This window comes from Acutalibacter sp. JLR.KK004, from assembly GCF_036941085.1.
In the GTDB taxonomy this organism is placed as follows: Bacteria; Bacillota; Clostridia; order Oscillospirales; family Acutalibacteraceae; genus Acutalibacter.
This window is the reverse complement of sequence record NZ_JAYMNQ010000001.1, coordinates 54955-110527: the sequence shown is the minus strand read 5'-3', so window position 1 is coordinate 110527 and position 55573 is coordinate 54955. Positions and strand designations below refer to the sequence as shown.

The following is a 55573-nucleotide window of genomic DNA, read 5'->3' as shown; positions in this document are numbered from 1 at the left end:
ATGGCAAGGACATCAAATGTATTCGCGCGTGTGGAGCCTGAGATCAAAGAGCAGGCGGAACGGGTGCTTGACCAGCTTGGCATACCAATGTCAAATGCGGTCGGTATGTTTTTAAGGCAGGTCGTGCTTCAGCAGGGCATCCCGTTCGAGATGAAGCTGCCGAAGAAGGCGCCGCTTGCATACGGCTCCCTTACAAAAGAGCAGTTTGACGCAGAGATAGGAAAGGGCATGGAGGATATACGGGAAGGCAGGGTATATTCAGCAGATGCAGTGGAAGAAGAAATGCGGCGGGATTACGGGATATGAGCTGGGATATCGTATACACGGCCGGGGCGAGGCGTGATCTGAGGGATATATACGAGTATATTGCATATGAACTGCTTGTGCCGGAAACGGCAGCAGGGCAGACGCAGCGGATCATGAAGGAAATCCGCGCTCTTGATGAGATGCCGATGCGGTTCCGGCTGTACGAAGAAGAACCGTGGCACAGCGAAGGGCTCCGTTTTTTCCCTGTTGATAATTACCTTGTGTTTTATCTGCCGGATGAAACCAGAAACACAGTGAGCATTGTCCGCATCATGTACGGCGGCAGGGATATCCGCAGACAGCTAAGTGAAACAGAAATAGAATACTGAACAGGAGGGCATCTGCCAGAAATGGCGGGTGCTTTTCTTATGCCGTTTGGACTATACAATTTAACTAAACAGGGCGTGGGCAGACAGAAGGCATCGCTTCGGCGGTGTCTTTTGTCTGTCTGTTTTTCGGAAAGGAGCGTGGTTCCTATGGGATTATTCAGCGGATTGTTCAGGGCGAGGGACGCCCCTCAGAACAGGACTTCCGGCAGCACCTATAGCTTTTTCATGGGCGGCAGCACCAGCGGCAAGCGTGTCAATGAACGTTCCTCCATGCAGATGACGGCGGTGTACTCCTGCGTCCGGATACTTTCGGAGGCGGTGGCGGGGCTGCCGCTGCATTTCTATAAATATACGGATAACGGCGGGAAGGAAAAGGCGGCGGACCACCCGCTGTATTTTCTGCTCCATGACGAGCCGAACCCGGAGATGACTTCCTTCGTGTTCCGGGAAACGCTGATGACGCACCTGCTCCTTTGGGGGAATGCCTACTCGCAGATCATCCGCAACGGGAAGGGGGAGGTCATTGCACTGTACCCGCTGATGCCGGACAGGATGACGGTCGACCGGGATGAAAAGGGGCAGCTTTATTATTCCTACCTGACGGGGAACGATGATGCGCCGACCATGAAAGGCAGCACCGTAAATCTGTCCCCTTCGGATGTGCTGCATATCCCCGGACTCGGCTTTGAACGGATAGAAGTCGGCACGGATAATCGGGTGTCTATTAAACTGCGATACCAGGACAAACGCGCCACCTTGATGGAACTGCTGGCATCTGCCGGGAAGGCGGTGGCAATATGACCATCGCTAAGTATCTGCGGCTGTCCGCAGATGATGATATGACAAATAGACGTAAAGCCAAGTTATTTTTTTCGGCATCCATAGTTATGGTCATGACCTCAGCATAGTCTGTTCCTTCGGTTTCAGATAAGAGATTTGCTCGGCAGGTGTGATGCCCATCCCCGTTCGAAATATAAAACACCGTCTGCCACAGATGTCAAGTGACAAACGATGCTTTATATAAAGACGAATAGAATATATATAATTTAATGGGCTCCGTACAGAATTGTTTGAACTAGTTCAACATCGCTTTGATCCAGGCATAGGGAGCGAACACGTTCCAGAGGCCACTCGGATATTTCTTTCACTAACCTTTCCGTTTGTTCTTGGTAATTTTCAATTACATCTTCTTTCACACTCAAATTGTACATGGGGAATTCTCCTATAACTACAAATTTTGATTACATTGCCTCTTCGACCTTTTTCCATAACTGATTCAACTGGATTACTTTCAGTTTTTCACGATCAGTATAAGATGCCACAAGAGGACAACGCAGCCGGGCAGAGGCGCGCTCCCAATGGACAATGCCTCTACTATCTTGTCTTATTATACTACGCCCGCTGCTTAATTTCAACGAAAAGAGGTCAAAAAATTTTCTGGGGCCAATCCCCACAAACTCTTCAAAACTGACTTTCTTTTCCTCATGGGTGATAGAGGCTGAATCGCTATACAATTCAATCGTTTTGCTTTTCGGGTAAGGTTCTATAAAAACCACCCGCGTTATTCCGGCATTGATAATGTGTTTAGCACAATTATGGCAAGGGAACGTGCTGCAATATAAAGTTGCCCCGTTAAGGGATATACCGGAACGCGCACAGGCGATGATAGCCGACATCTCCGCATGGACCGGGCGGCTATACTCTGTTAGGAACTTGATCCTGGATTGCGTGAGAGACTGGCGTACCTGTTCTTTTTCATCTTCATGTCCTTCAAAATTAAAAATATTTACAATCTCGTCAATAATCTGTGAGCGTTCAGCACGATTTGCATCAACCCCCCTGGTGTAGTCCCGTCCGCCATCTTCATCCTTAAAATTTTCGGGGTCAGGCCAGTATTGCCCTCCGCCGAACCTGGCAACCTCATTTGCGCCAGTGGCAATGATTTCCTGGAGGGAATTTGTTATCACAGCGCCGATTTGCCGGCTAAGATCTGCGGAACGCAAGCTGGAAGCATATGCCATAAACATAGCATATTCATCAAACGTCGGCGTAATGAACGGATTGGCAAATATTAAATCGAGAACCCGCGACACCTGAAGGTCAACCTGTTCTTTCAAAAGCCCTTCATTTTTGGTTTTAACCTTTTCCGATGAAGAAGTCAAATTCAAGCTTAAATGGATATCTGCCATTTCAAAGACAGCCCTGGTGTGCTGTCCAAAAGGCTCATCTTCTCCTTCATCCCTTTTCACCAATTTCCTTGCATCGTCCAACCCCATGTTTCTGCGCTCCGTAAGGTTTATACACCTTTGCTCCTCGTTTTCATTAATGGCAACCAGAAAAAAGGAGCTGGAATAAATCTCCCGCAGTATATCTGCTTCCCTGGGGTGTTTCAAAGAGGACACTATGAAAGCGTTGCCAAATGAGTCTTCCCCGTCAGGAGGCGATTCTCCATCCCCAGTCTGGTCCCGGGTGCGCAGAATTAACTCAATAGCAGCCAAGGCAAGAATCCCATATTCCCCTGACGCCCTCCGCATGGTATTGCCGGTGTCCATCAGCTGTGAAATTTTCTGATAAGAAGAATCTGAAGTTTTTCCTCCCTTGCTTACGATCATTTCGGATATTTTAATAACATGTACATGATATTTGAACTCTTTCAGCTTTTCCCCCAACATGCCAATTACAATATCCTCACGAGTTCCAACCGCGTAAGTCAAACCTATTACCAAATCGGTTCGTTTCACATCCGGGATTACCTCAAGGTTCATGTTTCCCATACGATATTCTACCCTCTCCGCATATTTGTTGCTGTAATTATATCACTTCCAAAAAAACTTGTAAAGAGGATTGAAATATAGGATATCCTGTAGTAAAATAAAACTGTATACACAAGAAACGAGGGATACTATGGGTGATGAAATAATTGCCTTCTCTAATGATACAATTTTTATGGAATACGGGCTGGAGGGGGTAGCGGGCCATCAGTTCTCTAATAAAAATCTTATAATAGGGAAAAACGGGGCTGGGAAAACCCGATTCTTAAAAGCGGTAGAGAATTATTATAAACAACACAAAGACAAGCTAGAAGTAATTACCCTTTACTTTCCTGAGACCCGTTCCGGGTTTAGCCCTAATGATGCAGCTGAAAGCGAAGACGAGGTATCCCTCTACGATGCAGTCTATTATGATTCTTCACTTAGCTTTAAAGATTTTTTGAAATTAGCGGAAAAGGACAGCACTGTTTTTTTGGAAGATCTTTTTAATGGCTTAAATATTCATGCAAAAGGGGCAAGGCAAAGAAGACTGGAAGATTTAAAGAAGTTGAATGAATTCTTTTCTGCACTGCTTGGCGGGTTCTTTTTAAATGAGAAGGTAGATGGGCACATCGCCATATCACGGCCAGAAAGATCGTTAAAAACGCAATACCTGGAGGAGTGCCTTCCGCAGCTATCTCCAGGTGAATTGATGCTATTTTACTTAGGCACCTTTTTATTTTACCTACACTATAGCAAAGGGAAAAGAAGGAAAATTGTTTTGCTGATGGACGAGCCGGAGCTTCATCTTCATCCCAAAGCTTTATTGACTATGATTGATATGCTCTATAACTCTGAAGCCATATCCCAGTTGTGGATAGCTACACATTCTATTTTTATCCTTCCGCAGTTTCCTTTTGAGAGTTTGGTTTATCTCGGTCAAAGCAAGGTTTTAAAACGCAATAGCACAACATATCAGCATATCTATAATGATTTGATAGGGTTGGACAATCTTGATATGTACGAACTGCTGCACTCTATGGAAAACTGGGAAAATTACCAGTTTGTTATAGAGAACTTCCTTCTTCCCCAAACAAAGGGAGCTGCCAGTCGTAAAGACGAGCAGACAATAAAAGTTTTAGAAGTCCTCCGCGGGATCCAGGCGGAACGCCCCTTGAAGGTTCTCGATTATGGTGCCGGGAAGTGCCGGGTGTGGGAGTGCCTGAAGTTAGCGGTTCCCGATGCAAAAAAGTTAAATAGCCTTCTTAGCTACGAAGCGTATGACGTTTACCCTGACCCGGAACGGCCCAAAAACGTGGTTTACCACACTTCGCTGAAAGAAGTCACAAATTCGGGTAAATATGATGTAGTCATCTTGATGAATGTACTGCATGAGATTGAGCCGCGAAAATGGTGCAATATTTTTCAACGTATCTGTTCTTTTTTAACCAACGATGGGATTTTGATTTTTCTAGAAGTGCACTCCTTAACAAACGGAGAACAGCCCTATGGGCAAGCAGGATATCTCCTCCTTCGGGATAAGCAGGTTAAACGCTTGTTTCCTCATGCATATCAGAAGGGATTACCGAACACGTTCTCAATAGAGAAAACTAACTGTTGGGTAATACCATCGGAGGATGTTGGCAAAATACGCCCTGTTGCTGTCGTAGAGGCGCTCTATTCTCTAGAAAAAGAGTGCGAAGGATTACTTAAAAAGATTGATGAAGAAAGGATAGAGATTGCACATGACAAACAAATCGATATGAAGGTTCGGAAATCAAATGCCCGCTATTACGCTTTTTTGTCGCAGCAATACATTAACGCACATTTCGCTTACCAACGGTATAAGCAGGAATTAGCTATTGGTAAAGACAGAAGAGATGATAAAAGCCCTGTCAATTCTGATAAGGTTATTTTCCCTGGGCTGACCAAACCATAACTTCAAAATCAATACAGAAATGTTTCTGTAGATGCAACCATGTTTTGCCTATATATAATTTTGATTCAGTATACGGGCCTTTGGTTTTCTACCTATTGTATAGATGGCAAAAATTTCAGAGGTATAGCTATTAGGGGCGGGAAGATGTTATAAGTTTTCTTTGTAGTATGCTAGGGCTTGTTTGAAAAATCAAGGAAGCTGTGCTAAATCAACAAAATGGCGATGGATGCCAAGTAAACAAAGGCGAGAAAAGAAGCGTCCAACTTGTCATATCTGGTGGCAATTCTGCGAAACCATTTGAGCTTCTGGAAGAAGCACTCAACTAAATGGCGCTCTTTATATAACCACCAATCAACCGGCCACGGCTCAGAAACATTGCTCTGAGGCGGGATCACATAGCTGGCTCCCTGTTCTGAGATATAAGCCCGAATCGTTTTTGCCCCATAAGCACGGTCTGCCAATACATTACTGCCGCTGATCTGTACCTTTTCCAGTAGTTCAACAGCATGGACCGAATCATGGTCATGCCCTGCGGACAGCATGAATGCAACCGGGTTTCCCAGTCCATCCACAATAGCATGCAGCTTTGTATTCAGCCCGCCTCTGGTTCGCCCGATTGCTTTATCTGCCGTTTTTTCCCCCTCCGTTGGCACTTTCGTGAACCTTGATACAGGTAGAGTCCAGACTCAGGTTTTCCATATCCGCATCTGCGGACAATGCGCGAAATATGGCTTCCAATGTGCCGTCGTCCCGCCATTTGGCAAATCGGGCGTACACAGACTGCCACGGGCCATACACCTCCGGCAGTTCCCGCCACTGCGCTCCGCTGCGGGCGATCCACAGCATACCATTGAGCATTCTCCGGTCATCTTTCCGGGGCCGGCCGCGTTTCCCTGTTCTTTCCGGCGGAAGCACTGCTTTTACGCGTTCCCATTGTTCCTTTGTCAATTCATATCGTTTCATGCCTCTATTTTATACTTATTCTCAATTTGTGCAATATGCATTTTTCAAACAAGCCCTAATGGTGGTGCGTAGCTTACAATACTTCAAATTTGTTGGTCATAATTTAACACAAGCCAAGATCGTAAGAACAGAACCTGCATAAAAATGTTCTCCATTGCAGGGCCGGTTTTGGTATTTGGAATATGTGCGAGTGCTGTATATGAACTGAGAATCTTCATATTTCAAATTTGGGTACAAAAAAGCCTATTCTTTTTGAGATAGGCTTTTCCCTATTATTTGAACTTTCATTTTGAAAGGAATGGTGGTATAATGATATCAAAGTTGTGTGAAGCCAAACCGTTTAGCTCTACCATAATAGAATATCGTACATGAGGGAGCAACTGTCTAAAAAAGATTTAACCATCCGCAACAGTACTGCTGAATTTCTCATATTTGAAAAATAGTCCCATGCGGATAGCATAGAAGTCCGCTATGAAGGCAAAACCCTTTGGCTGACACAAAAGATGATGGCGCAGCTTTTTGATGTAAGTGTCAAAACAATCAATGAGCATTTGAGAAATATTTTTGAGTCGGGTGAGTTAGAGAGGCAGGCAACTATCCGGAAATTCCAGATAGTTCAAATCGAAGGTTCCCGCCAGGTGACCCGGAACATAGAACATTACAATCTGGACGCCGTTATCTCCGTGGGCTACCGGGTAAACTCCATCCGTGCCACGCAGAGAGCGAGTTCGAGAAGTACTGCGTTGTGCAGGACAGGCTATATGAGAGTGATTTCGGCCGACTGGAAGCAGAGCGTGCCAAGTAGCACAGATAAATGCATATAACATGCATTGTTATTGTGCAATCCCCCAGTTTTGTTGATTCTAACTTGACACAAGCAGAAGGCTTCATCACCGGCCTGGGGGCCAAGCTGTTCACAGTGGCAGGCCCGGTGCTGGTGTTCGGCATTACAGCCAGCGTGGTGTTTGGGCTGGTTTTGTGGATAATTCAACTAATTTAATGTTTTCAATGGGAAGACGCTGTCCAATACGGATGACGTCTTCTTATTTTGACACAGCAAAATGATTCTGCTATTTTATATTGGCCTCCTACAGCACGGGGGAGGCGGTTATAAAAAAACGGAAGGAGGTGCATACCTGATGCGGAAAAATTTTATGAGAGGAGGCTACAGCGCCGTGCAAGGTCTTTTTATATCCATAAAGGCCAGCTATGACGCTCGCAGTTATGGCAGACAACTCGTTTAAGAGTTTGGAAAACCGCAGAGGACGGAAAGAGCGCAGGCGCCAGCAGCTATGGGAAGAGATCCGGCAAAACCAGGGGAGCGGCGGCGTGATTGTGATACCGCCTCCGCCAAAGGCAGGGCCGCAAATGGAGCGGCAAAAACTCCGTGTTGCCGCCTACTGCCGGGTCAGCACACAGGAAGAAGAGCAGATGGGGAGCTTTGATATGCAAGTCCATCATTTTACAAAACGCATCGAGGGCAACCCCCAGTGGGAGATGGCAGGGATTTATCAGGACGAGGGCTTAAGCGCCACCACTGTGCATAAACGCTTAGGCTTTCAAAAGATGATCGAGGACGCTAAAGCAGGGAAAATCGACCTGATACTTACCAAGAGCATCAGCCGTTTTGGCAGGAATATTGTAGATATCCTGGGCAACCTGCGGACGCTGTCCTCCCTGGAGCCGCCTGTTTCAGTAGAATTTGAAACAGAGGGCATCACCCACACCGGCGATGGAAAAAACAGCCTGCTGATTATCCTGCTGTCTGCCCTGGCGGAGATGGAATCCCAGCAAAAAAGCGAGGCTATCAAGGCAGGCATACGCTGGCGCATGGCAGAAGGTGTGTATAAATTTTCTGTCCAAAACACGCTGGGCTATTACCGGGACCATTTTGGCAGGTTAGTCATTGAGCCAACGGAAGCACGGATCGTAAGGTACATATATGAAAGCTGCCTGGAAGGGGCCACCCCTGCTGAAATTGCGGAGGCCCTGACAGAGCAGGGCATAGCGTCGCCTATGCACCGGAACCGCTGGCTGCCCGGGACGGTGCGCAGTATTTTGAAAAACGAACGGTATATGGGCGATGCGCTTCTGCAAAAGGAATACACTACAGATACGGTGCCCTTCCGCAAAAAGCGCAATCACGGGGAAAAGGCCCAGTATTATGTGGAAAACAGCAACCCACCCATTATCAGCAGAGAGGTGTTTCACGCAGCTCAAAAACTGCAAGAATCCAGAATTACAACCACAAAGCGCGAACACAATTCAATTTTGTCTGGTATCCTGCGCTGCCCCGACTGCGGGAGTACCTTCCGCCGACAACTGCTGCGCGGAACGGTGTACTGGATGTGCAGTGATAAAGCAGCAGGCGCTACAAACTGTCAAAGCAGACGTGTGCGAGAAAATGCCGTCTTCGACACCTTCTGCTTGATGGCAGATAAGCTGGCCTCCCACCGGCAAGACCTGCTGGGCACACTCATCCACCAACTGGAGATGATGCAGAATCATGGCAGCGAGAGCCAGGAAAAGATACGGCAGATCGACAAGCAGATAGCCGATTTGAGCGCGCAAAATCTGGTGGTTGCCCGGCTCCACACTAACGGTGTTCTGAACGCCACTGACTTTGCGGCTCAGTTATCGGTCATCAGTAACAAAATCAATGCCTTGCGGCTCGACCGTAAAAAGGCACTATCGGAGGATGAGGACGATGAGTTGATATTCACGCTGAAATCACTGGACGATACCCTGGCAGGATATGTGCCGGGGGCGTCATTTAACCGAGAGCTATTCAAGGAAACAATCCAGAGTATCACGGTCATGGACAACTCGAAGCTGACCTTTCATCTCATCGGCGGGCTGGCCTTCACGGAGCAAATCCCTGAGAATGTGAGGTGTCGCACGGCATGAAAAAGAGGAATGTCCCATTCGGGTATCAGTATCAGAATGGTGTGATAACCACTCATTCACAGGAGGTTTCTGTGCTGAATCGCATTTTCAGCGAGTACCAAAATGGTATGCCTCTGCTGGATATTGCCGACCGGCTGAATGCTGAAAATGTGGAATATCAGCCCGGCGTTACCGGATGGAACAAATCCCGCATTATGCGGCTGATAGAAGATGAGCGATACACCGGCAAAGGTGGCTTTCCAGTGATTAGTGATGAAAGAACGCACCAGGCCATGGTCGAGATAAAAGCCCAAAAGAACACCCAGCACGGTACCGACCGCCGCTCTGAAATTTTCCATATAGATGTGCCAGTAATCTGCCCCACTTGTGGCGGCGAAATGGTTCGACGGCATGACAGCCGATTCAAGAAGTGCCAGCAACGATGGATATGTTCCAATGCGGAGTGCCACACGGTGATTCACAAGGCCGACAGCGACCTGCTCCACGATATAACTGTACTGCTAAACCGGGCGATTGTCAATCCTGAGTTCGTGCAAATCCCTGCCAATAATGAATCCGCTCCAAGTGTGCAGGTTATCAAAATAAAAAATGAAATTGCCCGGACGTTGGACACCCTCGACTATGATAAAAATACCCTGAGAAAGAAAATGCTGGAATGTGTCTCCCTGAAATATACGGATATTGATTCCGCTCCATATAAAGCACATAGGTTGAAAGCGACTCTCGCAGATGCAGAGCCGCTTTCAGCTTTTTCTCTGTCACTTTTCAAGAAAGCTGTGCAAGAAATTCACCTCGAAAAAGAAGGCACAGTAAGTATCAGATTAATAAATGACCAGATGGTCGGGAAGGATGATGAAAATGCAACAGGCGATGGAAATGCCGAAGAAAGTGGTTCGAAAGATACCAGCGAAAATCAACATAGCTGAAGAAATCAAGCAGGCCCATCGGCAGCTCCGGGTGGCGGCTTATTGCCGCGTTTCCACGGCCCAGGAGGAACAGCTGAACAGCTATGACGTGCAAGTCCGGTACTACACCGAGAAAATCAGAAGCGAGCCAAAATGGGCCTTTGTGGGCATCTTTTCGGACAGGGGACTTTCGGGGACAAGCACCAAAAAGCGTGACGAGTTTAACAAGATGATAAAGCAATGTCGGCGCGGCAAAATCGACATGATTATTACCAAGTCCATCAGCCGATTTGCACGGAATACCGCTGACGTTCTCAAGTATGTTCGTATGCTCAAGGAAATTGGCGTGGACATCTTCTTCGAGGAGCAGAACATCCACAGCACCCAGCAGGCATGGATACCGTTTCAGCGAACAGAAAGCCCTGCAGATATATGAGACAGCCTCCAGCCACCCAAGTACCCTTCCCAAGACAGAAGACACAAAACGTCTCATTATATACGCTGTGGATCAACTGAACGCAATCACGGAAACATTATCTTCCATCCAGAACGAGATGCTTTCTCTTGCGTCCGCCCTATATGACTGCTGGGGCTAACAAGTTCTTGCGCATTTATTACGGGACTGTCAAGGCGTATTTGCTGCAAGTGGATCGCTAGCCCCTGATGCTACCCATATCCTTTTTTTGTGAGCTGTTTTTGCATTCTTCTGTTGACAGCTTGCCTTGCTGTTCCCTTTTTTATCTTTTCATTTTTTCGTTTTTCCCTTGATTAGGTATTGACATCACTTGGCAGGTTTTGCAGGTCTCCATATTAACCGACCCCTGATTTTTCGTAAAAAATCTCTCAATTTGCCCCAACGGTCGGCTCTGCCGCCCGATGTCACCTGCGTGGTAGACCCCACGCTTTAACCTGCTTGTCTTTTTGACGGCTTTCTGCACCCTTTGAGGCTGGATAATCTTTCATAGTCCTGCATACCTGCTCTTTATCTGGTCTGGCAACAGTTTACGGTAATTTGGTTATATTACGCTAGTTTTATTTGGCTCTAAATAGCTTTTCGTTGTAAACTCATGCCTGCCAGCTAAAAGAATAACCCCCAGAATTCCCCACCGACCGTTGCTTTTATTCCCCCAAACGGTTATAATTAAGTATACGCTTTTGCAGGATTACACACAAGCTGCGCTGGAGCTGGGAGGATACGCGCATGAAGAGAATTTTGATTATTGAGGACGACGAGGCGATTCGCGCTGGATTATGCCGGTCTTTGGCCTCTGATACGATGGAGGCGGTGGGCGCGGAGGACCTCGCCTCTGCCGCCCAGCGTATAAACGCCCAGCAGTTTGACCTGCTGCTCCTTGACTGCAACCTCCCCGACGGCAACGGCATCGACTTCTGCCGCGAACTCATGCGCAGAATGACAATCCCCGTGATTTTCCTCACCGTGCGGGATTCAGAGATCGACGAGGTAGCCGCCTTTCGTGCCGGGGCTTGCGACTACGTGAAAAAGCCCTTCTCCCTGATGGTGCTGCGGGAGCGGATCGCCGCCCTGCTGGAACGCAGGGAGAAGTGGAGCGACCTGTATGTGGACCGGCGGTATCGGTTCGACTTCGGAGCGATGGACTTTTCCGTGGACGGCGAGAGGGTGTATCTGGGCGCCACAGAGTGCAAGCTGCTGGCGGTGCTGGTGAAGAACGCCGGCCATGTGCTGTCCCGGACGGCCCTGACCGACGCTCTCTGGGAGGGCGGCGAGGAACTGAACGAAAACGCCCTGTCCGTTACAGTCAGCCGCTTGCGGGGCCGGTTAGGTGAGAAAAGCATCAGTACCATTTACGGACTGGGCTATATGTGGGTAGGTGACAAAACATGACGTTGCTTTTCCTCGTTGTTTGGCTCATTCTGACAGTGGTGTTCTGCCTCGTGAACAGTCTTTATGTGGGCAGCATCTGGCCCACGGTTTGCTATGCGGCACTTTCCGGCCTTGTCACCGTGGGCTTTGCGATGTATGAGAAAACGCGGAGGCAAAGGCTGCTGGACGATGTACAGAAGGCGCTGGATGGGAAAGATGATTTTGCCGCCCGGGAAAGCGGCCTTGCCCCGCTGGCCCGGCAGCTCCGGCTGAAACGCGGCCAGGAGGAGGCCCGGGACCGGCGTGTTACCCAGAGCTACCGCAACCTGGCCGCGCTGGTCTCCGACATTGCACACCAGTGCAAAACGCCGTTGACGGCTACACGGATGTACGCCGAATTATTACCACCTTCCGCTGAATCGGCGGCAATCGCCCAGCAGGCCAGCAAGCTACAGTTTCTCCTGGACGCTTTAGTGAAACTCTCTCGTTGTGAGGGTGGGCTTATTGAAGAGAATGTGCATCCCACGAAAGAATCGGTGGAAACATTGGCAGCCCAGGCATTATCAGCCGTTGTGCCGGAAGCTGAGAGGAAAAGCATCGTCCTGTCCGTAGAAATTCCCGAAGGATTGACCGCTTTGCTTGATATGCGCTGGACGGCAGAGGCATTGGGGGCGCTCCTGGATAACAGTGTCAAATACGCGCCGGAAAACTCGAAAATTACCGTTGCGGCTCAACGGTATGAGACATACATCCGGCTAGATGTCCTCGACGAAGGCCCTGGCATCCCCGAGGAGGAACTGCCGGAAATCTGGAAGCGCTTCTATCGCGGCAAAACCAACCGGAACGCCTCTGGCGTTGGCATCGGCCTTACCCTGTGCCGTATGATCGTGCAGGCCCAGAACGGCCGGGCGCTCTGTGAAAACCGGGAAGGCGGTGGGTGCCGGTTCAGCATTTTCCTGCCTGCCGGGTAGGAATCTTTCAAAACTGAAAGATTTCGTTACGGTCTGGAAAGATTCGTTTGCTATAATGATGAAAAATCAAAAGAAAGGGTACAATCATGCTTATACAAACGAATCAGCTGACAAGGGTTTACGGAAACGGAGAAAATGCACTGCGGGCCCTGGATAGGGTAACGCTATCTGTAGAGCGCGGTGCGTTTGTTTCTGTGGTGGGTTCCAGTGGCAGCGGCAAGAGCACGCTTTTGCACCTGCTGGGGGGCATTGACTGTCCCACAGAAGGCACAGTCACCATCGATGGCACGGACCTCTACTCCCTCAAGCCCGACGAGCTCACCGTGTTCCGGCGGCGCTACATCGGCTTCGTGTTCCAAAGCTACAACCTGATCCCCGGGCTGAATGTCTGGGAAAACATTGTCCTGCCCCTGGGGTTGGACAAGCTGAAAGCCGACCCGGAGGAAACCGAACAGCTTCTCTCCACCCTTGGCATTTACGAAAAAAGGTATGCCCTGCCCTCCCAACTCTCCGGCGGGCAACAGCAACGAGTGGCCATCGCCCGAGCCCTTGCCACAAAGCCCCACATCGTCCTGGCCGACGAGCCCACAGGGAACCTTGACAGCAAGACCAGCCTTGAAGTCATGCTCCTTTTGGAAAAGCTCAACCGGGAGCTGTCCCAGACCATTGTCATGATAACCCACAGCGAGGAGCTGGCTCAGATGACCGCCCGGCGCATACGCATCGAGGACGGGCGCATTATTTCCGATAGCGGGGAGGGCTCAAAATGATTTTCCGGCTTGCCCGCTTGCAGATACGCTCCCACCGGCTGCGCACCGGGTTTGTGGCAGTGGCGGTGGTGCTTACGGCAGTGCTGTACATGACGGTAATCAGCTTTGCCTACTGCGCTGTAGATTCCATCCAGCTCTCCAAAATGCTGGCGTTTACCTCCGATGTGCACGCGTTGATCGTTGATACCGGATATTCTATCTCCGGGGAAGCCTTGCGGGAGGAAATTCAGAGCGCCCCCGAGGTCTCGGAAACATTTCTTGCAGCGTATGCCCCTGTGCACTGGGAGGAGCCGGCAGAGGCGAACAGCATAAGGCAAGGGTTTGGGATGGCTTTTGTGGACAGGGAGGGCATCCTTCCCCACCACTTTATGACAATGACCGAGGGCCGGTTCCCCCAAAGGTTAGACGATATTATGCTCTGCCGGGAAGCGTTCCCCACGCTTTCCATTGGCGATCAGGTCCGTTTCTTTATTATAAGCGCGTATACCCCAGAGCCGATGGTGAGGGAGAGGACCTACACGGTTTCTGGTTTCTATCACAGCGACGCGGATTCCCCGCCCCCGGCGGTAGCGCTGTATGGAGAGAACGTGGCAGAGGAATTGGAACTGAGCGTCATGATGAACTTTCACAGCAGCTTCGGGATAGAGCAGCGGCTGGAGGCGGTGACAGAGCGGCTTTCCCAATGGGAGGTCCCGGGAGAGGAGCAGCGCACCCAAATCAACGGAGCCTATGTGGGTGCGGATTTGGGCAACTTACTCCAGCCGGGCAACGTTCTGCTGATACTCTTGGTGATAGGAGTGCTGTTCTTCGCGGCGTTTTTGCTCATCTACAACGTCTATTCCATCGCGCTGACCCAGGATATGCGCGCCTTCGGGCTCTTGAAGGTCATCGGCACGACCCATCGGCAGATGAAAAAGCTGACGCTGATGCAGACCGGGCTTATTGCCTGCGGGGCGCTGCCCGTGGGGCTTCTGCTGGGATATTTCATTGGGTTCCGGCTGCTCGCCCCTGTGTTTATGAGCATGAGCGGAGAGGTGCTGCCCTATCGGTTCAGCCCGATTATTGTCCTGCTCAGCGGGGGGCTTACGCTGTTTACGCTGTTCTTCTCGGCGCTCCGGCCCCTGGCGCGTATCAAGAAAATGACGCCCATACAGTCGGTTTCGGCTGAACTGGAAAGCAAAGCTCCCAAAAAGGAAAAGCGCAGGGAAGCCCCCGCCTCCCCCAGAAGCCTGGCTATGGCGGGGCTGCGTCGAAGCCGTGGCCGGATGCTGGTCACTTCCCTCTCGGCGGTGGTGTCCGTGCTGCTGTTTGTGATGGTGGGTGGGCTTACGGATATGATTGTGGACGTGGAAAGGGTCGGGATGTTCGACGTGGAGCTGGGGCTGGGGCTGGGGAACCGCAGTGGCCATATCCCTGATGCACTTACGCAAATCTCAAGCTTCATTGCGGTGGAGCCGGATATGATTGAGAAGTTTGCCGCGTCTGATACCGTGGAGGAAATGCAGTTTCTGCGCTTTGGGCAGGTAGAGGCAGATATTTCTCCCAGTCTGGAAGAGAGCCTTCGCTCGTTTCTGGCGCAAAAAACAGAATATGAGTGGGAGCGTGAGAAGTACCAGGATATTCTTGACAGCGGCAGGATAAAAACCGCCGTTCTCTCCATCCCCGACCAGCTCTGCCGGGATATTGTGGTGTACCGGGATGATAGAAGCAAGTCTTTTCACTATGACGGGGAGGAACTGTACGACGGCAAACATGTCCTGTGCGTTTTCACAAAAAACGAGCTGGAGATTCTCCCGGATATACAGTTTTCCCCTGGGGAGGCGCTTTCCTCAGACGGCTTAAAAAGAGAATATGAAGTCATCCCTGCGGAGCTGTCCTCTGGCCTCTGGACAGCTCTGGCGGAAATTTGCGGGGATCCCATGGCGAATCACTTCGGCGTGGAGGAAGTGTATTTCCTGCTGCCCGAGAGCGTCTTTGAGAGAGAGTTCCCGGACGCCCCTGTGTTCAAGGTGCTTGTGAACGCGAAAGAGGGCCGAGAGGACGCGCTTCTTAAAGAGGCGCAAGCCCTGACAGAGGGTCGTAGAGTCGGTTCCGGCGACACAAGTTTCAGCTATCTTTTGGGCGGAAAGCTCCTGGACCTAGAGAAATTGCAGGAACGGCTCGGGGCCATACAACTGACAGGGTACAGTCTTTGCGGAATCATCTTCCTAATTGGGCTTTTGAACATGGTGAACAGCGCCCTTACATCTACGGTACTGCGGCGGCGGGAGTTCGCCATGCTGGAGACTGTAGGCATGACCCACGCACAACTTCGCCGGATGCTGCTGTATGAAAACAGCGTGGGCGGGTTGTTCGGCCTGGTGGCGTTTACGGTTGGGTCGGCTCTCTCTTATGCGCTGCTGGCGCAGATATTCGACGTGAAAGTTTCCGCGATATCCTTGCCTGCGGCGGGGATACTGGTCCTGCTGTTTGTTGTCGGGTGGGTCACAGCGGAACTATCCTTCCGAGCGGCGACTAAAGCTTCATTGACCGAGCGGGTGAAGTGGGAGGAATGATGGGGAAGGATCGTGCTTGAAGCTATCGTTTTTTTATGCTATACTGAAATCACAAAGGGAGGATTCTCCATGACGCGAAAGGTTTACACAATCAATGAAATCAAAGGTATCGTTGCGCCAATTGCAAAAAAGCATGGCGTAAAAAAGGTGTATCTATTTGGCTCTTATGCCCGGGGCGAAGCCACTCCCTCCAGTGATGTTGACCTCTGCGTGGACGCTCCTGCCCTGCGTGGGCTATTTGCTCTGGGCGCGCTATATGCCGACTTTGAAGAGGCCCTTGGGAAAGGACTAGACATGGTCACCGCCAATACTTTAGGCAAGGAAACGAATATTGTATTCACGGAAAATCTACGAAAGGATCAGGTGCTGATTTATGAGCTTGCCCAGTAAAGACCGGCAGATTTTGGAGCATATCTTGCAGTATTGCCACAAAATCGACCGTACTGTGGAGCGCTTTGGAGATTCATTTTAGGTGTTTGCGGATGATTCGGATTATGCGGATTCTGTCGGTATGAACCTACTGCAAATTGGCGAATTGACCGGCCGATTTTCAGAGGATTTTGTGGCACGGTCAAAGGAGTTGGGTATCAACTGGCGGGCAATCAAAAATATGCGGAATATGTTTGCCCATGATTACGGAGCTATGGATATGGAACGGGTCTGGGTGACTGTTACGGAGGATGTGCCAGAGTTGGAGGCCTTTTGTGAAGCGCAGTTGAAGGATGAACTTTTCTGAGTTATCTTTGTTTAGCGGCACAAATTTTGAGCTGAGCGTCGATTTTTCGGGGCTGAGATTTTGGGATAGCATCAATAAAGCATCAAAAGTTTGCGGGGCGTGTGATTTGAGGTTGCGTTTGCCTTAACCGCGCGGAAAGCTGGTTGTTGTATGTTCATCCATGCCTTTCCCAAACGTTCGCTTCCGAACGTTTATCCACCTCCAAAACCGCGTGCCGAGGGTTCGAATCCTTCTGCCCCTGCCATACCAGAGTCATACGAACCCAGCTACAATCTACTTTGTAGGCCCGGCGTTCGTGTTGGCCATGATGTTGCCCAAAGAATGAGGCAATTAGAAAAGCACTCGGTGAAAACCGGGTGCTTTTTCTTTTGCATATAATCCAGAGGCGGGAAGGAGTGAAAAAACCAGGATAGCGGTACACACGCCAATGTTACCCCGCTATCCTCTCGATGCCTCAAACAAGGCGGGCCGGGGAAACCTGCCCCCGGCTACCTTGATTTTAACAGAGCAGGAACCAAAAATCAAGGAGGTAAATTAAAAATGTGTATTGAAAACACCACCGAGGCCGCAATGGCGACCAAAGACCAGGAGCGGGGAGTCCTGCAGCAGATCAAAGCTCTGGTGGCCGCCCTGGGGCCGGACAGCTACATCGCCACCGCTTTCCGCGGCGTGTTCGACATCGCGGAGGAGAATATCGAGAACGACTTCTCCGGGAACCCGGTAGAGCAGGCGCAGGATCTGGGAGAGCAGCTGGCCCAGCGCACCGTGCAGGTGGGCCAACTGGCCGGGGAGCGGGACGAGTACAAGGCCAGGGCCGAGGCGGCTGAAGCCCAGCTGATCGTCCTTAAGGCCAAACTGTACGACTATATGACGGCCTAAAGAAATACACACAAGGGGGGAGTCAAATTTGACTTCCCTTTGCTATTCCCTGCCGCTTTCCTGTTGTTCCGCCAGCTCCGGCTCGATGATATCCTCTATGTGGCAGCCCAGCACCTGGGCTACCTTATAAAGCTGATACACATCCCTGGGGAGCCGTGTCCTACGGCCCCAGGCGTCCAGTGTGGGCAGCGGCACCCCGCTCCGCCGGGAGAGCTCTGAGCGGGATATCCCCAACTCCAGGCACTTCTTATCTATGGGTGTGGTATTTGCGGCTGCGGACAATCTTGGCATTTAGGCCCCTCCTCCCATTTTACTTTATTATATGCGTATGTATGGCAAAAGTCAAGCCGGCATATACACCAGGAGAATAGCAGAATGTTTGTGCGCCTTAGCGGCTTGTATTCAGTGCGTGTGTATGGTAATATACAGACACAATCAAACCACGGAGGTAAACAAAATGAACGCGAAACTTGCTAAAATGGTCGAGGACATGAAGAAGCAAACCATCGGTGTGGAGATCGAAATGGCCGGGATCACCCGGCAGGAGGCCGCTAAGGTGGTAGCAAAATATTTCGGCACCGAGCGCACTGTGCGGCATGAGGCTGGCAGTTACGATTCCTGGAGCTGCCAGGATCGGCAGGGCCGGGTGTGGAAAATCACACGGGATTCCAGCATCCGGGCCGCCCGCGACGCCGAGAAGACCGAGCTGGGCACTCCGATCCTCACTTATGACGACCTGGAGGACTTGCAGGAAGTCGCCCGCCAGCTCCGTCACGCTGGAGCGGTCAGCAATCCGGCCCACGGCTGTGGGGTGCATATCCACATCGGAGCCAACGGCCACACTCCCGCTTCCCTGCGGAACCTGGCGAACCTGATGGCCAGCCACGAGAGCCTGCTGGCCAGCGCCCTGAATCTCGACCAGGGCCGGATGGAGGACTACTGCAGAACCGTTGACCCCCGCTTTCTGGAGCGGCTGAACCGGGAAAAGCCCAGCACGATGTCGGCCTTGTCCGATGTGTGGTATGAAAGCCAGAACGCTGACTGGGGCCGGAGCCACCACTACAATTCCAGCCGCTACCATATGCTGAACCTCCACGCCACCTTTACCCACGGCACTGTTGAATTCCGGCTTTTCCAGTTTGACAACCCCGGTGAGGGCCGCAAGGGCGGGATCCACGCCGGTCAGCTCAAGACCTACATCCAGCTGTGCCTGGCCCTGAGCCAGATGGCAAAGGCCGCCAAGAGCGCCAGCCCCCGGCCCCAGCAGAACGAAAACCCCCGGTACGCAATGCGGACTTGGCTGCTCCGCCTAGGCTTCATCGGTGAGGAATTCAAAACGGCCCGCGAAATCCTCACCCGGCGCCTGAGCGGCGACACCGCTTTCCGGCACACCAGCCGCCCTACCGCTTGAAGGACTTAGGTTAAACGCCCCATCGAGAACCCGCCAAAAGGCGGGCTTTCGGTGGTAGGAGAACTATGTTATAATAAACTCGAAAGGAATGTTGAACCGTGAAAAAATACTACCTTGCTTATGGAAGCAATCTGAACCGGGAGCAGATGGCGTACCGCTGCCCCAATGCCCGGCCTGTGGGCACCGCCCAGTTGGAGGGCTGGCGGCTGGTGTTCCGCGGGAGCGGATCCGGGAACTACCTCACCATCGAACCCGCCCCCGACTGCACCGTGCCGGTGGCCGTATGGGCCGTTACAAAGGCCGACGAGGCGGCGCTGGATCGCTACGAGGGCTATCCTGTGTTCTACCGCAAAGAAACCCTTGCCATCACCTGCACCGGCCTTAAAACGGCTCAGGAGCGGCAAGTGGAGGCTTTTGTTTATCTCATGAACGACGGGCACCCGGCGGGCCTGCCCACCACCCGGTATATGGACACCTGCGAGGTGGGCTACCGGGACTTTGGCTTTGACCCCGAGGCGCTGCTGGAGGCCAGGGCATACACCAGGGAGGTGATGGCACTTGAAAGAAACGAGTGGTAATTTGTTCAAGTTGACGGTTTGCCCCAAATGCGGCAAGCCCTACCGAGGCGCCCCTGCGATCTCTCGGGACAGCACACAGCTTATCTGCCCGGACTGCGGCACCCGCGAGGCCCTGGAGGGGCTGGGCTTGAGCCAAGAGGAGCAGGATCACATTCTGGGGAATATACACCGATATCAGGAGGAGCAGGAGTAAAGGCATGGAGCGGTCGAGTTGGCGAGCCAACTCGTGGGCCGCTCCTTTTTTGCTGCCATTACCACCAGGAAACCCGGCGAATGTTTGTGCGCCTTAGCCTCTTGTATTCTATGCATGTGTATGGTAATATAGGGACAAGCTAAAGGAAAGGGGAACACAAAGAATGAAAGTTACAATCCGCGAATTGAGGCAGGCCCTTATCCAAAGCCCCTTCTTCCTCCAGCAGGCCCAAATACCAGTCTAGGCCGCGGGGGGCGGGGGAGGCCTCCAGCCGCAGGGTCAGGCGGGGGCTGCCGCCGTATACCGCGCCATAGGCCTCCTCTGCTGCGGTGGCTTCAAAGGTTTTCCCTGTTCCCAATTTCACTGTAAACATTTACTTTTCCTCCAATCTTTTCAGCAGTTCCCATTCTTCTTCCGGAAGTATCTCCAGCGCCCAGTCTTTGGGGACATGGATTTGAAAGCGCTTTCCTTCCCCCCTGGCCCGGTACAGCCTGTTCCAGTAATAAGCGTTTGCCAAAGCCCGGGCCTTGTGCATAGGGCAGATAAAGGTGGCGCGCCTGTCCGCTGTGCCGAACACCTGGTAGTTATAGGCGGAGCACCAGGCGCATCCCTCCCCAATGGGGCAGGAGAAGCACTGGTCTGTGGACTGGGTGCGCCTGTCAATGCGCTGGAGGCACTGGGCGCAGTCTTGCTCCCCCTTTGTGCCAAGAAGCCCATGGTCTACATGCCCAATGGTCAGCGGAGGGATGTCCGGCCCCAGGGAATTGGGCATGTAGCGGATGCAGGGATAGATGTTCCCTGTATAGTCTACAGACAGCATGTCCCCTGTGCCGCCGCACCAGTTCTGCACATCCTTTGGATCCTTGGGCCGGAAAAAGTGTTCCTCAAACATGGAGATATACGCATCCTCCAGCCCGTTTTCCAGAAGGTAGTCCCCGCAGCGCTTGAGCTGTCCATACAGAACCCGGGCATGGGACAGCTCCCAGCCCTTTTCATAGACGCAGTTCAGGTTGATTTCCCGATACCCCAGCCCCAGCAGGTTTTGAAGGGCCTCAAACACATAGCCCACATTGGAGGGGGCAATGGTCATCTTGCTGCCCATGCGGCCCCCCAGCACCTTTGTGAAATGCTCCACCCCGGCAATGGCAGTGTCATAGCTGCCCCGGCCGTCAGGATATACCCGGCAGGCGTCATGAAGCTGCCTGTTCCCATCAATGGAGATGGAGAAGGACAGGTGGTGCAGGTGTTTTTTCAGGTAGGCCTGCACCTGGGGGTTGAAATACTCTGTGCCGTTAGAGCAGATGGACAGCCGGAACCGGGTGGCCCAGGGATGGTGCAGGCGGATGACCTCCTGAAGGAAATAATCTGTTATCCTGTCGATTAAGCCAATTTCCAAAAGCGGTTCCCCGCCGATAAACTCCAGCACCACCCCCGGGGAATTTCGGGTGTTGATATAAGGGTTGTCGTCCCGCAAAAGGAGATCCACGAACTTTTTCGCCGTTTCAAAAGGCAGGACATGGCTGCCCTTTACACCCTGGTAGCAGTAGGTGCACCGCAGGGTGCAGGCATCTGTTACCTGGAAAGTGACGGTGCGGCTGAGCACCCTGCGCCCGTCCGGGGAAAGCCCTGGCCCCACAGGAAAAAGGCGGTTTACATAGTCCTGGAACTGTTCTGTGCCCGCTCTCACGACAGGCCCTCCACTGTAAGCCTGCGGGTGGCAAAATCCAGGTTCCATGTAAGGCGCCTGCCAGGGGCCAAAGGCTCTACAAATTCTTTTTCAAAGGCGGACTTTGCCGCCTCGTACTGGATGAAAAAGTCCTGGTATTCCTTGTGGTACGCCTGGAAAGCCTCATCCGAAGGCTTCACCCCCGCGCTTATCATGTAGCTTAACAGATCTTTCCGGGAACCAACCTCATACCCCAGCGCCTCCAGATGATCCATAGCCCTGCTGCTGTCCAAAATGATTTCTTTCATGAGAATCCAATCCTTTCGTTATTATAATACTGTATTCAGGCGGAAACAGCCGCCGCGGCTGTCCCATAGCACTGGCCTTGGCAGTTTCCATAGCAGGTGGCGGTGCAGGTGGTGCCGCAGGTTGCAGCGCAGCCGCCCCCGCAGCCCCCTGAACAGCCGGAACCGCAGCCGGAGCAGCCGGAACACCCGCTGCATCCGCTGCACCCGTTACAGCCCCCGGAGCAGGCAGAACACCCGGCACAGCCTGACACACACCCTGTTGTACACTGGCCGGAACAGCCGATACAGCCGTCACAGCCTCCGGATCCGCCGGAACAGCCTGTGCAGGATCCCCGGCACCCTCCCGTACAGCCGCTGTCACATCCGGTACAGCTTTTGCAGGCGCTGGAACAGCCGTTGCACCCGCCTGTGGCACTGCCATAACAGCCCCCGCAGCCGGAACAGCCGGATCCGCACCCGCTGCCACATCCGGAACAGCCCCCGCACCGGCCGGAGCAGCTTCCGCTGCATCCGGAACAGCTTCCCCCGCAACCGCCGGAGCAGCCTGTGCCGCAGCCCCCAGTGCAGTTTTTCCCACAGGAGCCGCTGCACCCAGAGCCGCAGCCGCCGGAACAACTGGAGCAGCCGGAACATCCGCTGCAGGAGGAAGAGCAGCTCCCGCCGCACCCGGAGCAGCCGCTGCAGGAGCTGGAGCAGCTTGCCCCGCAGCCTGAACAGCTTCCCACGCATGACCCTGCGCACAGGCCGCTGCAGGCCCCCCGGCAGGAGCTTTGCGCCCCCTGCATGGGTTCTGCCGCCAACGCCTCCACCTGATTTAAAAGGCTTTCATTAAAGGCCCCGGGGATGGGATCCCCTTTTTCAGAGGGCATCACCCCTTCCGGGGATTCCTCCCCCACTAAGACAAGGCCGGGGATATCCGCTACCGCCAGCAGGGGGTTGATGGTTTTCTGCCCGTGCTCTGCCAAAACCCGTCCTCCAGGCTGGGGCATAGTCTCAAAATCATACGCTGTGCCGGCAAACCCGGCAAGGCTGCCAAAGCCGCCCCGCCGGGCCAATTCCGTCCTTGTCTTTTCCCGCAGCCTGTTAATCTGCGCCGCTGTCAGCATCCCTTCACCCCCAGACTGCTGAAACGGAAATCCAATCCCCGTCCCGGTAAAATTTCAGTATGTTGCCGTTTGCTGTGTCTATCCAGCCCAGAGTGGTGTTTTCCGGGGGTTCCTCCTGGGCCACCAGGCCCCCCTGGGCGTTGATGTAGTCGTTTGGCACCTTGCCGTCCTCCCCCAAAGGGGCCACGCCCCCGGCCTCCCCCTTTTTCAGGCCTGATAAGGATTCCCGCAGGGTGCTTTGGACATACTCCCGCACATCCATATCCAGCTTTTCCATGGCCTTTGACACACTTTCCAAGGCCTCCCGCAAAGTTTCCGCGTCTGCTTTTCCCAGGTACAGGGCATGGATGTTGTCGATAAGCCGCTGGATGACAGGGTTTACCACTGTCTCGGCGTTTACCGGGTCTGTGTTCTGGAAGCGCCGGATATCCGTATGGTATACCGGGGCTTCTGAAAAAGTATAATGGATATCTGCCATAGCGCCCCCTAGAATTCATCGTCAAAGGTGAAGGTAAAGGACACCCCCGCGTCCTTCCCCTTTGGCAGCATGTTGCGGATGGCGCACAAAACGCCGTCCGCATCCACCAGAGCGGCCTCGCTTATGTTTGTGCCCGCCAAATCATCCGGCGGGATGGTAATAGTATACCGGGCCGTTGTGGGGATGGGGTATGCCGCTTCCCCCACAGGATACCGGCCCACCTCCTGATGCAGGGAGGTTTGGTCTGGGCTGGGCGCCAGCACATTGCCCTCCGCGTCTGTGCCGCCGCTGCCAAAGGCCACATAGGCCACTGGGGACAGGGCAGAAACCGCCCCGCTGGTTACCCTGCATAATGCCGTCCTGCGGGCTGTGGTGATAACAGTGGTGATGCTTTCCATGTTGTTTTCCATGCTTTCTCGCTCCTTTTCTATAGGATTTCCCGTATAACAGGCCCGTCAAAATCCCGCCTGCCGTTAAAGGAGGCGGAGCCGTCAAAGAGCCATTCCCCGTCCAGGATCTGCCCGGCAGTGAAGCCAAAGGCATTTCTGGCTCCCAGCGCTATGGCTGTCTGGGGCAGTTCTGCATGCCCCCTTTCCCGGATAGGGATAGAACAGGCGGCGGAAAGGCCAAGCCGGGCAGGGTTTCTGGCATGTACGCCAAAATCCATGACAAAAGGCCGTATGCTGCCCCCGGCAGGCTCGCAAAAGCTCGTAGACAGCTCTACCGCTTCCATGGCAAGGCCCCACAGGGACTGTCCCAGAACCCACGTGCCGTCCAGCCGCTTTTCGCCGGACAAGGTGGTGCAGTCCTGGAGGACGCCATTTAGGAACCGGAGGTCAAACCCGGCCGTTTTCAGCCAGAAGGCGGCTGTGCGGTGGTTCCCAAAGGGCACTGTATCAAATTTAGTGGCATATCTGTTTGATACCGCCCACGATGCCCGCAGCCGCCAGGGCGCTGGCCGCCGCATCAAAGGCGCTGACAGCCGACTCCCCGTATTCCTCTGCGGAACGGGCGGCGGCTTCCTGCTGCTGGCTCAGTTCCTGTATCTCATCAGCCAGCCGGGCGCTTTCCCCGGACAGGTCATCCATGCTCACCCCGGCTTCCTCCAGCCGCTGGGTGGTGGCGGATAAGCGCCCCTGCTGGTTCTCAAGGGTAGCCTGGGTGCTGGCCATGCGCTGCTCCAGCTTCAGCTGTTCCCGCTCCAGGGCGGAGGTGTCGCCGGTAGTGTTCTGGATCTGCTGGCCCAGAAGGGCGTGCTGCTTTCTAAGGTTTTCAAGCCTGCCCTGGGTGCGGTCTATGGCGGCCTGCTGTTTCTGGTAGGCCGATATATCCCCCTGTGCCCGGTTCAGGGACTGTATCTGACTGCCCAGCTTTGCAAACTCCGCCTGGGCCTGGGAGAAAGTACCCTTGAAGCCGGAATTGGCCTGGGCGTTGAGCTTAAAGAGCATTTCATATTGCTTGCCGCTGGGCATTTACTGTCTCCCCCTTCCAAACTTGCGGCCCCTGTGCCGCAGCTGTTCCCGGGCTTCCTCCTGGCGCTGTTCCTCTTTTTCTATCAGCTGGTTATTGACTTTGATCCACTCCGTCAATTCCCGTAAGGGCTGGGCCAGCCACTCAAACACACTGGTGCCCCTGTTGTTTTTGGCAAGGATAAAACACTGTTCCCGCAGCCACCCCCCGGCGTCCTGCGCCGTCAGGCCGGCGTCAGCAAAAAATCCCGCACCTTCCCCACGATGGTGTTATAATCCCGCATGGGCAGGGCCTGCAGCAGCTTTTCGTTCACCAGCCGGATGCCCTTTCATCCCGGTCCGTGCAGGCGCGCACGGCCATTAACGTCATGAATTCCCAGGACAGGTGGGGCAGCACCAGGTTTTTGAACCGCCGGTTCATCTCCGCTGAAATGGCGAGGGTGTCCGCGCCGGTAAGGGAATCGAAATCGAAGTGCATTTCCTCCACCGTCTTGCCGTCGAAGGTAAACGGCTTTTTCAGCCTGTGGGTGTAGGTGCCGGGATCCGGCGCATTTTCCAGCGCGGCTTCCACCTGGCTCACCTGTTCCATTTCGTCTTTTGTGGTAGTTTCTTTCTGCATAGTGCCCTCCTTGTAAAAGATACGTAAAAATGCGTATAAAGCGCTTGACAATACGTGATAATACGTGTATAATAATCTTGTGAGGTGAAAAGAATGAAACGCAAAGACCTTGACCGGGCGCTGAAAAAAGCCGGATGGCAGATATCCCATGGCGGGAACCATGACAAGGCCGTCCACCCGGATAAGCCCGGAACCACGCTCATACTTCCAAGGCATACGGAAGTGAAAGAGATCCTCGCAAGATCCATCCTAAAGGCTGCTGGGCTGGAATAGCCCGGCCCCTTTGGGCACCCTATTAACAGGAGGTACCCTAATGGCTCAATATGTTTATCCCGCTGTTTTCCATCCAGATGCGGAGGAAGGAGGGTTCTTTATCTCCTTCCCGGATTTGCCCGGCTGCATGACCGAGGGCCACGATATGGCTGAAGCTTTATTTATGGCCCAGGACGCGCTGGAAATGTGGCTTTCCCACGCGGAAGATAAAGGGTTGCCTATCCCCGCTCCCAGCCCTGCGCCGCAGGCAGAAGCCCCGGCGTTTGTGAACTTTGTCCGGGCCGATACAAACGCCTGGCGCAAAAGGAACGACAGCCGGGCTGTAAAAAAGACCCTTTCCATCCCGAACTGGCTCAATACACGGGCAGAAGAGGCTGGTGTAAACTTCTCCCAGATCCTCCAGGACGCCCTGAAAGAGCGCCTGCACCTCACCTGACAAAGAACAGCCCCCGGATGCCCTCCGGGGGTTTTCTTTGCTTTTGGGCCTGTGCGGCTACTTGCCCAGTGCCTTGCGGATATCCGCCATATAGTCCTTGTCCATGATGACACACTTCATGTTGCGCTTGTCCACTTCCCATAGCTGCTTGCCGTCCCGGTAGCCGGCGAAATAGTACACCACATATTCGCCATTGGCGTCGGCGGCCCCCATGGGGGCGCGGCCGCCCGGGTCAAAGGATTTGGGCCGGACGATCATCACGTACTTGTTGGCCCAGATGCCCACCTCCGTCTGTTCGGTGTCCCAATATTCCTCGGCTTCCCGCAGTTCGATCATGTGCTTGTCCGGGGTGGCCAGCCTCACGGCGTCGCCGGTGGGACTCAACCAGTCTATTTTGGTGGTCATGTTATCCACCATGCCGTAAAGGGGTACCTCCATGTTGCCCATCATGCCGGTGCCCGCAATGGTCACACAGGGATACACGATGCTGGGCAGCTGCACCTTTGCGATGCCGCAGTAGTTGACGCCGTCCTCGTAAGCCTCCAGCTGTATGGTGGCGGCAGGTTGTTTCGGCATAATTTTCCCTCCTTATCCGGCCAGTGCGGCCTGCACATAGCTGATATCGTATTCCAGTGTAAAGTCGATCTCCTGGGCCGGGCTGGGCGGTGTGATGTACACATGGATGCGGATGATGCCTGCCATCAGGTCCAGGAGATTGTTTTCGCTTTCCAGCATCACGGCCCGGGCCCCCAGCAGGTGCTCCGCCGCCACCTGGCCGTTGAGCCAGATGTTGCCGCTGTCCAGGATGTTGTCCACAAGCCGCCGGGTCATGGGCCTGTCCAGCCTTGCCCAGAAGGTGCGCACAAAGGTGTTGCCCACCCAATCGAACATCCGGGAGACCGGGATAAACTGGTCTTTTACATCGGTGTTTGAGGGGTAGCAGGCGGTATAATTCCCCTTGGCCGTCCAGCCCATGCCGATGAAGTTCAGAGCCGTAACCACACCCCAGGAGCCTGCCACAAGGTTCGCCTGTTCCCAGGTGAGGTTTACCTCTGTACCGTCCTCCAGGCAGCAGCCGTCGATCTTGAGGCTTTTGTTGCTGGGGGATTCATAAGGGCACCCGCCGTTTTCCGTGTCCACCTGGGCCATGAGCCCGGCTAGCTGGGTGCTGAGATGGAAGCGGTAGCCGCCTAACTTCACCATAGGCCAGCACAGGATCTGGTTTACGTCCACCAGGTTGTTTTTGGCCTTGTAGTCCGTCAGCTGGCTGTATTCCGCCACACCCCCGGCGGAGCAGTCCACATCAATGAGGGCTTTGGCCCCGAACAGGCCATTGATGGCCGCCGCTTTCGTAGTCAGGACAGCCGCCACCACAGGGTCATGGGAGAAGCCCGGGGCCAGCAGCAGGTCGGAGATCTTTCCTGCCGCCGTCATGCAGGCGTCCACCTGGTCTATGCCCATGATGATATCCGTACTGGTGACGGCAGCGGGGTCAAGCTGCGCGGCCTCTACTGTAAGGGACGCGGCGCTGTAGGCCGCGCCGCCCTCCAGAAGCTCCAGAACACAGCCCTTCCCCTCCTCGTAGAACAGGGTGTAGTCCTCATCTTCCTTGAGCACCGCGGTGCTTTCCCCCTCCCCGCCTGTTACCTTCAGGCCCTCCCGGACAGCTTCAAAGGGCAGGACAGCCCGGTGGTCAGTTATGCTGAAGCTTTCGCTCACAGCGGCCTTTTTCATGTCCGGGTCGGCGGGATCCAGGACGTTGCAGAAGATCACCGGCTGGCAGCCGTACAGTTTAAAGTGGCTGTACATGGCTTCGCACAGGGTGTATTTCTTCCAGTCATAGGAGAAGCCTAGCTTCTCCACCGCCTCATCCCAACTGGCGCAGAGGACGGGGGTATTGGCCTTGGCGGGCTTTTCCGCTGTGTGGACGGGCGCAGTACCCACCACAAAGGGGATGCCGCTGTCGGCCACCACGGGGATGCTCACCGCCGTGGCCTGTTCTTTTACGTGTACACCTAAGTTTGGCAAAGAAATCACTTTCCTTTCGCTGCTGTCTTTTCCTCCCAACTATAAAGTGGTAAAATGGAAATGGGGAGGAGGTGAATAAAATGCAAAGGTACATACTCACATTTGGGCCTCGAGTCACAAAAGAGGAGCGTGCCAAAGTGATGCAGCATCTTGAAAAAATGGGAGTTAACTATGCGGTCGGCACAAATAATACCCACTCAGATGCGCGGCGGGGTATAGTCCCACAAGTAGACTATATTTCTATTTTGTGGGATGGTTTCGGGAATTTTTTGGGATCAGAAATTTGCCGCCAACTGCCGGAAGGCTGCACAATAGACCGAAGATGATCGTCAAAAATCCTCGCGCTTAGCTGAGAACCTCCCCGTATCCGGGTCACATTCTATCGTGACCCGGAATTTCTTATCCTCGTACCAGAGAAGCTTGCGGTACTTCTTGGCGTTCTTGCCTTTTAGGTAGACGGCAAGCCGCATAATAACCGCCCCGGCAACGCCGATAAGAAAATCCTGCCCGTTAAGGCTCGGCATGGGGCTTTCAAAGGCGGCGGTCACGCCCTCCATGATGTGTAGGAGCTTCCCGGAGAGGTCAGCCCCCGGAGAGAGCCGGAACGCTTCGCCAATCTTCATAAAGAGCCATACAAAGAGCAGGTACGGCGCATTGAGGATAAGCAGCTTTTTGATGTTCGGTTTCATCTGTCACGCCCCCTGTCCTTGTTTTTTACTTTCTCCCGGTTCTGGTTCATCTGCTTTGCCTTTTCCTTAAAGGCAGCTAACGCCTTGCGGATAGACGGCTTTTTCTCTCTGGTTAGCTTCTTGGCGGCAAACTCCTTAAAGGCTTCCGTCATAACGTCCACGTCCCGCCCCTTGAAAAAGACAAGATACCGGGGCGGTTCTTCGCCCTTTACTTTTTTAAGGCTGTAATCAATGCCGTATTTCTTGGCAACGGGTTCAAACGCTTTTATGTTAGCGTCCGTGATTTCCATACTGGAAACGCCCGTGTTCTGCTTCATTAGGTGCTTTAGCGTCTGTCTGCCCCGGTATTCCTTTGGTGCTTTGTGCTTCCTTGCGTCAAGCAGCTTTTTCACGGCTTTCTGTAAGACTTCGGCGGTCAGCCTTGCCGTCTTGATTGAGATAGCAACGGTCTTTTCGTTGATTTGTTCCTGCATGGGCGGTCAATCCCTCCTTTCTTGGGTCTGTGCGGGGAAGCCGCCCCGGTTATCGGTTATGCACACGCACACGCAAGCCGTCCAGTACGTCCGTCTTGATACCGACAAGATACACTGCCTCGCTGACCGACACCAATAAGGTGCTGGGTAACTACACGTTTTCCTCTGACTACAGCGCCATGAAGTTCACCACCAGCGGCGATGTGCTGACCATCACCAGCCCTACCGCTCCCACCGGCGATGTGACTGTCAGCGCCAGCAAGAAGGACTCCAAACGCATGGGCCTGGTTGTGTGGGACGATGGCACCTTCGGCCCCGGCGTGGGCCAGCAGAACACGGTCACCTATACGCAGTCCGTCACAGACCCCATTGCTGCTTACCTGAAACTCAATGTTTCTTATCCTTGTGAATTCCGAGGGCTTTGCCTACGCACGGTACGCAGCATACCTCTCCGGCGCACGGACTCTGGCCCTCATGAACCGGTACCCCTCCCTGCGGGATTTTTGTGTGCAGATGGACACGCTGGTGGACAAATACGTCCAGCAGGCTGTGGTTGAGCAGGAGGACGGTGGCTTCACCCTGCCCTATTCGGATTTGGACGCGGAGGTGGAGCGGAGAGTATATGACGAGGATATACAGAGTGCTGCTTTGAGAGGCTTGAGGGGCGGCAGGTCAAACCTTATGAAGAACTTCAGGAGGGCGGAAAATGACGGCTGAAACGTTTGCGGAATTTGTAAATGCCATCCGGCCCAATAGTGATTCGGCAGTGGCGGTCTGGCTGGAATGGGCCGATGAACTGGGGGAATATGACAGCAGCCATGGCGAAAAGCCTGCCGGTTCCTATAAAACTTCCGAGATGTTCCTGGATGAGTTCACCCAGAAATTCTCGGATATCCGGGAACTGTACGGTGACGATGTGGCTGGAAAAGTGATTTCCCTGGCGGAGATCGGCGCTTGTCCTTTCCCCTGGGAGATGAAGCTGGCTGCGGAGCATCTGGCGGCAGGCGGGAGCGTCCACGATATCGCGGAGATGGAAGAATCCGGGGTGCTGGAGGATTTTTCGGATATTTTGCAGGAGGACGGCCCCGCTATGCGGATGTGACCGGCTGTCGGCCCACAGTGTGGACGAGATTGTGCGTGGCAAGCCCCGCACAACTCGCCGTGTCGGGGCTTGTAGGGCTGGGTCGGGAAAACGCTCGGCTCTGCTCCCACGCGGGCCGTGTTGGGGCAATGTTGGCCCGGTTTGAAAAGGTGCCAATTTCCAGCGAATATGGGTGGTATAGGCAAGGTCGAAAAGCAAGCGGGAGAAAGTGAGGTGGGTTGCGCTGCACCCACCTCACGGTTCACTGCGCCCGGCAATGCCGGTCGCGTCGGGAGTTTTCGGGCTTTCAGATGTGCATTTTGAAGGGTGGGTTGCTGATAAGGTTGTCAGCAAAATGGGTGGGTTGTAGTGCGGAAAAAGGCCAGTAAAACGACGTTTTGAGTACGGTTGCGAAATTTAGAAGGAGGTGAAGTCATGCCTGCGCCAAAAGGGAAAAAGAAGTTTCTGCTTTGGGCGTACCCAAGCACATTGGAGCTCGTAAAAAATAATTATAGGAAGGACAAGAGCAAGAGTCAGTCCGAGTTTATCGACCGGGCAATCTGCTATTACGTTGGCCACGTCACGGCTGACGAAGATACTTCGTATCTTCCCAACGCGCTCCTCTCCAACATGAAAAGCATCGTGGCTGAGAGCGATAACCGCCAGAGCAAAATGATTTTCAAGCTGGCGGTGGAGCTTGCCATGCTCATGAACGTGGTAGCCGCCAGCAGCGAGATCGACGAGATATCTCTGGCCCGGCTGCGCGGTGAATGTGTCCAAGAGGTAAAACGTCTCAACGGCAATTTCAGATTTGAGGACGCGGTCGAGTGGCAAAGTTAGTTACGAAATTTAAGTACCTGAAACCGGGCGCTCGTCAGGGGCGCGGCGGGTATGCAAAATATATTGCTATCCGTGATGGTGTGGAGAAAATCGATGACTCCAAACGGTTTGCGCCCGTTACCTGGAATCAGAAACAACTAATAAGGAAAATTCTGCGGGACTTTCCTGACAGTAAAGAGATGTTAGAGTACGAAGATTACCAACAGAAACAGACAGTTGAATCTGCATCCGAATTTATCTCCCGCGCTATCGAGGACAACGCCGCTGTTGCGCTGAATGCAAAAACTTATGCTGACTATATTGCTACCCGTCCCCGTGCTGAACGGTTCGGTTCTCACGGGCTGTTTACAGATGATGGTGTGCAGGTGAATCTCGCGGAGGTATCGCGGGAGCTCAACGACTACGGCGGCAACGTGTGGACGGCAATTATTTCCTTGCGCAGAGAAGATGCAGAGCGGCTCGGCTTTGACAATGGCTCCCGCTGGCGGGATATGCTCCGTACCCAGACCCAAGCGCTCTCTGAAAACTTGCGTATTCCTATGGGGCACTTGAAGTGGTTTGCGGCTTTCCACAACGAGGGACATCATCCCCATGCGCATCTCATCGCCTACTCTACAGTGGAAAGTGAGGGATATCTCACCAAGCAGGGTGTGCAGAAATTGCGCTCTGCTTTTGCAAAAGACATTTTTGCCCAAGATTTGCTCTGCATCTACGAAAAGCAGACGGAGCACAGGGATAACCTGCGTTCCACCAGCAAAGATGTGCTTGCGGAAATAATTTCTCAGATAAATACTGGTAGATATTCCAATCAGTATCTGGAAGAACTGCTCCTGCAGCTTGCCCAGCGGCTTTCCCGTACCAAAGGTAAAAAAGTGTATGAGTACTTCAAGGCTGATGTAAAAACACTCATTGATTCTATCGTCGATGAAATTGCAAAGGACAATCGTATCTCTGTACTTTACGATTTGTGGTATAAGCAGAGGGAAAATGTGCTGCACACTTACAACAGCAACCTGCCAGAGAGGATTCCTCTGTCGCAGAACAAGGAATTCAAAACAATTAAGAACACCATCATTCAGACAGCTATGGAACTGGTTCTGGACAGCCAGCAGGAACAGGTCGCTGAAGACGATGTTAAAATTACGCACAGACAATCACACTCAGTTGCTGGTACTGGTACTGGTATTGGGATGAACGCTCTACGCCTGTTTCAGCAGACCAGCCAAATATTACAAAATGAAGTTCAACCCATCTATCAAGACAAAAGAGTTGACCGAAAACTGCGCCGGAAAATCAACGAGAAAAAGCAGGCGCAGGGGTTACGGCAATAAAAAATATCGTAAGAGAGGGCCGCGCCGCTTGGCGCGGCTTTTTCTCTTGGAAAGGAGTTTCATGTCAGGATTTATTCCTTTTACGGACGAGCAGAAAGAGAAAGCAAGGCGCACCGATCTGGCTGGCCTGCTCCGCAGCCAGGGTGAGACCTTGCGCAAATCCGGCTCGGAGTTGGAGTGGCTGGACGGTTCTCAGAAGGTCACCATCCGGGGCAACCTGTGGTTCCACCAGTATGAGCAAGTAGGCGGCGACTCCATTGACTTCGTAAGAAAATTCTACCACAAATCCTACCCGGAAGCAATGGAATATTTATTGGGGCAGAGTGGCGGTGTGCTTTCCGTTATGTCGCCTGCAAGAAAGGTTACGCCTAAATTTGAATTGCCGCCTGCCAATGATAATATCCGGCGGGTGTTTGCTTACCTGCTGAACCGGCGAGGCATCGATAAAGACGTGCTTTACGCTTTCGTTCACAAAAAGATGATTTACGAATCCGCGCAGTACCACAACGTGGTGTTCGTAGGCTTTGATAGGGATGGCACTCCCCGCCATGCCAACAAGCGGGGGACCGGCTCTACGTCCACCTACAAGGGCAATGCTGTGGGAAGTGTGCCGGAGTATAGCTTTCACTGGAACGGTAGAAGCAACAGGTTCTATCTGTTCGAGGCCCCAATTGATATGTTGTCCTTCATCTCCATGAACAAGGACGGCTGGCGCAACCACAGCTATGCAGCCGCCTGTTCCGTTTCAGATAAGGTGTTGTTCCAATGCTTGACAGACAGCCCTGGCATCAATAAAGTGTCCATCTGTTTCGACAGCGACGAGTCGGGCCAGCTTGCCGCCCAGCGGATTACTGCAAAACTCATAATGCAGGGTGTAGAATCAGAAATCCTCGTGCCGGTCAACAAGGACTGGAACGAGGATTTATTGTGCAGCGATGAAATGGAGGTGGAGCAGTCATGCCAAATATTGCGCCGCTAATTTTCGTGGGTGCGCTTATGTTTTGTATTCTCAGCGGCATCACTCTTCTGGCCCACATTTATAATCTAAATAATATCAAGGCGAAAACGGTTGGTGATGGTCAGCACGGCACCGCACGATGGGCTACGAAAGCAGAGATAAAAAAAGTATACCGGCACGTTCCCTTTACACCGGAGCGTTGGCGGGAACAGGCGGCTCATGGGAAGGAACCCTCTCTTGAAAATGGTGGAGCACTCCCCCAGGGCATCGTCATGGGCTGCACTGGCAGAAAGGAAACCATCGCAATGGTGGACACTGGCGATGTTCATGCTCTCATGATCGGCGCGGCAGGTGTCGGCAAAACTGCCTACTGGCTTTATCCGTGCATCGAGTACGCCTGCGCCAGCGGCATGAGCTGGCTCTCGAGCGACACCAAGGGGGACCTGGCACGAAATTATGGGACTATCGCTGAAAAATACGGCTATCACGTTTCGGTTATAGACCTGCGCAACCCCACCCGCTCCCACGGCAACAACCTGCTCCACCTGGTCAACAAGTATATGGACGCTTACCTGGAATGCCCCGACCAGCTTGCCTATAAAGCCAAGGCCGAAAAGTATGCGAAAATCATTGCCAAGACCATCATCATGTCCGGCATGGACGGCTCATCTTTTGGTGACAACGCCTACTTCTACGATGCCGCCGAAGGCCTTTTGACCGCAACAATTCTTCTGGTGGCTGAGTTCTGCGAACCGCAGAAACGGCACATCGTCTCCGTGTTCAAAATCATCCAGGAGTTGCTGGCTCCCTCCCAGCAGAAGGGGCAGAACCAGTTCCAGCAGCTCATGGCTATGCTCCCCAATGACCATAAGGCCAAATGGTTTGCCGGAGCCGCGCTGAACACCTCAAAAGAGTCCATGGCAAGTGTCATGGGTACTGCGCTGTCGCGGCTCAATTCGTTCCTCGATAGTGAGTTAGAGCAAATCCTTTGCTTCGATACAGAAATAGATGCCGAAAGATTCTGCAACGAGAAGTGCGCCGTGTTCGTTATTTTGCCGGAGGAAAACCCTAATTCCTTTTTTATGATTTCGCTGATTATTCAGCAGCTCTACCGGGAAATCCTCTCCGTGGCAGATGAGAATGGCGGCAAGCTGAAAAATAGATGCGTGTTCTTTGCTGACGAATTTGGAACCATTCCAAAGATTGAATCTGCCGAGATGATGTTCTCCGCCTCCCGCTCCCGCCGCTTGCAGATCGTGCCCATCATTCAATCCTTTGCCCAGCTGGAGAAGAACTATGGCAAAGAGGGCGCTGAGATTATCGTGGATAACTTACAAGACATCATCTTCGGTGGGTTCGCGCCCAACAGTAATTCTGCCGAAGTGCTGTCCAAGGCCCTGGGCAGCCGCACAGTGATGTCTGGCTCAGTGTCCAGGAGCAAGAACGACCCCAGCCAGTCTTTGCAGATGATAGAGCGGCCTCTCATGACGCCGAACGAGTTGAAGTCTATGCCCAAGGGACAATTCATCGTGATGAAAACCGGTTTCTACCCCATGAAAGTCAGGCTCAAGCTGTACTTTGATTGGGGCATCCAGTTTGATGAACCGTACGCTGTCCCGGAGAACGGCAATCGTAAGGTAGCTTATGCGGAGAAGAATGAACTCCTACAGGCCATCGTGCTGAAATACCACCCGGAATGGTTGAAGGAGGATGATACGCCGCCGGAGGATGCACCCGCTGGAGGGCAGAGTCAGGACGTTCCCTCGCAAAAGCAGCGCAAGCGCTCTTCAAAGAAGAAAGGCTCCGCAAGCAGACAAAATAGGCCATTAAAAGAAGTTGCTCCCCATAACCGTGAGTCAGAGGTAGTGCAGGATGGGCCGGTTTGATTTCCTGTACAAGATGGATTTGCAGCACCGGGCCGTGGCTGTGTATATCTATCTGGCTGACCGGGCAAATCGGGATGGCGAGTGCTGGCCTGCCATCCCCACCATAGCTAGGGAATTGAAACTGTCGCAGTCTACGGTTCGTAGGGCCTTGCAAGATTTGCGAAAGGCGGAGTTGTTGGAAACAGAGCAGCGCTATCGTGCAAAGGGCGGCAAGAGCAGCTTGCTTTTTCGCTTAAAGAGAATATGACAAAAAAGCACCCGCCGCCAAGGAACCTTTGCGCTCTCTCGATGGCAGGTGCCTCCTGTCATGGTGGAAGCTCTATTGAACTAACCAAATGAAGATGATATACTCCAGAGATAGAAAAGCCTTTCTCTCTTTAGTAAAAGGCACTGAATTAAAGAGAATGCAAATTCTCGATATAATCTTTTTGATTATATTGTTTCGATACTATCTCTTAATTTTTTGTCTATAGTCTCCTTATGCCGTTAAAGGCATCAATTTGTTCCCCCAATTCAGTCGGCGTTTCAGAATTAAATATCGCCTTCGTCTGCAGAGATTGTCCTGACCCCAAAGCAAAAATAGAGGATATGGAACACCCACACGCCCCCCAGCACAATGCGCCCCACCGGCACGGCGTGCATCATCACAAAGCCGATGGACATGAGCAGGGTCACCGTCACCATAATGCGCACCTTGGTCTTTTTCGTCATGCCCTTGCCCTGGACAAAGCTCTCCAGGTTCTCCTTATAGAGCTTCGTACCCTTGAACCACCTGTCCAAGCGTTCCGAGCTGCGTGCAAAGCAGAACGCCGCCAGCAGCAAAAACGGGAACGCGGGCAGCAGGGGCAGAACCGCCCCCACCGCACCCAGCCCCACGCCGATGCAGCCCAACGCTATGTACCCGATTTTCTTGATTTTCATGCCTGTTCCTCCAATCTCCGTTTCTCTTTTCTGGTCTCGATTACGTGCCGCACCGCCTGCACCGGGCAGACAAGGAGCATCCTGGGCCCGGAAAAGCGCATCACCGCCCGGATCTTCTCCCGCATCTCTGGTTTGTAGCAGTGTACCCGGCAGTTGGAGCAGAAGGTCTTTGTCTCCATGAACGGGCAGTGGTCGCTGCGCTGTCGGGCGTATTCGGCCAGCGCCGCGCACTCCGGGCAGAGTCCCTTGGTGTGGTGGTTTTTCCGGCAGTAAAGGGCAATCATCTTGGCCACCATCGCCTTTTCCCGCTCCCGCTTTGTGTTCGTGTCCATCAGCTCAGCCTCCCATTTTCCACCGAGTACACCTGGTCTGCTATGCGCATGGTGCTCTGCCGGTGGGACACCAACACCACGGTCTTGCCGCCCCGCTCCTGGCCCAGGGACTTCAAAATCACCGCCTCGTTCAGGCTGTCCAGATTACTGGTGGGTTCGTCCAGCAGCATCAACGGAGCGTCGTGAAGGAATGCCCTTGCCAGCCCCAGCCGCTGGCGTTCCCCACCGGAGAGGGTGCCGCCCAGCTCGCCCACAGGGGTGTCGTAGCCTTTTGGCAGGGTCATGATGAAGTCATGGACAGCGGCCTTTTTGCAGGCGGCGACGATTTCTTCATCTGTGGCGTCCAGCTTTGCAACGCGGAGATTGTTCTTGATGCTGTCGTGAAACAGATGGGTCTCCTGGGTAACGACGCTCTCCATGTCCCGGAGGTTTTGGGTGTTGATCTGCCCCACGTCCCGGCCCGAGACCTGCACCTGCCCAGGCCCTGCCTGCCAGAAGCGCATGAGCAGCTTTAAGAAGGTAGACTTGCCGCTGCCGCTTTTGCCCACGATGCCCACCACTTTCCCTTTTGGCACGTCCAGGCTCAGCCCGCTGAGGACTTGTTCGCCGCCGTAGGAAAAGCTGAGGTTTTCAGCCGCCGCGCCGGTGAACTCTACCTGGGTCTGACCGCTGACCTCCTCTACCAAAGGCGCCTCCTCCAGAATGTCCAGCACCCGGTTTCCGGCGGCGAAGGTGCTCTGCAGGGTGCTGCCCAGGTTGGCCAGAGCCACATAGGGGCCAAAGCTGCTCATGAGCGCCACCGTGGGGATAAGCACCCCGGCAAAGTCCACCTGCCCCTGGCTGTACAGCGCCGCCGAGATGAACAGCATTGCCAGGTCCAGCAGGAGAATCACCGTATTTGTGACCGCCATGCTCCTCCCGGCCTTGCGCTTCATCTTAGACTCGCTCTCCGAGAGGGCATCGGTGCGGGCGTTCATCTCAGCGAGGCGGGCTTCCCCCTGGCCGTACTGGATGATTTCGTCCAGCCCCCGCAAACTGTCCAGTACAAAGGCGCTCAGCTCCCCGGATTCCCGCCGGAACACCATGCCGTCCTCCCCGCTGAGCCGGGAGGTGAGCATGGGCACGGCCAGCCCCACCACGGCATAAGCGAACAGAGCCAGCAGCCCCAGCGTCCAGTGGTAGCTGCCGATAAACAGGCACATCACCACCGTGAACAGCCCAGCAATCGCCGCCGGGGAGATGGTGTGGGCGTAGAACACCTCCAGCAGCTCAATGTCCGAGGTGATGACTGCTATCAGATCGCCACGGTCCCGGCCCTCCAGCTTGGCGGGGCACAGGCGGCGCAGGGCCCGGAACACTTTGTCCCTTATGAGCGCCAGCAGCTTGAAGGCGATAAAGTGATTGCTGGCCTGCTCGGCATAGCGCAGTACGCCCCGCAGCAGAGCGAACACGCCCACGGAAATGAAAATGGCGGTCAGGCTGAAGGGCGTGTCAAACTGCAATAAATCCAGCGCCGCGTACCCGCCGAAGATGGTGATAAACGCCGCGCACAGGTGCCCGGCCAGGCCCATGAGAATTGCCAGCACCATGAACCCGGCTAAAGGCTGTACCAGCCCTATCAGCCGCAGCATTACCTTGAATCCGCTCCTTTTCATTCAGATGGCCTCCCTTCCGTAGTTCTCCAAAGACTGTTGGGCGTTCCAAAGGGCAGCGTAAGCGCCCCGCTTTTCCAGCAGCTCATAGTGTGTGCCGTGCTCCGCAACGTGGCCCTTTTCCACCACATAAATGTTGTCCGCGCCGGTCACATTGGCCAGCCGGTGGGAGATGAGAATGACCGTCTTTTCCCTGGCCAGCCGGTGTATCTCCTCCATGATGTCATTCTCGCTCTCCACGTCGATGTTGGAGGTGGCCTCGTCGAAGATGTACACTGGACTGTCGTGGAGCAGCGCCCGGGCCAGGGCCAGCCGCTGCCGCTGGCCGCCGGAGAGGTTTGCGCCCTGCTCGGTGAGGGGGGTGTCAAGGCCCTTCTCCTGCCGGAGGAAACCGTCCAGCTTCACCTTTTCCAGCGCCGCCCAGAGTTCATCGTCCGTGGCATCGGGCCTGCCCATTTGCAGATTTTCCCGCACCGTGCCCTTGAACAGATAGCTCTGGTGGCTGATGTAGGTGATGCTTTCCATCAGGTTTGCCTCGGCTATGTCCGTCAGCTCCACGCCGCCGATCTGGATGGAGCCGGTATAGTCACGGTTACGACCCATGAGAAGTCCGGCGACGGTACTCTTGCCGCAGCCAGATTCCCCCACAATAGCGGTAAAGCCGCCTTTAGGCACAGCTAACTCGATTCCATGAAGAATAGGGCGGTCAGGCTCATAAGCAAAGCCCAGACTGGTGCAGGTGATGGAGCAGTCCTTTGGAAAGGGGGCAGTACCCCGTTCCGGATCGGGCAAGTCCAGCAGGCGGAAAATCTTCTCGCTGGCGGCCATGCCGTTCATGGCGATGTGGAAAAAGCTGCCCAGCTGGCGCATGGGGATGAAAAAATCGGCGGACAGGAGAATGATGAGCAGGCATCCGGCTAAGTCCGCCCGCCCGGCCCGGTACTGGGTCACGGACAGCACCACCCCCAGGGCCGCGCCGCCGTAGGCGATCAGGTCCATGATGGTGATGGAGTTCAGCTGCATGGTCAGCACCTTCATGGTGATGCGCCGGAAACTTTCGGCCTCCCGGTTCATCTCCTCCTGCTTGAAGCTGTCGGACTGGTAAATCTTTAGCGTTGTCAGGCCCTGGAGGTTCTCCAGGAAGGTGTCACCCAAAGCGGTGTACTGGCCCCAGTATTTGGCGAGCAGCTTTTTCGCCCAGGTCTGCACGGCGGCGATGGCAATGGGAATCAGCGGCACGCACACCAGCAGCACCAGCGCCGAGGGCGCGTTCACCGTGCAAAGGTAGGCGAACAGGGTCAGCGGGGCCAGCATGGCGTAGAAAAATTGGGGCAGGTACGCCCCAAAGTAGGTTTCCAGCTGGTCAACGCCCTCCACCGCCACCTGGACCACCTCGGCGGTGCTGGCGCTTTGGCGGTACCCAGCGCCCAGTCCCAGGAGTTTTCGGTAAATCAGCTCCCGCAAAGTGCGCTTGACAGTTTTAGACGAAAGGTAGCCCATGCGGCTGGCCCCCGCTGTGCAGGCGAAGCGGAGCACCACCGCTCCCGCCGCCACCGCTGCTGTCAGACCGATCCGTCTGCTCTCACCCAAAGCCAGGCACGCCAAAAGCGCGGTGATGGCGGTCATCATGGCCATGTTTGCCAATAGAGAGAGCCATTGCAGGGCCACGTTCCCGGCCACGTATTTTCGGCTCTCGGGGACTGTGCCGATCAGGCGTTTGTTGATCATCATAAACTTCATTCACCTCTTAGTTAAGCAACACTAACTTGATTGCCAAATAACAGCGCCCGACAATTAGCGAACGCTAACTACATCCATTTTACTATTCCGCACATCGTTTGTCAACCAAATTTTTAAGCAAACGCAGGAAGGGACGCGATAAACGCGCCCCTCCCCTTTGCCCGAAAGTACACTTACCCAAGATATTGGCAAATAACTTCCGCCGTCCTCTCCGGCCCCACTGAGCTGTCTACGCTCAGTTCATACTGATGAGGGTCGCCCCAGTTTTGCCCGGAGATACTTTTATAGTACGCGCTTCGGGCCATGTCCGACCGTGCAATGCTCTTTTCACCCTCCTGGGCGGTGTCGCCGTACATTTCCATGACCTTCTTCACCCGGTATTCCTTTGGAGCGTGGATGAACACCCGCACTATGTTCTCCCGGCCGCGAAGCACATGATCCGCCGCCCGGCCCACGATCACGCAGGAGCCCTGGTCTGCAATCATCCGGATGGCCTTTTCCTGTGCCGTAATGGCCTGCTGCACAGCGCTGGTGCTCAGGTACAATTCCCGCATGACGGCATTTTCGTCCGCGTTCAGGCCGGAGATAAACTCCTTTGCAAGGCCGCTTTCCTGGGCGGCCAGGGCAGTCAGCTCTTTGTAGTAGCAGGGAACGCCCAGCTTTTCCGCCACCAGCTGGCCTACCCGCTTCCCCGCGGAGCCATGCTCCCGGGCAATGGTGACAATCACGCCGGGCCTGCTCTTCCGCAGAGTCCCGGCGGCTTCCTGTATGCCGCTATCCGGGATACTCAGCTCTTTCCACAGCCTTACCATGACCGCTCCCGTGATGAGAATGGCAAACACATCCGCCAGCGGCGCAGCCCAGAAAATGCCGGTCACACCGGTGAAGATGGGGATAACCAGGGAGAACACGATGAGCAGCACATCCCGCAAAATGGACAGCGGCGCGGCGGCTTTCGCGTGGCCGATGGACTGCAAAAAGATGGCGCAGACCTTCTGCACACAGGTAAACAGAATCAGCGACAGGTAGATGCGTAGGCACAGCACCGCAAACTGGGTGTACAGCTCGCCGTCCGCGCCGAACATCCGGATAAACACCAGCGGGAAAGCCTCAAACAGCACTGTACAGAGCAGGCAGACAATCACCGTCCACTTTATCATCAGCTTCAGCAGCTCCCGCACCCGGGTGTACTTTTTCGCTCCGTAGTTGTACCCCACAATGGGCTGTGCCCCTGCCGCGATGCCGATGGCAATGTTCAGCACAATCTGGAACAGCTTCATGATGACCACGAAAGCGGCCAGGGGAATGTCCGCCCCATATTCCGACTGTGCGCCGTACCGCACCAGCAGGATGTTGTTGATAACCGTAATCACCACAATGGACAGCTGGGTCAGCAAACTGGACGTGCCCAAAGCCATCACCTGCCGGAGAATCTTGCCATTGGGCCTGAAGCTGCCGCCGCCTATGCGGAAAGACTTGCTTCGGGCCAGGTAGGCGGCACAGATAAGAAAGCTGACGAACTGCCCAAGAATCGTGGCCCAGACCGCGCCCTTTATCCCCATGTCCAGCACAAAAATCGCCACCGGGTCCCCGATGATGTTCAGCACCGCGCCCACCAGCATGGCTCCCATAGCGTACCGGGGGCTGCCGTCCGCCCGGATGATGGAGGCTAGGGTGTTCTGCACCAGGGCCAGGGGCATCATGGCGTAGATGATGAAACCGTAGTCGTGGGCCAAGGTGAGGTTCTGGTCCGTGGCCCCGATGAGCCGGAGCAGGCCGTCGCCCCAGGCGTAGCTGACCGCGATAATGATTGCTCCGCCCAGGAAAGAGCCGAGAATGGCGTTTCCTACAATCCTGTGGATATCCTTCGTTTCTCCCCGGCCCAGGGACACGCTGAGCGCCGCGGCAGCTCCATCACCAAAGAACAGCGAAACGCCCCAGCCTATCACCGTGATAGGGAAGATAACCCCGGTGGCGGCGTTGCCCAGATAGCCCACGCCATTGCCTACAAAGATCTGGTCCACAATGTTGTACAGGCAGGAAATGATCAGCGAGAAGATGCAGGGAATGGCAAATTTCCCCAGAAGCCTGCTTACCTTTTCCGTGCCGAGATAGGTACTGTCCTGCATAAAAAACCTCCTGAAAATGCCAAGGGCGGCACACGTCCGACGCGCGCCGCTCCTATATCTGGCATCCCCAAAAGAATAGACACACGCCGTTTTCCGTACCGTAATCAGGCTTACGCACAGATACTTTATGAGGGTATTCCGTGCCGCGTGTGTCGTTGAATGGCTATATTTGATTTGCTTGGTCAGTATAGCATTTTTCCGGCGGGAAAGTCAAATGGTCATTTTGCACAAAGAATTTTTTCAGAGGGCCGCCCGCTCCCCAAGGTACGGTAGGTGTAGACAATTATCGCGGCACAGATCAGAAAGGTCAGCACATCGGAAACGGGCATACCTGCCCATGAGCCGGCCTACGGACTCGGTTTCGAGAAACGCATTTGACTTGTTGTCCATGAAAATACCTCCTGAGAATTCAGAAAGCCGGACTTACGCCTATTGGCCGCACACTTTCCATAATAAAAACAACGTGCAGCTTCAACCGGAATTACGCGGTAACACTACACGTTGCAGCTTTAGTATAGCAAATGGAGTCCGAAAAAGTCAAGCAGAATTTTCAAAAGGTACCTTGACAAATCTGAAAGGCAAGGGGTATAATGTTTAGGTACCTAATATAAATTTGAGAGGAGCTCAAAAAATGAAACGAAATGAGAGCTTTGAGAAGCACATCGCTTGGCGCAAGGCGCACTATGAGCAGGAGGACGTGAACGGCAGGCTGGTTATCAATCTTCGGGACATCGGACACACCATGCGGGATATGTCGGAAGGGCGGGGCAGTCAAAAGCGCATTTTGACCGTCCTGCTGGAAACCGGTTCCATTACCCAGCGGGAACTGACGGAGCGGCTGGGCATACAGCCCGGCTCTGCCAGCGAGGTGATCGCTAAGCTGGAAAATGCCGGGCTGCTTACCCGCACGGAGAGTGAAACCGACCGCCGCACTGTCGACGTTGCTCTAACCGAGGAAGGCAAACGGCAGGCAGAAGATGCCAATTCTCAGCGCATAAGGCGGCATGGCGAGATGTTCTCCTCCCTGTCTGATGAGGAAAAGGGAATGCTGCTGAAGCTTTTGGAAAAGGTAAATGCGGACTGGGAATCCAGATACGCGGACCGCCAGGCACATCACCATGGCCATCATGAGCATCACGGACACCATGGCCCCCATAGTGATTGGGAAGGCCATCACCATCACGCCGCCGGAGAAAACGACGGCCACCCCCGCTGTAATCATGACTGTGCCAACTGCCCTGACCCTTGCAGGAAAGGCAGGGCCTTTCGGGAAGGCGGTAAATAGGCGGTATGTGGAAATATGTGAAAAGATACCTGCCGCTGGCGGTTCTTGCCGGGCTTTTCATGGTGGGGGAAGTGTTGATGGATCTGGTGCAGCCCGGCATCATGAGCCGTATCGTGGACGATGGTGTGCTGGGAATGAACAGCAATGGCGCAGGCGATTTGTCCTTGATCTGGACTCTGGGGCTGCAAATGATCGGCCTGGTATTGTTCGGCGGGCTGTGTGGCTCCATGAACAATGTGTTTGTCCACCTGTCCGGCCAGAACATCGGCAACGAAATGCGCAAAGATGCCTTCCGGCGCATTATGGCGTTTTCCTTCCCTCAGACAGACAAGTTCGGGGTGGGGTCTCTGGTGACCCGGGTCACCAACGATATCACCCAGGTGCAGAATTTTGTGTCCCAGTTTGTCCGGGGTATGATACGCTGCGTGTTCCTGACCCTGGGCAGCATCACGTTTATGTTCCTGCTCAATCGCGAGTTTGGGCTGGTTCTGCTGTGCGCGTTCCCCTTTATTGTGGGGGTTTTAGCGTTCTGCCTTTGGAAAGCCAACCCTCTTTTCCCACGGCTTCAGGCCCAGCTGGACCGGATCAATGCGATCATGCAGGAGGACGTTTCCGGGATACGGATCATCAAAGCCTGTGTCCGGGAGGTTTATGAGAAAGCCCGGTTCGGCAAGACGAATGATGAACTCATCAGGACACAGATGGAGGTGCTGGTCATTTTTGCCTTTATGAACCCGGCCATAAACGCCCTGATGTACCTGACCACAGCCGTTATCTGCCTTTCCGGTTCCCGGCAGGTAACCAGCGGCGGCGCGACCCCTGGGGTCATTATGGCGGCCATCACCTATACCACACAGCTGCTTCACGGCATCCTTATGCTGGTCATGCTGTTTCAGAGCATTTCTAAGGGGCTGGCCTCTTGGAAGCGTGTCAAAGAAATCCTGGATGCCCGGCCCGAACTGGAAAACGGCAGTTTTACTGGCAGCACAGAGATGCGGGGGGCTGTGGAATTTCGCAATGTGAGCTTTTGCTACCCCGGCAGCGGCCGTCCCGTCTTGAAAAATATCAATTTGAAAATAGCGCCGGGAGAAACCGTTGCAGTTATGGGGGCCACCGGCTGCGGCAAGTCCAGCCTTGCAAACCTGATACCCCGTTTTTACGATGTGCAGTCCGGTGCGGTGCTGGTAGACGGCGTGGATGTGCGGGAATATGACCAGCAGGCGCTGCGCCGGAAAATTGCTGTCGCGCTGCAAATGGCCGAGCTATTCAGCACATCTATCAGCGAGAATATCGCGTGGGGCAGGCCCGGGGCCAGTCGGGACGAAATCCTGTCCGCGGCAGAAACCGCTCAGGCAGACAGCTTTATTGAAGGCCAGGCAGATGGGTACGGTACCCTTGTAGCGGAGCGGGGTATGAGTCTGTCCGGCGGGCAGAAACAGCGGCTTTCCATTGCCCGGGCTGTGATAAAGCCGACGGAGATCCTGATATTTGACGATTCTACCAGCGCCCTTGACCTGCGGACAGAGGCAAAGTTTTACGAGGCCCTGGATGCTGCCCGCCAAGACGCCACAAAAATCATCATTGCCCAGCGCATCGCTTCTGTCCGCCGAGCAGACCGCATTGTTGTGCTGGATCAGGGAGCTGTCGTGGCGACAGGAAGCCATGAGGCGCTGATGAATAGCTGCCCCATCTATCAGGACATCTACCGCTCACAATTGGGAGAGGGGGCTGAACATATTGCCTGAGCAGAAACCTAATGTGGAGATGCGGAGCATCCCCGGCATGATGAATCGGGGTCCGGGCGCGCGATTTGCCACAGTGGAACACGCTGAGAACGCCGGGGCTGCGCTCAGGCGGATCGCCGCATATTTTGGCAAAGAGAAGGCTATGGTGCTGGGTATGCTGGCGGCAGTGGTTTTCGGAACCCTGTGCGGCGTGTACGCGCCCAGCGTACAAAGCCGGGCCATTGACATAATTGCCGGAAGCAGGGGTGGCTTTCTGCTCCCCACCGTAGGGCTCATGGCGGCGGTGTACCTGCTGTACAGTGTCAGCCAGCTTTTTCAGGGGCTCATCAGTGCCAGGCTCAGCCAGCGCCTTGTAAAGCGGATGCGGGAGGAGCTTTTTTCCAAGCTCATTGACCTGCCGGTGAAATATCTCGACACCCATTCCCATGGGGATGTGATGAGCCGCATGACAAATGATGTGGAGAATATCTCCACCACGGTATCCCAATCGCTGCCATCCCTGTTCTCCGGAGTGCTGACCATTTTTGGTACTGTGGCCATCATGCTGTGGTACTGCTGGCAGCTGGCTCTGCTCAGCTTTGCCACGGTGCTGCTGACAGTGCTGGCTACCAAGCTGCTGTCCGGGCGGGTGCGCAAATACTCCCGAAAGCGGCAGGCATACCTGGGGCAGCTTAACGGTACAGTAGAGGAAATGGTGGCCGGGTACCGCACAGTGGTGGCTTATCAGCACGAAGATATCACCACAGAAAATTTCTGCAGCACCTCGGATGAATTGACCAAAGCGGGGATAAAAACGGATATTTTCAGCGGCGTTATGGGCCCAATTATGAATTGCATCGGCAACATTGGCTTTGTTATAATCGCGGCCTTCGGCGGATATTTTTCTATCAACGGTTTCATTTCTGTGGGGGTCATCTCCGCTTTTATCGTGTATGCCAAGCAGTTCAGCCGCCCTATCAATGAGATCGCCCAGGTTTACGGCCAGCTGCAGACAGCCATTGCCGGGGCAGAGCGTTTGTTTATCGTCCTGGACGAACAAGATGAAGATATGTCCGGGGAGCCTCTGGAGCCCCGCCGCGCGGCGGTGGAGTTTTCCCATGTGGACTTCGCCTACGCTCCCGGGCGCCCGGTACTTCGGGACTTTACCTTGCAGGTGCCTCCCGGCAAAAAGGTCGCTCTGGTTGGTGCAACCGGCAGCGGGAAGACTACGGTGGTCAACCTGCTCATGCGGTTCTATGATATTGACAGCGGAACGATACGGATTGACGGGCAGGATATCCAAAAGATGAGCCGCGTCAGCCTGCGGAAGAATGTGGCCATCGTTTTGCAGGACACCGTGCTTTTCAGTGACACGGTGCGCAAAAACCTGGAATACGCCAGGGATAACGCCCGCATGGACGACATTGAAAAAGCCGCTGAACTGAGCCATTGCAGTGAGATGATCCAAAAGCTGCCGGAGGGCTATGACACCCTGCTAGCAGCCTCCGGCGCGAATATCAGCCAGGGCCAGCGGCAGCTCCTTGCCATTGCCCGGGCCTTTGTGGCGGACCCTAAGATACTCATACTGGACGAAGCCACCTCCAATGTAGACACCCGCACGGAGAAAGCCATACAAGGAGCTATGCAAAAAATCATGGAAGACCGCACCAGCATTGTGATCGCCCACCGGCTGTCCACCATCCGGGACGCGGATATCATCGTAGTAATGGATCGGGGGGAGATCGTAGAGAGTGGGAGCCATGATGAATTGATAAAAAAGAGAGGGAAATATTACGATTTGTATAAAACCCAGTATGCTGGGTTTGCAACATAACCAAGGAGGAAATACTATGGAAATCAGCCGTACTTTTTATTCAGACGCACACACTGCCCATGAAGTCACCTACACCCCGGACATCGTTTTTGCCCACCGGGAAACCGGCGATTTGAAACTGCAGATGCTGTCGCCCGCGGCCCCCAACCTGCCGCCCAGGTTTGTGAATCCCATCTTTGCAGAGCTGGAAAAGGAAGGAAAGATTCCGCCTCATCCCAAGGACACCCGGCGCTTCCCGCTGCTGGTAGACGTACCCGGTTCCGGCTGGAGCGGCGCACAAGGGTATGCCCATGTGCCGAAAATGGTAGAACTTGCCAAATTGGGCTTTGTAGTGGCCAGCATTGAGTATCGGGGGACTTACAAGGATGATGTACGTTTTCCCGCTGCCGTGCAGGACACCAAAGAGGCCATCCGCTTCCTGAGGGCCAATGCGGAAACGTATCATGTAGACCCCGCTCACGTAATGCTGCTGGGCGATTCCTCCGGCGGACACACGGTGGCTATGGCCGCTCTCACCGGGAACGAGGAACGCTTTAACATCGGTGAACATTTGGAACAAAGCACCGTGGTGGAGTCCTGCGTCATTTTCTATGGGCCAAACGATTTGCTTAACCTTGTGCCAGACCGTCTGGCAGAACACAAGAAGCTTCGGCCCGGCGAGGGCGAGTTCCCCTTTGAGGCCAGGGAGATCTTCAAAGAGGATTTCCGGCAGAACCCCGAAGGAATGCTGGCCGATGCCAGCCCCATCAACTATATCGAGAGGGCAAAAAAACTTTCGGCATTTCTATTCATCCAGGGTGAGGAAGACCCTATCATCCCTATGCGGCAGGGACTGCGCTTCTGTGAGAAAGTGCGGGAGCATGGTGGCCGGGCCGAGTTTGTGAAGGTTTGCGGCGCGGGCCATGGCACTGGCTGCTGGCCGAAAGAGGTTATGGAGATGATGGGGCAGTTCTTGAGGGCTTACCAAACAGTTTAACAAGAAGTCTATGGGGGGTTCACATACTACCCAAAAACTAACCCCCCGGAACTTTTAGAAGTTTCGGGATTCTTTTTTGCATTTCCCTTTCCTTGAACCATATGAGGATGAGCCCGAAAGCTGCTGGATTCGATTTGCAGAGAGATTGCCCACCGCCTTTTCCATGTAAAATTAAATACGCAAAAGGCGTTCTTTCGGCCCTGATTGCCGGAAAGAACGCCTTTTTATATTACCTGTCTTATCCTTTTGTAGGCTGCCGAGGCCCACCCCCAATCAATCGTTTTGCCAACCCAAAACAGATTGATTGGAGGAACCAACGGTGGAATATACACCAAAGAAAGTGTTTGTCTTAGACGGCAAAACTTACCTGGAGCTCAGTTATGCTGAGTTCCGTCAGCAGAAAGATACATACCAAGGCAGGCGGTTCATACCTCTGCATGGTATGCTGATGGAAGTGCCTGAAGGTGACTACAAGGCGTTTTACAAGAGGAAGCGCCGCGAGAAATATCTAAAGAAGCGTTCCAAGGATAACGGCGACTTCTCCTACGATATGCTTACCACGGATGATTTCAACGGTGAGGATATCCTGATGGACACGATAGCTGACACGGCAGGACAGGCGGAAAAGGAACTTCTGGTGGACAGGCTCCGCCAAGAGATTGCCCTGCTTTCTGACAGTGAACAACAGCTATTGCATCAGTTTTTCAATCAGCAGCTATCCGAAAGGGCTATTGCTAATATGTACGGCGTTTCCCAGGTCGCAATACATAAGCAAAAAGCTCGTGCCCTCGCAAAGCTGAAAAAACTTTTGAAAATTTAAAATTTGAAGGTTATCAGACCCCTTACTTTTTGGCTTTAGAAAGTGTGGGGTCTTTCTTGTTCCCCTCCGTTGCTCTTTGAAAACCGAATACCCAGCGCACCTTTTACTTTCCTTCTGCCGCCGTGAGGAGCGGCAGCCACATGAGCGGACGCCAGAATTTCGGCCTCCAGGCTCAGACGATGGAACGCACATTCATCGACGGCGATGACCGGCAGAAGGGATAATGATACTTGCGTCCAGTCCTAAAGCCGAGCGTGACCCGTCGCAGCAAAGGAGGGCGCCCTCCAGAGATCCTGGGGGTGGTGATATTCCAATGAGGTTAAAGGCATAACCGGAGGGTGCGTTCCCTGCTTGGGGGCGATGGTCGCCAGTGGCGACCGCTCTGAGCTGACCGAGTCGGCAGACGAGAAATCGAGGATAAATACAAGCACGCAAAACGATTGATACAAGGCGGCAGTCCGCCCTTTGACTGCCGCCCTTACTTACGGAGGAAATCATGAGAAATGTAAAGCGCGGCGAGATTTACTACGCCGACCTATCGCCGGTGGTAGGCAGCGAGCAGGATGGCACACGGCCCGTCCTCGTTATCCAGAATGACACCGGCAACAAGTTCAGCCCTACCACCATCGTGGCAGCTATCACCAGTAAGTCGGACAAAGCCAAGCTGCCCACCCACGTTATTGTTCATGCGGAGGGGCTGGAAAAAGAGTCCGTTGTGCTGCTGGAACAGATACGAACCATCGACAAGCGCCGGTTGATTCGGTATAGCGGCAAACTGGATAAGAACACTATGGGCCGGGTCGACCACGCCATCATCGTCAGCTTTGGAATCAAATATATGGAGGGGCTGCTATGACAAATGACATCAACAATTCTGCCTTCGCCTACAATGTGAATATGCTCCGTCTGCTGCTGAAAATGCAGCTCGTTACGCAGGAGGAATACGAGCGTATTTTGCAGATTTCTGCCGCCCACTACGGCATCGAAAAAATATATGTCTGAAATGAAAACTCTGGCGGTTTGCGCTGGATGTATCTGAACTCTTGTGGTATTGTTGGTGGTGCCGAAAGGCGAAAAATCAGAGAAAGGAATGGTGCAAATGACTGTAACAGATATCAGCCGGGAACCGCAAAAGCCCGAAGTTATCCGGCTTGCGGCCTACTGCCGGGTGTCCAGCAAGTCCACCGACCAGCTACACTCTTTTGCGGCTCAGATCCGCTATTACAAAGACTATGAACGCAAAAACCCGCAATACAAGCTGGTGGACGTGTATGCAGACGCGGGACTGAGCGGAACAGACATGAAAAAGCGCGATGAGCAGAACCGGCTCATCCGGGATTGCAAACTGGGCAAGATAGACCGTGTTATTACCAAATCCGTATCACGATTTGCACGGAATACCCAAGAACTTCTGGTGGCTCTACGCACCCTAAAAGAGTTGGGAGTAAGCATCTACTTCGAGGAGCAGGGCATCGACAGCGACAAAATGAACATGGAAATGCTGGTAACTTTCCCCGGCATGGCTGCCCAGCAGGAAAGCGTGAACATCTCCGATCACCTACGCAGGAGTTATCAAATGCGTATGGAGTCGGGGGAGTTCAACTGCAACGCTCCTGCCTACGGTTTCGAGATGGTGGATGGAAAAATGGTCATAAAAGAGGATGAGGCATCTGTTATTCGCCGCATTTTTGAACTTTACCTGCAAGGAATTGGCAAGCAGAATATTGCCAATATACTCAACGCAGAGAGTATTCCACGGCGGTATGGTCAGCAAAAATGGCACCACACTACGATTGACTATGTCATCAAAAATGAACGGTATATGGGCGATGCACTCCTTCAGAAAGAGTACACCACGGAAACCCTGCCGTTTCGCAAAAAGCGCAACCATGGCGAAAAGATGCAGTACTATGTTGAAAACAGCAATCCATCCATTGTCAGCAGAGAGGTGTTTCACGCAGCTCAAAAACTGCAAGAATCCAGAATTACGAACAGAAGGCGGGACCACAACTCGATTTTGTCTGGTATCCTGCGTTGCCCCGACTGCGGGAGCACCTTCCGCCGACAGCTGCTGCGCGGAACCGTGTACTGGATGTGTAGTGATAAGGCGGCGGGGGCTACAGATTGCAAAAGCAGACGTGTGCGAGAAACTGCTGTGTTTGACACCTTCTGCTTGATGGTGGACAAATTGGCCTCCCACCGGCAAGACCTGCTGGGTACTCTCATACACCAGCTGGAGATGATGCAGAATCGTGGCGGAGAAAGCCAGGAAAAGATACGGCAGATCGACAAGCAGATAGCAGGTTTAAGTGCGCAAAATCTGGTGGTTGCCCGGCTCCACACCAACGGCGTTCTGAACGCCACCGACTTCGCCGCGCAGTCCTCGGTCATCAGCAACAAGATTAACGCATTACGGCTGGATCGCAAAAAAGCACTGGCAGAGGACGAAGATGATGAACTGATATACACGCTGAAATCACTGGACGATACCCTGGCAGGATATGTGCCGGGGGCGTCATTTAACCGAGAGCTATTCAAGGAAACAATCCAGAGTATCACGGTCATGGACAACTCGAAGCTGACCTTTCATCTCATCGGCGGGCTGGCCTTTACGGAGCAAATCCCCGAGAATGTGAGGTGTCGCACAGCATGAAAAAGAGAAATATTCCGTTCGGATACCAGTATCAGAACGGCGTGATAACCACCCATCCGCAAGAGGCTGCTGTGCTGAATCGCATTTTTAGTGAGTATCAAAACGGCCTTTCCCTGCTGAATATTGCCGACCGGCTGAATGCTGAAAATGTTGAGTATCAGCCCGGTGTTACCGGCTGGAACAAATCCCGCATTATGCGGCTGATTGAGGATGAGCGATACACCGGCAAAGGCGGCTTTCCAGTGATTAGTGATGAAAGAACGCATCAGGCCATGGTCGAGATAAAAGCCCAAAAGAACACCCAGCACGGTACCGACCGCCGCTCTGAAATTTTCCATATAGATGTGCCAGTAATCTGCCCCACTTGTGGCGGCGAAATGGTTCGACGGCATGACAGCCGATTCAAGAAGTGCCAGCAACGATGGATATGTTCCAATGCGGAGTGCCACACGGTGATTCACAAGGCCGACAGCGACCTGCTCCACGATATAACTGTACTGCTAAACCGGGCGATTGTCAATCCTGAGTTGGTGCAAATTCCAGTTATTGACGACTCCATGAGTGTGCAGACTCTGAAAGCTGAAAATGAGATTGCGCGAACATTAGACACGCTCGATTACGATAAAAACACCTTGAGAAAAAAGATGTTGGAGTGTGCCTCCCTCAGATATGCGGACATCGATTCCACTCCATATATAGCCCATAGGTTGAAAGCGACTCTTGCCGATGCAGAGCCGCTTTCAGTTTTTTCACTGGCACTTTTTAAGAGGACGGTTCAAGCCATCCACCTCGGAAAAGATGGCACCGTGAGCATAAAAGTGATAAATGACCAGATGGTCGGAAAGGACGATGAATATGCAACCGACAGTGAATACTCCGCAGAAAGTAGTGCGGAAAATCCCGGCGAAAATCAACATAGCTGAAGAAATCAAGCAGGCTCATCGGCAGCTCCGGGTAGCCGCTTACTGCCGCGTTTCTACGGCCCAGGAGGAGCAGTTAAACAGCTATGACGTGCAGGTAAGGTACTACACCGAAAAGATACGAAACGAGCCCAAATGGGCCTTTGTGGGCATCTTTGCGGACAGGGGACTTTCGGGGACGAGCACCAAAAAGCGCGATGAGTTCAACAAGATGATTAAGCAATGTCGGCGCGGCAAAATCGACATGATTATTACAAAATCCATCAGCCGGTTTGCGAGGAATACGGCTGACGTTCTCAAGTATGTTCGTATGCTCAAGGAGATAGATGTGGACATCTTCTTCGAGGAGCAGAACATCCACAGCACCCAGCCGGGGGCTGAGTTTTATATCACCATTTACGGCAGCATCGCCCAAAGTGAGTCGGAAAATATCAGTGCCAACGTCATATGGGGCAAGAATCAGAGCGCGAAAGAGGGAAAGATGCCGTTCCACTACAAAAACTTCCTTGGGTATCGCCGTGGAGAAGATGGCAAACCGGAAATTGACCCCGAAGAAGCTAAGACCGTCAAGCTGATTTATGAGCGGTTCCTGGCCGGGGACAGCATGAGAGGGATCGTGGAAATGCTGGATAATGCGGGTGTTCCCACCCCCGGCGGTCAAGGAAAATGGCACCGTTCCACGATATGCTCGATCCTGCAAAATGAACGATACAAAGGCGACGCCATCATCAATAAAACCTACGTTGTGGACTGCCTGAGCAAGAAGGTCAAGCGCAACGATGGGCAGGCGCGCCCCAAGTATTATGTAGAGAACAATCATCCGGCGATTATCAACCCTGCCACCTTTGGCCGGGCGCAGGAAGAACTGGCCCGGCGTACTGGTAAGCGGAAAGTCAAGCAAAAGGGTACAAAGACTGAGCAGGGCCGCTATTCCAGCAAATACGCTCTGACGGAACTGCTGGTCTGTGGCGAGTGCGGTACCCCATACCGGCGATGCACCTGGACGGTTAAGGGAGAAAAGAAACCAGTCTGGAGATGCATCAACCGGCTGGACTTCGGCAAGAAATACTGCCACCATTCACCCACGATGGAAGAAAGTGTGCTGCAGGAGGCTGTCATGGCGGCAATCATGCGCACAGCTAAACAGAGTGCCGATGTGCTGGGCACGTTGAAGCTGCACATCGGCATGGGGCTTAAGAATGATGATGGCGAAGATAACAGCTTGGATATACAGATAAGGATAGCAGAAATTGACGCAGAATTCAAGACCATGCTGCAGGCCATAGCTACTGATACGGTTGAGGATTTCGATGAACAGAGGGCTACAACGCTCATGGCTGAGAAAAACAGTTTAGAACAGCAGCTTCCCAAATATGACAATGCACAGCAGGAAAGAGAAAATGCAGAGTCACGATTGGATGAGATTTTTACCATCCTGAATGGACTGGAAAATCATCCGATGGAGTATGATGACCGGCTGGTGCGGCAGGTATTGGAGTGTGTGGTTGTGGAATCTAAGGAAAAGATCAAGGCGGTTTTTGCGGGAGGGTTGGAGGTTGAGCAGGCTATCGAAAATGCGTGAGAGTTCGGATACGTACTCTGATTTGGCAATAATATCTTTTTCGTATCCACCTCACAAAAAAGCCAGGAATCATGCGGGTTCCGGGCTTTTTCTTTTTGCTTTCTATCAGCTTTTTGGGGGCTTTCTATCATTTTTCTATCAGCCCTCCTGCACAGTAGGCTGATAGATAGCCCTCTCCATCGCCGCTGCCATATCTAGCTTGGAATTTTTATCGACGTGGGCGTAAAAATTCAGCGTGGTAGAGGCGCTGCCATGGCCCAGCCACTGCTGCACTTGGACGATGGAAAAGCCCATGTTCAGCAGATTTGATGCCGCGCTGTGACGGAGGTCATGCAGGCGGATATTCGGCAGGCTGCTTTTGGCGATGACGTTGTGGAAAGTCCGGGTTAGGTAATTTGGCGAGATCACGTTTCCATCGGGCCAAGTGCACACATAATCATTCTGTATGTACCCCGCGCCCAAGGCCCCTTGCAGGCGCTCCTGGCGGTGTTTCTGCCCCTTTAAGAGCTTGTACACGCTGTCTGTCATGGGTAAGGTACGATAGCTGCTGTTGGTCTTGGGCGTGTCCACATAATCGCCGTCCACGCCCTGCTGTAGCGTTTCTGTGACCGTTATGGTGCGGTTCTCAAAGTCGATATGCTCCCACTTCAGGCCCAGCACCTCGCTGCGTCGGAAGCCATAGACAGCGCACAGATTGACCGGCAGCTCCACTACATTCCCGATGAACAGCGCCAGCATCATGTCTATCTCAGACGGGTTTAAGAAACTGGCGTTATAACGCTCCGTCTTGGGTTTCCTCGCCGCGCTGGCCGGGTTAAACTGGATCAGGCCATCGTGTACGGCATCGCTCAGGGCCTTGGAAATCACCTGATGGTGGTGCCGGATGGACATGGCCGACAGCGTACCCTTGCCGTTCTGCTTGCTCCCTGGCTGCTGTTTGGACTGATAGTAAGCGTCCAAATCAGTGGGTTTTAGCTTTTGCAGCAATACCGGGTGCTGTTTGAAATACGGCACGATGTGGTTTACTACCATGGCCCGATAGGTTCGGTAGGTATTGGGCTTAATGTTCACTCCTGCTCCCTCAATCCATTGCTCCAGATAGTCGGCAAAAGTTAACCGGCAAAACGGAGTAGACTTTGCCTCCCACTCGTCAATCAACTTCTGCAAAAACTTCTCTGCGCTGCGCTTATTCCCTCTCAGGGGCAGATTTGTGGAGAACCATTTTTGTTTGCGTTTTCCTGTCTCTTCTTTCAGGTTCAACACGGCATAGTATTTGCCGTTTTTCGTTGTTATAAAGCCGGTGACTGCCATTTATTTACTCCTTTCCAG

64 protein-coding genes and 1 pseudogene (1 of these 65 cut by a window edge) are annotated in these 55573 nt (G+C 53.6%); 40 read left to right on the top strand and 25 right to left on the bottom strand.

Features of this window, described 5'->3' with window-relative positions; genetic code table 11:
• The 3 genes from VSQ30_RS00640 to VSQ30_RS00630 all read left to right on the top strand — a co-directional run bounded on the left by VSQ30_RS00640 (nt 1) and on the right by VSQ30_RS00630 (nt 1436).
• Nucleotides 1-306 carry a type II toxin-antitoxin system RelB/DinJ family antitoxin gene (locus VSQ30_RS00640; RefSeq protein WP_016289663.1) on the top strand — a complete coding sequence of 102 codons (306 nt, stop codon included), beginning with the start codon at nt 1-3 and terminating at the stop codon, nt 304-306.
• Complete coding sequence (locus VSQ30_RS00635; RefSeq protein ID WP_016289662.1) at nt 303-635, top strand: type II toxin-antitoxin system RelE/ParE family toxin; 333 nt, start codon at nt 303-305, stop codon at nt 633-635. Before VSQ30_RS00640 ends, VSQ30_RS00635 begins: the two co-directional genes overlap by 4 nt.
• A gap of 147 nt (nt 636-782) precedes the next feature.
• Nucleotides 783-1436: a phage portal protein gene (locus tag VSQ30_RS00630; protein ID WP_502876158.1), complete on the top strand. Its 654-nt coding sequence runs from the start codon at nt 783-785 to the stop codon at nt 1434-1436.
• A gap of 440 nt (nt 1437-1876) precedes the next feature.
• On the opposite strand, the gene VSQ30_RS00625 is transcribed toward VSQ30_RS00630, so the two are convergent.
• The gene (locus VSQ30_RS00625; protein ID WP_334461349.1) at nt 1877-3409 is read right to left on the bottom strand and encodes an anti-phage dCTP deaminase; all 1533 of its coding nucleotides are present in this window, start codon (nt 3407-3409) and stop codon (nt 1877-1879) included.
• Between the two features lie 130 nt (nt 3410-3539).
• Here VSQ30_RS00625 and VSQ30_RS00620 point away from each other — a divergent pair, with 130 nt between their 5' ends.
• Nucleotides 3540-5324, top strand: coding sequence for an AAA family ATPase (locus tag VSQ30_RS00620; RefSeq protein WP_334461348.1), 1785 nt, complete (start codon nt 3540-3542; stop codon nt 5322-5324).
• 203 nt (nt 5325-5527) lie between these two features.
• On the opposite strand, the pseudogene VSQ30_RS00615 reads toward VSQ30_RS00620, so the two are convergent.
• A pseudogene (locus VSQ30_RS00615) lies at nt 5528-6287 on the bottom strand (IS5 family transposase).
• A gap of 503 nt (nt 6288-6790) precedes the next feature.
• On the opposite strand from VSQ30_RS00615, the gene rhuM reads away from it, so the two are divergent.
• From rhuM to VSQ30_RS00555, 12 genes are all read left to right on the top strand, one after another.
• Nucleotides 6791-7111: a RhuM family protein gene (gene rhuM, locus VSQ30_RS00610; protein ID WP_334461347.1), complete on the top strand. Its 321-nt coding sequence runs from the start codon at nt 6791-6793 to the stop codon at nt 7109-7111.
• A 44-nt stretch (nt 7112-7155) separates the two neighbouring features.
• Complete coding sequence (locus VSQ30_RS00605; RefSeq protein WP_334461345.1) at nt 7156-7287, top strand: SpoVA/SpoVAEb family sporulation membrane protein; 132 nt, start codon at nt 7156-7158, stop codon at nt 7285-7287.
• Between the two features lie 209 nt (nt 7288-7496).
• A complete protein-coding gene (locus VSQ30_RS00600) occupies nt 7497-9194 on the top strand; it encodes a recombinase family protein (protein WP_334461343.1) in 1698 nt (565 codons plus the stop codon).
• A gap of 71 nt (nt 9195-9265) precedes the next feature.
• Complete coding sequence (locus VSQ30_RS00595; RefSeq protein ID WP_334461341.1) at nt 9266-10120, top strand: recombinase family protein; 855 nt, start codon at nt 9266-9268, stop codon at nt 10118-10120.
• Nucleotides 10071-10535 carry a recombinase family protein gene (locus tag VSQ30_RS00590; protein ID WP_334461339.1) on the top strand — a complete coding sequence of 155 codons (465 nt, stop codon included), beginning with the start codon at nt 10071-10073 and terminating at the stop codon, nt 10533-10535. Before VSQ30_RS00595 ends, VSQ30_RS00590 begins: the two co-directional genes overlap by 50 nt.
• Before the next feature lie 765 nt (nt 10536-11300).
• Nucleotides 11301-11963: a response regulator transcription factor gene (locus VSQ30_RS00585; protein WP_334461337.1), complete on the top strand. Its 663-nt coding sequence runs from the start codon at nt 11301-11303 to the stop codon at nt 11961-11963.
• Nucleotides 11960-12913 (top strand): sensor histidine kinase, encoded by a 954-nt coding sequence (locus VSQ30_RS00580; RefSeq protein ID WP_334461335.1) that lies wholly within the window; start codon nt 11960-11962, stop codon nt 12911-12913. Before VSQ30_RS00585 ends, VSQ30_RS00580 begins: the two co-directional genes overlap by 4 nt.
• Nucleotides 12914-12996: 83 nt before the next feature.
• Nucleotides 12997-13683 (top strand): ABC transporter ATP-binding protein, encoded by a 687-nt coding sequence (locus VSQ30_RS00575; protein WP_334464751.1) that lies wholly within the window; start codon nt 12997-12999, stop codon nt 13681-13683.
• Nucleotides 13680-16238 carry an ABC transporter permease gene (locus tag VSQ30_RS00570; RefSeq protein WP_334461334.1) on the top strand — a complete coding sequence of 853 codons (2559 nt, stop codon included), beginning with the start codon at nt 13680-13682 and terminating at the stop codon, nt 16236-16238. Before VSQ30_RS00575 ends, VSQ30_RS00570 begins: the two co-directional genes overlap by 4 nt.
• Nucleotides 16239-16250: 12 nt before the next feature.
• Nucleotides 16251-16628, top strand: a complete 378-nt coding sequence (locus tag VSQ30_RS00565) for a nucleotidyltransferase family protein (RefSeq protein WP_334461333.1) — start codon at nt 16251-16253, stop codon at nt 16626-16628.
• Nucleotides 16629-16710: 82 nt separating this feature from the next.
• Entirely contained in the window at nt 16711-16974 is a 264-nt protein-coding gene (locus VSQ30_RS00560; protein WP_334461332.1) for a HepT-like ribonuclease domain-containing protein, read from the top strand.
• Between the two features lie 540 nt (nt 16975-17514).
• The gene (locus VSQ30_RS00555) at nt 17515-17853 is read left to right on the top strand and encodes a hypothetical protein (RefSeq protein WP_334461330.1); all 339 of its coding nucleotides are present in this window, start codon (nt 17515-17517) and stop codon (nt 17851-17853) included.
• 42 nt (nt 17854-17895) lie between these two features.
• Here the strand turns inward: VSQ30_RS00555 and VSQ30_RS00550 are convergent, their stop codons facing one another.
• On the bottom strand, nt 17896-18144 hold the full coding sequence (locus tag VSQ30_RS00550; protein ID WP_334461327.1) for a helix-turn-helix domain-containing protein: 249 nt from the start codon (nt 18142-18144) through the stop codon (nt 17896-17898).
• Between the two features lie 166 nt (nt 18145-18310).
• On the opposite strand from VSQ30_RS00550, the gene VSQ30_RS00545 reads away from it, so the two are divergent.
• The 3 genes from VSQ30_RS00545 (at nt 18311) to VSQ30_RS00535 (ending at nt 20035) form a co-directional block, all read left to right on the top strand.
• On the top strand, nt 18311-19264 hold the full coding sequence (locus tag VSQ30_RS00545; RefSeq protein WP_334461326.1) for an amidoligase family protein: 954 nt from the start codon (nt 18311-18313) through the stop codon (nt 19262-19264).
• Between the two features lie 98 nt (nt 19265-19362).
• Entirely contained in the window at nt 19363-19842 is a 480-nt protein-coding gene (locus tag VSQ30_RS00540) for a gamma-glutamylcyclotransferase family protein (protein ID WP_334461325.1), read from the top strand.
• Nucleotides 19823-20035, top strand: coding sequence for a hypothetical protein (locus VSQ30_RS00535; protein ID WP_334461323.1), 213 nt, complete (start codon nt 19823-19825; stop codon nt 20033-20035). The genes VSQ30_RS00540 and VSQ30_RS00535 overlap by 20 nt, the downstream gene beginning before the upstream one ends.
• 139 nt (nt 20036-20174) lie before the next feature.
• Here the strand turns inward: VSQ30_RS00535 and VSQ30_RS00530 are convergent, their stop codons facing one another.
• The 10 genes from VSQ30_RS00530 to VSQ30_RS00485 form a co-directional block, all read right to left on the bottom strand.
• Nucleotides 20175-20408 carry a hypothetical protein gene (locus VSQ30_RS00530; protein WP_334461321.1) on the bottom strand — a complete coding sequence of 78 codons (234 nt, stop codon included), beginning with the start codon at nt 20406-20408 and terminating at the stop codon, nt 20175-20177.
• On the bottom strand, nt 20409-21722 hold the full coding sequence (locus tag VSQ30_RS00525) for a radical SAM peptide maturase, CXXX-repeat target family (RefSeq protein ID WP_334461320.1): 1314 nt from the start codon (nt 21720-21722) through the stop codon (nt 20409-20411). It lies immediately after the preceding gene.
• Nucleotides 21719-22009: a hypothetical protein gene (locus tag VSQ30_RS00520; RefSeq protein WP_334461319.1), complete on the bottom strand. Its 291-nt coding sequence runs from the start codon at nt 22007-22009 to the stop codon at nt 21719-21721. Before VSQ30_RS00520 ends, VSQ30_RS00525 begins: the two co-directional genes overlap by 4 nt.
• Before the next feature lie 35 nt (nt 22010-22044).
• Nucleotides 22045-23115: a hypothetical protein gene (locus VSQ30_RS00515; RefSeq protein WP_334461318.1), complete on the bottom strand. Its 1071-nt coding sequence runs from the start codon at nt 23113-23115 to the stop codon at nt 22045-22047.
• Between the two features lie 4 nt (nt 23116-23119).
• The gene (locus tag VSQ30_RS00510) at nt 23120-23593 is read right to left on the bottom strand and encodes a hypothetical protein (RefSeq protein WP_334461317.1); all 474 of its coding nucleotides are present in this window, start codon (nt 23591-23593) and stop codon (nt 23120-23122) included.
• A gap of 8 nt (nt 23594-23601) precedes the next feature.
• On the bottom strand, nt 23602-24003 hold the full coding sequence (locus tag VSQ30_RS00505) for a hypothetical protein (protein ID WP_334461315.1): 402 nt from the start codon (nt 24001-24003) through the stop codon (nt 23602-23604).
• Nucleotides 24004-24020: 17 nt separating this feature from the next.
• Entirely contained in the window at nt 24021-24485 is a 465-nt protein-coding gene (locus tag VSQ30_RS00500; protein ID WP_334461314.1) for a hypothetical protein, read from the bottom strand.
• 10 nt (nt 24486-24495) lie between these two features.
• Nucleotides 24496-25065 carry a hypothetical protein gene (locus tag VSQ30_RS00495; RefSeq protein WP_334461313.1) on the bottom strand — a complete coding sequence of 190 codons (570 nt, stop codon included), beginning with the start codon at nt 25063-25065 and terminating at the stop codon, nt 24496-24498.
• A complete protein-coding gene (locus VSQ30_RS00490) occupies nt 25066-25215 on the bottom strand; it encodes a hypothetical protein (protein WP_334461311.1) in 150 nt (49 codons plus the stop codon).
• Nucleotides 25216-25372: 157 nt separating this feature from the next.
• A complete protein-coding gene (locus tag VSQ30_RS00485; protein WP_334461309.1) occupies nt 25373-25681 on the bottom strand; it encodes a hypothetical protein in 309 nt (102 codons plus the stop codon).
• A 93-nt stretch (nt 25682-25774) separates the two neighbouring features.
• Here VSQ30_RS00485 and VSQ30_RS00480 point away from each other — a divergent pair, with 93 nt between their 5' ends.
• Entirely contained in the window at nt 25775-25954 is a 180-nt protein-coding gene (locus VSQ30_RS00480) for a type II toxin-antitoxin system HicA family toxin (RefSeq protein ID WP_160579823.1), read from the top strand.
• A gap of 40 nt (nt 25955-25994) precedes the next feature.
• Nucleotides 25995-26390: a type II toxin-antitoxin system HicB family antitoxin gene (locus VSQ30_RS00475; RefSeq protein WP_334461308.1), complete on the top strand. Its 396-nt coding sequence runs from the start codon at nt 25995-25997 to the stop codon at nt 26388-26390.
• A gap of 57 nt (nt 26391-26447) precedes the next feature.
• Here VSQ30_RS00475 and VSQ30_RS00470 read toward each other — a convergent pair whose 3' ends face one another.
• Together VSQ30_RS00470 and VSQ30_RS00465 are read right to left on the bottom strand one after the other, a co-directional pair.
• Nucleotides 26448-26966: a phage major tail tube protein gene (locus tag VSQ30_RS00470; protein WP_334461306.1), complete on the bottom strand. Its 519-nt coding sequence runs from the start codon at nt 26964-26966 to the stop codon at nt 26448-26450.
• Between the two features lie 12 nt (nt 26967-26978).
• Nucleotides 26979-28427 (bottom strand): phage tail sheath family protein, encoded by a 1449-nt coding sequence (locus VSQ30_RS00465; RefSeq protein ID WP_502876157.1) that lies wholly within the window; start codon nt 28425-28427, stop codon nt 26979-26981.
• 71 nt (nt 28428-28498) lie between these two features.
• Between VSQ30_RS00465 and VSQ30_RS00460 the strand changes: the two genes are divergently transcribed.
• The gene (locus tag VSQ30_RS00460; RefSeq protein ID WP_334461303.1) at nt 28499-28744 is read left to right on the top strand and encodes a hypothetical protein; all 246 of its coding nucleotides are present in this window, start codon (nt 28499-28501) and stop codon (nt 28742-28744) included.
• Nucleotides 28745-28747: 3 nt separating this feature from the next.
• Here the strand turns inward: VSQ30_RS00460 and VSQ30_RS00455 are convergent, their stop codons facing one another.
• Nucleotides 28748-29107: a conjugal transfer protein TraG gene (locus VSQ30_RS00455; protein WP_502876155.1), complete on the bottom strand. Its 360-nt coding sequence runs from the start codon at nt 29105-29107 to the stop codon at nt 28748-28750.
• Nucleotides 29104-29580 (bottom strand): PcfB family protein, encoded by a 477-nt coding sequence (locus VSQ30_RS00450; protein WP_120480621.1) that lies wholly within the window; start codon nt 29578-29580, stop codon nt 29104-29106. The genes VSQ30_RS00455 and VSQ30_RS00450 overlap by 4 nt, the downstream gene beginning before the upstream one ends.
• Nucleotides 29581-29675: 95 nt before the next feature.
• Here VSQ30_RS00450 and VSQ30_RS00445 point away from each other — a divergent pair, with 95 nt between their 5' ends.
• The 8 genes from VSQ30_RS00445 (at nt 29676) to VSQ30_RS00410 (ending at nt 35923) form a co-directional block, all read left to right on the top strand.
• Nucleotides 29676-30137: a hypothetical protein gene (locus VSQ30_RS00445; RefSeq protein ID WP_334461301.1), complete on the top strand. Its 462-nt coding sequence runs from the start codon at nt 29676-29678 to the stop codon at nt 30135-30137.
• Nucleotides 30088-30297, top strand: a complete 210-nt coding sequence (locus tag VSQ30_RS00440; RefSeq protein WP_334461299.1) for a hypothetical protein — start codon at nt 30088-30090, stop codon at nt 30295-30297. Before VSQ30_RS00445 ends, VSQ30_RS00440 begins: the two co-directional genes overlap by 50 nt.
• Nucleotides 30287-30682: a hypothetical protein gene (locus VSQ30_RS00435; protein ID WP_334461297.1), complete on the top strand. Its 396-nt coding sequence runs from the start codon at nt 30287-30289 to the stop codon at nt 30680-30682. Before VSQ30_RS00440 ends, VSQ30_RS00435 begins: the two co-directional genes overlap by 11 nt.
• 468 nt (nt 30683-31150) lie before the next feature.
• A complete protein-coding gene (locus tag VSQ30_RS00430; protein WP_334461295.1) occupies nt 31151-31501 on the top strand; it encodes a hypothetical protein in 351 nt (116 codons plus the stop codon).
• Complete coding sequence (gene mobP3 / locus VSQ30_RS00425) at nt 31489-32832, top strand: MobP3 family relaxase (protein WP_334461293.1); 1344 nt, start codon at nt 31489-31491, stop codon at nt 32830-32832. The genes VSQ30_RS00430 and mobP3 overlap by 13 nt, the downstream gene beginning before the upstream one ends.
• Before the next feature lie 61 nt (nt 32833-32893).
• The gene (locus tag VSQ30_RS00420) at nt 32894-33811 is read left to right on the top strand and encodes a DUF3991 domain-containing protein (protein ID WP_334461291.1); all 918 of its coding nucleotides are present in this window, start codon (nt 32894-32896) and stop codon (nt 33809-33811) included.
• Nucleotides 33790-35676, top strand: a complete 1887-nt coding sequence (locus VSQ30_RS00415; protein WP_334461289.1) for a VirD4-like conjugal transfer protein, CD1115 family — start codon at nt 33790-33792, stop codon at nt 35674-35676. The genes VSQ30_RS00420 and VSQ30_RS00415 overlap by 22 nt, the downstream gene beginning before the upstream one ends.
• Entirely contained in the window at nt 35663-35923 is a 261-nt protein-coding gene (locus VSQ30_RS00410; RefSeq protein ID WP_334461287.1) for a helix-turn-helix domain-containing protein, read from the top strand. The genes VSQ30_RS00415 and VSQ30_RS00410 overlap by 14 nt, the downstream gene beginning before the upstream one ends.
• Before the next feature lie 284 nt (nt 35924-36207).
• Here the strand turns inward: VSQ30_RS00410 and VSQ30_RS00405 are convergent, their stop codons facing one another.
• The 6 genes from VSQ30_RS00405 to VSQ30_RS00380 all read right to left on the bottom strand — a co-directional run bounded on the left by VSQ30_RS00405 (nt 36208) and on the right by VSQ30_RS00380 (nt 42840).
• On the bottom strand, nt 36208-36597 hold the full coding sequence (locus tag VSQ30_RS00405; RefSeq protein ID WP_334461284.1) for a YbaN family protein: 390 nt from the start codon (nt 36595-36597) through the stop codon (nt 36208-36210).
• Entirely contained in the window at nt 36594-36929 is a 336-nt protein-coding gene (locus VSQ30_RS00400; RefSeq protein ID WP_120428431.1) for a nitrous oxide-stimulated promoter family protein, read from the bottom strand. The genes VSQ30_RS00405 and VSQ30_RS00400 overlap by 4 nt, the downstream gene beginning before the upstream one ends.
• On the bottom strand, nt 36929-38584 hold the full coding sequence (cydC, locus tag VSQ30_RS00395) for a thiol reductant ABC exporter subunit CydC (protein WP_334461282.1): 1656 nt from the start codon (nt 38582-38584) through the stop codon (nt 36929-36931). The genes VSQ30_RS00400 and cydC overlap by 1 nt, the downstream gene beginning before the upstream one ends.
• Complete coding sequence (locus VSQ30_RS00390) at nt 38585-40309, bottom strand: ABC transporter ATP-binding protein/permease (RefSeq protein ID WP_334464749.1); 1725 nt, start codon at nt 40307-40309, stop codon at nt 38585-38587.
• Nucleotides 40310-40494: 185 nt separating this feature from the next.
• Nucleotides 40495-42450, bottom strand: coding sequence for an MATE family efflux transporter (locus VSQ30_RS00385; protein WP_334461281.1), 1956 nt, complete (start codon nt 42448-42450; stop codon nt 40495-40497).
• A gap of 240 nt (nt 42451-42690) precedes the next feature.
• The gene (locus VSQ30_RS00380) at nt 42691-42840 is read right to left on the bottom strand and encodes a hypothetical protein (protein ID WP_334461279.1); all 150 of its coding nucleotides are present in this window, start codon (nt 42838-42840) and stop codon (nt 42691-42693) included.
• A gap of 241 nt (nt 42841-43081) precedes the next feature.
• Between VSQ30_RS00380 and VSQ30_RS00375 the strand changes: the two genes are divergently transcribed.
• The 10 genes from VSQ30_RS00375 to VSQ30_RS00330 all read left to right on the top strand — a co-directional run bounded on the left by VSQ30_RS00375 (nt 43082) and on the right by VSQ30_RS00330 (nt 54244).
• On the top strand, nt 43082-43735 hold the full coding sequence (locus VSQ30_RS00375; RefSeq protein ID WP_334461278.1) for a MarR family winged helix-turn-helix transcriptional regulator: 654 nt from the start codon (nt 43082-43084) through the stop codon (nt 43733-43735).
• A gap of 5 nt (nt 43736-43740) precedes the next feature.
• Entirely contained in the window at nt 43741-45480 is a 1740-nt protein-coding gene (locus VSQ30_RS00370) for an ABC transporter ATP-binding protein (RefSeq protein ID WP_334461276.1), read from the top strand.
• On the top strand, nt 45473-47293 hold the full coding sequence (locus VSQ30_RS00365; protein WP_334461274.1) for an ABC transporter ATP-binding protein: 1821 nt from the start codon (nt 45473-45475) through the stop codon (nt 47291-47293). Before VSQ30_RS00370 ends, VSQ30_RS00365 begins: the two co-directional genes overlap by 8 nt.
• Nucleotides 47294-47309: 16 nt before the next feature.
• Nucleotides 47310-48269, top strand: coding sequence for an alpha/beta fold hydrolase (locus VSQ30_RS00360; RefSeq protein WP_334461272.1), 960 nt, complete (start codon nt 47310-47312; stop codon nt 48267-48269).
• Nucleotides 48270-48588: 319 nt separating this feature from the next.
• Nucleotides 48589-49089, top strand: a complete 501-nt coding sequence (locus VSQ30_RS00355) for a sigma factor-like helix-turn-helix DNA-binding protein (protein ID WP_334461271.1) — start codon at nt 48589-48591, stop codon at nt 49087-49089.
• A gap of 496 nt (nt 49090-49585) precedes the next feature.
• On the top strand, nt 49586-49945 hold the full coding sequence (locus tag VSQ30_RS00350) for a type II toxin-antitoxin system PemK/MazF family toxin (RefSeq protein WP_334461270.1): 360 nt from the start codon (nt 49586-49588) through the stop codon (nt 49943-49945).
• The gene (locus tag VSQ30_RS00345) at nt 49942-50091 is read left to right on the top strand and encodes a hypothetical protein (RefSeq protein WP_334461267.1); all 150 of its coding nucleotides are present in this window, start codon (nt 49942-49944) and stop codon (nt 50089-50091) included. Before VSQ30_RS00350 ends, VSQ30_RS00345 begins: the two co-directional genes overlap by 4 nt.
• A 97-nt stretch (nt 50092-50188) precedes the next feature.
• Nucleotides 50189-51742, top strand: coding sequence for a recombinase family protein (locus VSQ30_RS00340; RefSeq protein WP_334461265.1), 1554 nt, complete (start codon nt 50189-50191; stop codon nt 51740-51742).
• Nucleotides 51739-52665 carry a recombinase family protein gene (locus VSQ30_RS00335; protein WP_334461263.1) on the top strand — a complete coding sequence of 309 codons (927 nt, stop codon included), beginning with the start codon at nt 51739-51741 and terminating at the stop codon, nt 52663-52665. The genes VSQ30_RS00340 and VSQ30_RS00335 overlap by 4 nt, the downstream gene beginning before the upstream one ends.
• Complete coding sequence (locus tag VSQ30_RS00330; RefSeq protein WP_334461262.1) at nt 52598-54244, top strand: recombinase family protein; 1647 nt, start codon at nt 52598-52600, stop codon at nt 54242-54244. Before VSQ30_RS00335 ends, VSQ30_RS00330 begins: the two co-directional genes overlap by 68 nt.
• Before the next feature lie 138 nt (nt 54245-54382).
• Here VSQ30_RS00330 and VSQ30_RS00325 read toward each other — a convergent pair whose 3' ends face one another.
• On the bottom strand, nt 54383-55555 hold the full coding sequence (locus tag VSQ30_RS00325; RefSeq protein ID WP_334461260.1) for a tyrosine-type recombinase/integrase: 1173 nt from the start codon (nt 55553-55555) through the stop codon (nt 54383-54385).
• A protein-coding gene (locus VSQ30_RS00320) for a helix-turn-helix domain-containing protein (RefSeq protein WP_160644985.1) crosses the window boundary here: on the bottom strand, nt 55556-55573 show its end. 234 nt of this gene lie beyond the right edge of the window; the window shows 18 of its 252 coding nt (coding positions 235-252); its start codon lies beyond the right edge, outside the window; the stop codon is at nt 55556-55558.

Bases quoted from the DNA above. Each gene is read 5' to 3' on its own strand.
- VSQ30_RS00325 (WP_334461260.1), bottom strand. From the start codon at position 55,555: ATGGCAGTCACCGGCTTTATAACAACGAAAAACGGCAAATACTATGCC.
- VSQ30_RS00570 (WP_334461334.1), top strand. From the start codon at position 13,680: ATGATTTTCCGGCTTGCCCGCTTGCAGATACGCTCCCACCGGCTGCGC.
- VSQ30_RS00580 (WP_334461335.1), top strand. From the start codon at position 11,960: ATGACGTTGCTTTTCCTCGTTGTTTGGCTCATTCTGACAGTGGTGTTC.
- cydC (WP_334461282.1), bottom strand. From the start codon at position 38,584: ATGAAAAGGAGCGGATTCAAGGTAATGCTGCGGCTGATAGGGCTGGTA.
- rhuM (WP_334461347.1), top strand. From the start codon at position 6,791: ATGATGGCGCAGCTTTTTGATGTAAGTGTCAAAACAATCAATGAGCAT.
- VSQ30_RS00600 (WP_334461343.1), top strand. From the start codon at position 7,497: ATGACGCTCGCAGTTATGGCAGACAACTCGTTTAAGAGTTTGGAAAAC.
- VSQ30_RS00330 (WP_334461262.1), top strand. From the start codon at position 52,598: ATGCAACCGACAGTGAATACTCCGCAGAAAGTAGTGCGGAAAATCCCG.
- VSQ30_RS00460 (WP_334461303.1), top strand. From the start codon at position 28,499: ATGCAAAGGTACATACTCACATTTGGGCCTCGAGTCACAAAAGAGGAG.
- VSQ30_RS00495 (WP_334461313.1), bottom strand. From the start codon at position 25,065: ATGCCCAGCGGCAAGCAATATGAAATGCTCTTTAAGCTCAACGCCCAG.
- VSQ30_RS00470 (WP_334461306.1), bottom strand. From the start codon at position 26,966: ATGCCGAAACAACCTGCCGCCACCATACAGCTGGAGGCTTACGAGGAC.
- VSQ30_RS00630 (WP_502876158.1), top strand. From the start codon at position 783: ATGGGATTATTCAGCGGATTGTTCAGGGCGAGGGACGCCCCTCAGAAC.
- VSQ30_RS00335 (WP_334461263.1), top strand. From the start codon at position 51,739: ATGAAAAAGAGAAATATTCCGTTCGGATACCAGTATCAGAACGGCGTG.
- VSQ30_RS00590 (WP_334461339.1), top strand. From the start codon at position 10,071: ATGCCGAAGAAAGTGGTTCGAAAGATACCAGCGAAAATCAACATAGCT.
- VSQ30_RS00345 (WP_334461267.1), top strand. From the start codon at position 49,942: ATGACAAATGACATCAACAATTCTGCCTTCGCCTACAATGTGAATATG.
- VSQ30_RS00370 (WP_334461276.1), top strand. From the start codon at position 43,741: ATGTGGAAATATGTGAAAAGATACCTGCCGCTGGCGGTTCTTGCCGGG.
- VSQ30_RS00555 (WP_334461330.1), top strand. From the start codon at position 17,515: ATGTGTATTGAAAACACCACCGAGGCCGCAATGGCGACCAAAGACCAG.
- VSQ30_RS00520 (WP_334461319.1), bottom strand. From the start codon at position 22,009: ATGAAAGAAATCATTTTGGACAGCAGCAGGGCTATGGATCATCTGGAG.
- VSQ30_RS00530 (WP_334461321.1), bottom strand. From the start codon at position 20,408: ATGTTTACAGTGAAATTGGGAACAGGGAAAACCTTTGAAGCCACCGCA.
- VSQ30_RS00480 (WP_160579823.1), top strand. From the start codon at position 25,775: ATGAAACGCAAAGACCTTGACCGGGCGCTGAAAAAAGCCGGATGGCAG.
- VSQ30_RS00585 (WP_334461337.1), top strand. From the start codon at position 11,301: ATGAAGAGAATTTTGATTATTGAGGACGACGAGGCGATTCGCGCTGGA.
- VSQ30_RS00475 (WP_334461308.1), top strand. From the start codon at position 25,995: ATGGCTCAATATGTTTATCCCGCTGTTTTCCATCCAGATGCGGAGGAA.
- VSQ30_RS00380 (WP_334461279.1), bottom strand. From the start codon at position 42,840: ATGGACAACAAGTCAAATGCGTTTCTCGAAACCGAGTCCGTAGGCCGG.
- VSQ30_RS00410 (WP_334461287.1), top strand. From the start codon at position 35,663: ATGGGCCGGTTTGATTTCCTGTACAAGATGGATTTGCAGCACCGGGCC.
- VSQ30_RS00390 (WP_334464749.1), bottom strand. From the start codon at position 40,309: ATGATCAACAAACGCCTGATCGGCACAGTCCCCGAGAGCCGAAAATAC.
- VSQ30_RS00505 (WP_334461315.1), bottom strand. From the start codon at position 24,003: ATGGAAAACAACATGGAAAGCATCACCACTGTTATCACCACAGCCCGC.
- VSQ30_RS00635 (WP_016289662.1), top strand. From the start codon at position 303: ATGAGCTGGGATATCGTATACACGGCCGGGGCGAGGCGTGATCTGAGG.
- VSQ30_RS00360 (WP_334461272.1), top strand. From the start codon at position 47,310: ATGGAAATCAGCCGTACTTTTTATTCAGACGCACACACTGCCCATGAA.
- VSQ30_RS00415 (WP_334461289.1), top strand. From the start codon at position 33,790: ATGCCAAATATTGCGCCGCTAATTTTCGTGGGTGCGCTTATGTTTTGT.
- VSQ30_RS00455 (WP_502876155.1), bottom strand. From the start codon at position 29,107: ATGAAACCGAACATCAAAAAGCTGCTTATCCTCAATGCGCCGTACCTG.
- VSQ30_RS00625 (WP_334461349.1), bottom strand. From the start codon at position 3,409: ATGGGAAACATGAACCTTGAGGTAATCCCGGATGTGAAACGAACCGAT.
- VSQ30_RS00375 (WP_334461278.1), top strand. From the start codon at position 43,082: ATGAAACGAAATGAGAGCTTTGAGAAGCACATCGCTTGGCGCAAGGCG.
- VSQ30_RS00550 (WP_334461327.1), bottom strand. From the start codon at position 18,144: ATGCCAAGATTGTCCGCAGCCGCAAATACCACACCCATAGATAAGAAG.
- VSQ30_RS00350 (WP_334461270.1), top strand. From the start codon at position 49,586: ATGAGAAATGTAAAGCGCGGCGAGATTTACTACGCCGACCTATCGCCG.
- VSQ30_RS00420 (WP_334461291.1), top strand. From the start codon at position 32,894: ATGTCAGGATTTATTCCTTTTACGGACGAGCAGAAAGAGAAAGCAAGG.
- VSQ30_RS00400 (WP_120428431.1), bottom strand. From the start codon at position 36,929: ATGGACACGAACACAAAGCGGGAGCGGGAAAAGGCGATGGTGGCCAAG.
- VSQ30_RS00545 (WP_334461326.1), top strand. From the start codon at position 18,311: ATGAACGCGAAACTTGCTAAAATGGTCGAGGACATGAAGAAGCAAACC.
- VSQ30_RS00435 (WP_334461297.1), top strand. From the start codon at position 30,287: ATGACGGCTGAAACGTTTGCGGAATTTGTAAATGCCATCCGGCCCAAT.
- VSQ30_RS00510 (WP_334461317.1), bottom strand. From the start codon at position 23,593: ATGGCAGATATCCATTATACTTTTTCAGAAGCCCCGGTATACCATACG.
- VSQ30_RS00515 (WP_334461318.1), bottom strand. From the start codon at position 23,115: ATGCTGACAGCGGCGCAGATTAACAGGCTGCGGGAAAAGACAAGGACG.
- VSQ30_RS00340 (WP_334461265.1), top strand. From the start codon at position 50,189: ATGACTGTAACAGATATCAGCCGGGAACCGCAAAAGCCCGAAGTTATC.
- VSQ30_RS00405 (WP_334461284.1), bottom strand. From the start codon at position 36,597: ATGAAAATCAAGAAAATCGGGTACATAGCGTTGGGCTGCATCGGCGTG.
- VSQ30_RS00640 (WP_016289663.1), top strand. From the start codon at position 1: ATGGCAAGGACATCAAATGTATTCGCGCGTGTGGAGCCTGAGATCAAA.
- VSQ30_RS00485 (WP_334461309.1), bottom strand. From the start codon at position 25,681: ATGCAGAAAGAAACTACCACAAAAGACGAAATGGAACAGGTGAGCCAG.
- VSQ30_RS00450 (WP_120480621.1), bottom strand. From the start codon at position 29,580: ATGCAGGAACAAATCAACGAAAAGACCGTTGCTATCTCAATCAAGACG.
- VSQ30_RS00620 (WP_334461348.1), top strand. From the start codon at position 3,540: ATGGGTGATGAAATAATTGCCTTCTCTAATGATACAATTTTTATGGAA.
- VSQ30_RS00385 (WP_334461281.1), bottom strand. From the start codon at position 42,450: ATGCAGGACAGTACCTATCTCGGCACGGAAAAGGTAAGCAGGCTTCTG.